This is a genomic window from Betaproteobacteria bacterium, assembly GCA_016720925.1.
Taxonomy (GTDB): domain Bacteria; phylum Pseudomonadota; class Gammaproteobacteria; order Burkholderiales; family Usitatibacteraceae; genus UKL13-2.
In genome coordinates this window covers 1-57,671 of the sequence record JADKJR010000005.1, presented here as the reverse complement: position 1 = coordinate 57,671, position 57,671 = coordinate 1, and the positions used below count along the sequence as shown (strand labels likewise).

Here is a 57,671-nt window from a genome sequence, read left to right as displayed (position 1 = left end):
AATCACTCCCGCGCCCGCTGCATCGGGCTTGGGCGCTCACAGGCGCGTCCCATGGGACGCGAATTCCCTGCTCACGTGTCGTCGGCGATGATGGCGGTCGGGTAGGTCGTCATACGGGCTCGCAATGTGGGTTTTGATAAAGTCCAAGAGGCAAAACACTAGCGCCGGCAAGCCTTTCAGGCCAAAACGACGCCAGAAGCCGCACCAGTGCTGGAGTTTGTCGTTTGAGTGGTGTATGGAAGGTCGAGAATCACCCGCGTGCCGCTCGGCTGGTTTTCCTCAATCGCAATAGAAGCCTTGCCGTCGAACAGTTTGGCGAGGCGCTCACGCACATTGCGCAAGCCAATTCCCTGGGAGGTTGCGTCACTGAAGCCGAGCCCGGTATCGCTCACGGTAATTCGCAGCATTTCGCCGTCGCGTCGCGCTTGCAGGGTCACACTGCCGCCCTCGATCTTCGGCTCCAGACCGTGCTTGATGGCATTCTCCAGCAACGGCTGCAACAGCATGGACGGCATGTGCAACGCAGCCAAGTCGGCGGGCAAATCGACATCAACACGCAGACGATCACCCATGCGGATCTGCAGAATCGCGAGGTAGTTGGCCATTAGCTGGAATTCATTGCCGAGCGTGGTTTCCTGTTCGCGCGTGGCGGCGAGCGAGGCGCGCAGGTAAGCGATGAATTTTTCCAGCATCAGTTTTGCGGTGTCCGGCTGCGGATGAATCAGGCCGACCACGTTGGCAAGCGTGTTGAACAGGAAATGCGGCTCGATCTGCGCTTGCAGCGCGCGCAGGTTGGCTTGCACGGCCGCGCGTTCGGCCGCTTCGACCCGCCCGCGCTCTTCCGCCAGAGCCATCTGGGCGGCGAGCTCATCGAGGCGTCGCCGCCAGATCGTGGCGAGGACCAGCGAAATACACAGCGAGATGATGAAGCTGGTGGTTACCTGCTGAGGTGAAAATAACCACTGATTCATGTTCCCGTAACCGGGAATGAAGCTGATGGCGAAGAAACTCAAGGTTACGATGACGGTGCCGATGGTCGCGTAGGAGAGCGAAACCACCACGAAAGACTGGCGGTTGATCGCGCGCATGACCGGGCCCATCAGCGCAAAGACAGCCCAGAAGGAAAAGCCGACAACGTTGGATATCAGCAAATTTCGTCCGAACGCTGCAATCACCTGCGACGCCGATTCGATGCGCGCGAACATCACGCCCATAAACAGAAACGCCAGCGCAAACAGCGTGTTGAAAATCAGCGTGTAGACAAAATTGCGCGCAAAACTCCGCGGCCAGCGTCGAAAAATGCTGATCGCCTCCAGCGGGTGGAAATGCTCACCATCGACATCACGGCTGAGCTTTTTCTGCGCAGCCGCGATGGCTTCTTTGCTGAAGGGGATCGTTTCTGGCCCGGATGACATGATTGAGATTCGTGGTGGTTGCATAGGGGGACTGGCGTTACGGGATCACATTTCCGGCGGAATCCCGATCCTGAGCGCGAGGCGACCTGCGATTCCACCAACGATACGCAAGATAGGCGAATCCCGCCAGCAGTCCCGCGCCGATCAAGGTCTTCAGTGCCCGCGCCCATATGCACAGCAGCGCGATGCCCATGCCAAAGGCGACCCATTGCACCCACCAGTGGCCAGGACTGGTGAACCAATTGATGGCGCCACACAGCCCGACCACAAACAGGGCGGTGAACGGGAATGTGATGGCTTTGCTAAGGTCTCCAACAGCTTTGATCGGGTTCATGGCGGCTCCTGCGGATCGGGAATGAGGCAAATCGGGAATGAGGCAATTGTGCGGCGGCCGCCGGTTACCGACATCGATTTTGCGACCAATTGACGGTTGGAGGCCGCGAACCGTCATCGGAAGGCGCAAACGGGCGGGTCGTATTCCGCGTGGCCGGAATGCGGGCGGTATGAATGGGATGGCGCAGAATCGGTAAGACCAAAAAAAGACCCGCCAGGACGAACTGTCCGGACGGGTCAAGTGCCCGTCACGGAAATCCGGGAAACGGGCGCCTCAGGGAAACGCGTGATCATGCACCATTGTTACGATGGATCTCGCCAAACGGATTCGAGTGTGCCATTCGCGTTGCCAGCGCTGTGTTCAATCGAGCGAGAAAATTGCCCTGCGCGCTGAAGGCAGATAGAATTTGCCTGTCGACTCACTCCGTACGGGTGATCCGCCCTGCGGGCGTCGTATAACGGCATTACCCTAGCTTCCCAAGCTAGTGACGAGGGTTCGACTCCCTTCGCCCGCTCCAGATTTTTCAGGCCGCGTTTGCGGCCTGATTCATTTCAGCCTCGAATCAGGAGCCCCATGCAACAACGCGATTTCGGCAACACCGGGCTGAAGGTTTCAGCTCTCGGTCTCGGCGCCGGACAGATCGGTGGCGAATCACTCGATGAATCAGTTGCCGGTGCGCTGCTGAATGCGGCGCTCGATTGCGGCATCACACTGATCGACACCGCTCGCGGCTACGGACTTTCCGAGGAGCGCATCGGCCGTCATCTGGCGCATCGGCGGTCTGAATTTGTGCTTTCAACGAAGGTCGGTTATGGCATCGCCGGGCACGCGGACTGGACTCATGGCTGCATAGTCGCCGGCATCGATGAGGCGCTTTCCCGCTTGCATACCGACGTCATCGACATCGTGCACCTGCATTCATGCCCGCTGGAAACGCTGAAGTCGGGCGGCGTGATCGACGCGCTATTGCGCGCGCGCGAACAGGGCAAGATTCGTGTCGCCGCCTATTCGGGCGAGAACGCCGAATTGGCGTGGGCGGTGCAAAGCGGACATTTTGGCAGCGTCGAGTGTTCGGTCAATCTATTTGACCAAGGCAGTTTGCTAGCCGTTCTGCCTCGCGCCGTAACGGCCGGAATGGGTGTCATCGCCAAACGGCCGCTCGGTAATGCACCATGGCGGCATGCACAGCGGCCCGCAGGCGAGTATTGCGAGACGTATTGGACGCGGATGCAAGCGTTGAGCCTTGATACGCTTGGCATGCCCTGGGATGCGTTTGCGCTACGCTTCAGCGCGTTCGCGCCGGGAGTCGGCAGCGCCATTGTGGGTACGGCCTCGATTGCACACCTTCGGCACAATGCTGACCTGGTCGAGGCGGGCGCCCTGACGCCGGATACCTTGGCGCAGATTGGCCGGCGCTTTCGTGAAGTCGCCAGCGAATGGGCGGGAGAAATCTGAGCGCTCGTCACAGCACAATAAAGGCAAACACAAGCGCTGGCGAGGTTCTTACGGCATTTTCTCCTGAAAAGCCGCGACAGTGCTTGAGTTTGTCGCCGAGATTCGCCGCTGTCCTCTAACGAAACGTCTAGCGCAAATCTGCCACCAGTGCGGCGCGGGTCTCGTTGCTCACCGTGGTCGTCGACGTGTACTGCGCGTGATCGATTCCCATCGTTAGTGACACGCCGTACTTCAAGGCCGCTGCCATTTCTTCGCTCAACTCGAAGCGCAGGAAGTGCACGGCGGAAGTCTTGGTGTCGTTTTCGCGTTCAAGATCCTCGTCGGCGATCGCATAAACCTTGGGCGAGCCTTCGACCTGTATCCAGGTCTTGTCCTCGATTCCTTTGAGTTTGGTTAACGCGACGCGCCGCTCATGCTCGTCGCCATATTCGATCATCATCGTCGCTTTGAGATTTCGGCCATCCGGAACGAGCGGGTTGTAGGCGTCAAGCTCGTCCTGAATGCTGCTTTCCTCGAAGGCCTTTTCGATACGCAGCATTTCCTGAATCTGGTAGCGCACGGTCATCTCGTCCTCGAACAGCAGCGTGACGTGCTCGCCGATATGTACGGTGCGCAGGCGCTTGTGGGCCATGGCCTTTGCACGGAATTCGGGGCGCGCCTTGGCATAGGCTTCAAGCGTCATCAGGTTTTCGCGGGTGATTGGATTCATGGTGGTCGTGGTCATGTGGATTTACTCGGGGAGTCCGTACGCCTTGCGTACGAGGGTGATCGGATGTGCCAGCGTGGCTTTGGCAGGTGCCGGGTCTTTCTTCAACTGCCCGATACCCTCCTCGATGTGGTGTCCGGCGAGCTGGCAATCGGAACTGATGTAGTCGGGCTCGGCGTCCAGCATTCGCTGGAATACCGGCTTGCCGATCTTGAGCGCCGTTTCGTGAAACTCTTTCTTCACGCCCCAGGTGCCGGCGTGGCCCGAGCATCGCTCGATGGTAGTGACTTTGGTCCCGGGCACCATTTCCAGCATCTCGCGAGTTTTCTGGCCGACGTTCTGCACGCGCGAGTGGCAGGGGATGTGATACGAAACATTACCCAGTGGCGTCTTGAAGTCGGTCTTCAGCAGGCCGTCCTTCTGACGTGACACCAGATACTCAAACGGGTCCATCATCGCCGCCCTGACGGCCTTCACGTCGGCGTCGTTTGGAAACAGCAGCGGCAGCTCCTGCTTGAACATCAGCGTGCAACTCGGAATCGGCGTGAGGATGGCGTAGCCTTCCTTGGCAAGCTTTGCGAGCGGAGGAATGTTTTTTTCCTTGAGCGCGGCGACGGATTCGAGATCACCCAGTTCAAGCTTCGGCATGCCACAGCAGGCTTCCTTTTCGACAATGACGTACGGAACGTTGTTGTGCGCCAGGATCTTCAGCAGGTCGTGCCCAATTCCCGGCTCGTTGTAATTCACGTAGCAGGTGGAAAAAATCGCCACCTTGCCTTTGGTGCGCTGACCGTCCTGCACCGGATGTGCCGCACTATTCGCGGCATTCGGGCGGAATTTCTTCGATGCAAATTCCGGCAGCCATGCATCCTTGTGCACGCCTATCGCGCTATCCATGATGCTGCGTACCGTCGGCATTTTGGTGGTCGCATTGACGAATTGCACCACCACCGGAATCGTCGCCAGTTTGCCGTTGCGATCGGTGGCTGAAAGATTGGTGTCGCGGAACTTGGTCGCGCTGCCTTGCTTGAACTGGATCGCCTTGGCGCGCAGCATCAGGTGTGGAAAATCCAGGTTCCACGGGTGCGGCGGCACGTATGGGCATTTGGTCATATAACAGACATCACAGAGGTAACACTGGTCGACCACGTGCCAGTATTTTTCTTTCGGTATGCCATCGACTTCCATTGTCGGGCTGGCGTCGACCAGGTCGAAGAGGACCGGAAAGGCGTTGCACAGGCTCACGCAGCGGCGGCAACCGTGGCAAATGTCGAACACCCGCTCCATTTCCTTCATGGCGGACTCGACAGAATAAAAATCCGGATTCAGCCAGTCGATGGGATGTCGGGTCGGGGCTTCGAGTGAACCTTCTTGCGTGGACATGGTGTTCTCTTGCGGTGAAGGAGGGAGTACAGGGTGAGAGGCGGAAAATGCGAGAAAGGCGGGAGGCGGGTAACGGGCGCAACCAATTTGTTGCGCCCGTTTCTGATCACGTCACCAGTGTTTAGGCGGCAACCAATGCGTCCAGCGCTTTCTGGAACTTGTTGGCGTGCGAGCGTTCTGCCTTCGCAAGCGTCTCAAACCAGTCGGCGATTTCGTCGAAGCCTTCGTCGCGTGCTGACTTGGCCATGCCCGGATACATGTCGGTGTATTCGTGCGTTTCGCCGGCAACGGCGGCCTTCAGGTTTTGCTCGGACGAACCGATCGGCAAATCGGTAGCGGGGTCGCCCACGCTGGCGAGATAATCCAGGTGGCCGTGTGCATGCCCAGTTTCGCCTTCGGCGGTGTTGCGGAACAACGATGCCACTTCGGTATGGCCTTCCACGTCAGCTTTGTTTGCGAAATACAGGTAACGGCGATTGGCTTGCGATTCGCCGGCAAATGCCGCTTTCAGGTTGTCGTGGGTTTTGGTGCCTTTCAGTTTCATGGTGAATCTCCTCGTCAAAAAAACGTCAAACAGGCTGTCTGCACGTATTGCAGATAGATAGCATACGGCGTCTATCTAGACTGCTCCAATTGATTGATTGGATATTGACGATAGTCAAAAGCTATTGATATGGCTTTGCCATTCGATGCAAGTCCCCATGGCAGGGACAGAGAAGGTCAACCGCGCGCAGCGGCGAGAAATTCTGACAGCAAAGGCTTGCCGTCGAGCAGGGTCGGGTCTACAGGCGACATAAATTCCGGGTGCCATTGAACGCCAACCACGTAACCGGAACCAGTCCAACGAATGGCCTCAACGATGTCGTCTTCGGTAGAGCGGGCCTCAACGACCAGGTCGCGTCCGATATCCTTCACCGCCTGATGGTGAATGGTATTAATTGTCGCGTTTTCAACTTCCGGATACAGACGCGCGAGGCCGGTATTGGCGAGGATACGCATCGTATGGAAATTGTCCTCATAACGCCGGCGGCACTGATGGGTGATCTCTGAGCCGGTTTGCAGCGCGATGTCCTGGAACAGCGTTCCACCGAAGGCGACGTTGACGAGCTGCATGCCGCGGCAGATTCCCAGCACGGGCTTTTTCCGCGCCATGAAGGCGCGGATCAGTTCCAATTCGTAGATATCACGAATGCGATCGCCGGCCCATTCCGGGCGAAGCGGCGTTTCACCGTAGGTTTCCGGGGCGACGTCGGCACCGCCCTGCAGCACCAGTCCGTCGAGGTGGGCGGCATAATGATCAACGTTCAGTCGATCTGGTCCATGCGGTGTTTCCTTGCTGATCGCCGGAATCATGAACGTCAGTACATCGGCCGACATCACCCAGTGCGCCACACACTGCTCAACATATTGCAGTGTCTTGGTGGGCAACCATGCGCGTCCCGGTTCCGGATACATCAGGCGTGCCGAAAGGCCGATCTTGAGTGGAGCATTCACTGCGACATTATGACAAGCAAATGGCTTGATGCGGGTACTATTGTCTTATACCGTCGATCGCCATTCCGGAAGCGTCGAAATGACGAACGGATATCGGCGGCGCCAATGAATCTGTAATATCTTCGAAAATCTGGTCTGACAACTGAATGAGCGCATTCGCAAAAAAAATCACCGCGTGGCAGTTGCGAGAAGGCCGGCACGGCTTGCCTTGGCAGGAAACAAGAGACGCCTACCGCATCTGGCTTTCGGAAATCATGTTGCAGCAGACGCAGGTGGCGGCGGTAATTCCGTATTACGAGCGCTTCCTCTCGCGATTTCCCGATGTCCTGGCGCTTGCTTGCGCAGACGTCGACGACGTCATGCAACTGTGGGCCGGGCTTGGCTACTACGCGCGCGCACGGAATCTGCATCGTGCCGCCAGACAGATCGCGGAATTTCACGAAGGTAATTTTCCCGAAGATTTTGAGGAGATCCTTGCGCTGCCCGGCGTCGGTCGCTCAACGGCTGCAGCGATCAGTGCCTTTGCGTTTGGCAAGTGTCGCCCCATTCTCGACGGCAACGTCAAGCGTGTGTTTTCCCGTCACTTTGGCGTTGAAGGCGATGTCAGATCGCGGCCAGTTGAGGATGCGCTTTGGCTGATTGCCGAAAAGAAACTCCCCAAGGCGGAAATCGAATCCTACACTCAGGGCCTGATGGATCTGGGCGCCACGATCTGCACCCGAACACAGCCGACTTGCCTGCTATGCCCGGTCCGGAGATCGTGTGTTGCTTTCAATGAAGGGCGCATCGAAGAATTACCCGCGAAAGGCGAAAAGCGTGAGACGCCTCACCGGCAGACCCGCATGCTGGTCATATTGTCCCGTGGCGAAGTATTGTTGGAAAGGCGCCCGCCGACCGGTATCTGGGGCGGACTATGGTGCCTGCCGGAACTGCCGGTTGAGCAGGACGTGTTCGAGGTACTGCATACACGCTATGCCCTGAAAGGCCGGACCGTGCGCGAACTCGATCGCGTTGAGCATGGCTTCACGCACTATTCGTTGTCCATTTTTCCGGTCGAGATTGCCGTAACGGGCATCGCAATTCGCGCCATGGAACCTGGCTTGATGTGGGTGAATCTTGAAGAGGCAACAGGTGCCGCCATTCCAGCTCCCGTAAAGCGAATCTTGCAGGCGAGGCGATCAGGCGATTAGTTTTTGTTCACCTAGAAACCGCCGCAAAATTTCGAGACGCATCCGTGCATCCGTGAGCTCCAGCAATTTTTGCTTGACGGTGTTGTTGAGTGGCAGAATTTCGATGATACGAAAACCCACCCAGCTTGAATCGTCGAATTGCGCATGCGTCAAATGCTCCGAACGCGTTTGCATCAAGACCTTGCGCAGGAATGCCGCGCATGGCGGCAATTCGGGACAATCGACGTGAAGATCATCAGGAATCAGTGACAGGTCACCGACGATCAATCCGGATTGGGTGGCGGACTTGTTGGCGAGACGAAACCGGCTTTCACCGCGCACTCTGATCTGCAATATTCCAAGATCCTGCATGTCCCATTCGACTATTCGCGCTACCGTGCCGACGGTTTCCGGCTCGACAGGTGCACCGACCTCTTCGCCGGTGCGAATTAATGCGATGCCGAACGGCGTGCCATTCTTCAGGCACACCTTGGCCATTTCCATGTAACGTTGCTCGAAAATTCTGAGTGAAAGATTGCCGCCTGGAAAGAGAACCGACCCAAGTGGGAAGATCGGCAGCTTGGTCATCTCCGGGGCACGGAAACGCACCGATTCAGAAACGGCATCGAGAATGGATTTGATCACAAAAATCGACTGGCCTTGCTATGAAAGGTCGCGATGCCGGATTAGTATTTGCTGATCAGTGCCAAAACGCTGGGCGAGTTCTTCGACGATATATACGGACCGGTGCTGGCCGCCGGTACAACCGATCGCAATGGTCAACGCGGCACGATTGTCGCGGACATAAAATGGCAGCCAGCGCATGAGGAATGAGGCGATGTCGTCAATCAGGCGCGCCACGTTCAAGTCGGCCTCCAGGAATTCCTTGACCGGCGCATCCTTGCCCGAGAGAGGCCTGAGCTTGGGATCGTAAAACGGATTTGGCAGGAAGCGCGAGTCGAATACCAAATCGGCGTCGATCGGAATGCCGTGCTTGAATCCAAATGACTGAAACGCGAGCGTGATTCGCGCTTGGTCAATCCGCAGCCAATCCTTGATCCAGGCGCGCAGGATGTTGGGGCGGACATCCGACGTATCCATGCGATGCGCCAGATCCGCGACCTCGGAGAGAAGGTCGCGCTCTTCGGCAATGCAAGCCGCAATCCCGCCGCTGACCCTGTCTGTCATCGGATGCGGCCGGCGCGTTTCCGAAAAACGGCGCGCCAACGCGTCATCGTTGGCTTCCAGATAGATCACTCGGCAATCGATGCCGCGCTCTTGCAAGTCCTCAACGATTTTTGGCAGGGCGGCAAGCGTGTCGCGGGTTCGCGCATCGATGCTGATCGCGATCTTTTCCCCGCTGCGCACATTGCTTTGGTGTGATTCCAGCAAGGCAGGAATCAAAGTGGCTGGCAGGTTATCCACCGCGAAATAGCCCAAATCCGCGAGCGCATTCAGCGCCACACTCTTGCCGGAACCGGATAACCCGCTGACCAAAATGAGTTGCACGTGACTGTCTCCCTTTTGAAGAGGAACCGGCTTGATCTATTCAATCCGTGCCAAAGGCACGGAAAATGCCGGTTTCGTCGAAGTTCCCTGGATCTCGACTCTCGTGATCGCCATGCCCGCGCATTGCCTCTTCATGTCGATCCAGAAAATCCTTGGTCGAATCATAGCCGCGCGTCTGCAGGATGTAGTGGCGCACTGCTGCCTCGACCAGCACCGCCAGATTGCGGCCAGCGACCACGGCAAGCGTCACGGTCGGGATCTCCACCCCAAGTATGGAAGTGGAACTTGACTTGGTCTGCAGTCGATCCAGGCCACGAAAGTATTCTTCAGTCGGGCGTTCCAGATGCACGATCAGACGCAGCGTCTTGCGGGGACGTACGGCAGTCTCGCCAAAGATCGCCTTGATGTTGATGACACCGATACCGCGAACCTCCAGAAAGTCACGAAGCAGGGGCGGACAGCGGCCCTGGATTGTTTCGGGGCCGATCTGGAAAAGCTCTACGGCATCGTCGGCCACCAGTCCCGCTCCGCGGGAAATCAACTCCAGGGCGAGCTCACTTTTTCCAATCTGCGAATCTCCGGTAATCAGGATTCCAAAGCCGAGAACATCCAGAAATACGCCATGGCTGGTTGTGACCTCGGACAGCTCGCGCTGGAGGTATGGACGTAGCAAATTGACAAATGCACGGCTCTTCTTTTGCGACAGGAAAAGCGGTGTGCCGTATTGATCGCACGCATCAACGAGGTATTCCGGCGCGTCAGCACCGTCACATACGATGATGCAAAGTGTCTCTCCGGTACATAAGGTGGCCAGACTCGCCGCCTGCGCGGCGGCGGCTGGTTGCTCAGGTATTCCAGGTCGCTCAGGCCCAGCGCTTGGATGAGAATCGGATGAATCAGGTTGAAGTGTCCAACCAGGCCGACGCCGGGACGATTCAACGCGTCATGGTTGAGCTCTCGCGACGCACCCTTCTGGCCGCCTATCCAGGTAAGCTGGAGTTTCTCGCGCCGGTCTTCAAACAGTTGCTGTACGCTTAGCCGTGGCATAGGGCGACCACTCGGTCAGCAATTTATATACGACAGCCGGGTCGGTTGCCGCCAGGAGAGATTCACGCAATTCGGGATCGCTGAACATTTGTGAGAGTTCGGAAAGCATATTCAGGTGTTGTTCGGTAGCATGCTCGGGCACTAGCATTGCGTATACCAGTCGCACAGGCTGGTCATCAGGCGAGTCGAAGGGAATGCCCTCTTTGGCGCGTACGAATACCGCTACCGTGTCGCGCAGTTGTTTGATACGTCCATGCGGGATGGCGATACCAACCCCCAACCCAGTCGAACCCAGTTTTTCGCGGGCAAAAAGGGCATCAAATACGCTTGCGCGGGAAATGCGATTCTCATTTTCGAACATAAGGCCGATTTGTTCGAACAGACGCTTCTTGCTCGTGATGTCCATATCCAGAGCAACTCGGGATACCGACAGGGACTTGCTGATGAGATTCATTCGGGAGAGGGAATACTCGAGGCAGGAAAGGCGCGTAGCTTACCGCTTTTCGCGTCGTATTGCTGAAGTCGTGAGCTTGCGTGAATTTGCATGCAGGATATCCAATCGGGCGACCGGCCGCAGCCGGTCGCCGGGCGAGCGCTATTCCGTGGGAATTCGCTTCAGTGCGGATATATCGTGTTTGTTCTTGACCTTCTCCTTGTGTTTGATTATTTGCCGGTCGAGCTTGTCGACCAGCAGGTCGATGGCCGCGTACATGTCGGAATCTTCGCTTTCCACAAAAATGTCCTTGCCGGACAAGTGGACGTTCGCCTCGATTTTCTGTCGTAGTTTCTCCACGCTGAGAATAATGCTTACATCGATCACCTGTTCGAAATGGCGGTCGATTCGGGACATCTTGGACGAGACGTAATCACGTATTGAAGGTGTGATTTCGAGGTGATGGCCGGTCATGTTCAAGTTCATTTGCCAATCTCCTATCTAAAAGCGCGGCTAGTGTGCACACGCTGCGAATTTAACTTCTCAAAAGAACGACGGACTACGACGACAAGAGCAATTGCAACAACAACGACTGATTACATGCATTGTGACATCGAGATCCTAGAAAGATTTCCGTAAACTGGCGGATTGAATTTGCAGCGCCTCCCGATACTTGGCGACAGTACGCCTTGCAACCACAATACCCTGTTGGGCGAGAATATCCGAGATTCGATTGTCTGAAAGCGGCTTCTTTACATCTTCGGCCTGTACCAACTGCTTGATCAACGCGCGAATTGCCGTGGCCGAGCATGCGCCGCCGGTATCCGTGGATACACTCGAACCAAAAAAATATTTCAATTCGAAAATGCCCTTGGGGGTGAGCATGTATTTTTGCGTGGTAACCCGCGAAATCGTTGATTCGTGGAGACCAACCTGATCGGCAATCTCACGAAGCACCAACGGGCGCATGGCGACATCGCCGTGATCGAAAAAATGCCGCTGGCGTTCGACGATTGCCTGCGTCACACGCAGGATAGTGTCGAAACGCTGCTGTATGTTCTTGATCAGCCAGCGTGCTTCTTGCAATTGCCCGGTCAGATTCTTCCCCGCGCTATCCCGGCTCTTGTGCAGCAGATCGGCGTAGAGCCGATTGACACGCAGCTTCGGCATCGCTTCCTGGTTGAGAAAGGCGGTCCACTTTCCTCCCGCTTTCCTGACCACCACGTCCGGTATCACGTAACGAATGTCGCCGCTGCCGAAGCGCCGGCCCGGCTTGGGATCCAGTGAAACAATCAATTCGCGCACCAGCTTCATTTCGACATCATCGCAACGCAGGATTCGCTTCAGTTTCAGAAAATCGCGCGCGGCGAGCGCATCCAGATGATGTTCGGCAAGCTGTATGGCCCGATCAAGTTGCGGTGTATCGGCAGGCAGTGTGCGGAGCTGCAACGAAAGACATTCGGAGAGCGAGCGCGCGCCAACGCCGGTCGGCTCCATGTTTTGCACATGCCGTAGCGCAATGGCCAGCTCCTCGGGCTCAATGTCGATATGTTCCGCAATCAAGGCCGCAAGGTCGTCGAGGTCGTAGGTCAAATAGCCATCATCGTCAAGATGCGCAATCAACATAAGCGCCAGTTGGCGATCGCGCTCCTGAAGCGGCGACAAGGTCAGCTGATTGATGAGGTGTTCTTGCAGCGTCGGTTCGGCAGCCGGTATCTGCGAATATTCACTGTCCTCATCATCATCCGATTGGCGTCGCGTTGACGAGCCATAGCTGGCACCTTCATCCATCGAGCCGCCAAAGTCGGCACTTGACTCGCTTGCACCCGATTCGACGCTGTCTGTTTCGGCCGATGGAGCGCTTTTCTCGCGCGAGGTTTCGCCGTAATCGGCGGCGCCATTGAAGGTCGCGGGAGAGTCCCCGGATTCACTCGCTGAATCCACGCGTTCGAGTAAAGGATTTTCAAGCAGGTAGCGCTCAAGCTCGGAATTGAGTTCCACCGTCGACAGCTGCAGTAACTTAATCGACTGCTGCAGTTGCGGCGTCAGCGTGAGGTGTTGTGAGAGCTTGAGCTGTAGGCTATGTTTCATGCTGGAGATGCATCGCCGCCCAAGGAATTAAAGACGGAAGTTTTCTCCCAGGTAGACTTTGCGAACAGCTTCATTGTAAATGATTTCCTCAGGCTTGCCGAAGGCGAGGACCGAACCCTGATTGATGATGTATGCATGATCGCATATGCCCAGCGTCTCGCGCACATTGTGGTCGGTAATCAGCACGCCAATGCCACGGTTCTTCAGGAATTTGATGATTTCCTGGATATCGATTACGGCAATCGGATCCACGCCCGCGAATGGTTCATCGAGCAGAATGAACTTTGGATCAACCGCAAGCGCCCGGGCAATCTCGACCCTGCGGCGCTCGCCGCCGGAAAGGCTTATGGCCGGATTGTTGCGCAGATGGGTAATGTGCAGTTCGTCCATCAGCGAGTCACGCTTTGACTCGATATCGCTGGACGAAAGGCTGCGCAATTCGAGTACCGCCTGAATATTCTCGGCGACGGTAAGTTTGCGAAAGATGGATGCTTCCTGCGGGAGGTAGGCGAGGCCCATGCGCGATCGGCGATAGATCGGCAACCTTGATATGTCTTGGCCATCGAGAACAATGCTGCCGCCATCAACGGGAACCAGCCCGACAATCATGTAGAAACAGGTGGTCTTGCCAGCGCCATTTGGACCTAGCAAGCCCACCACCTCGCCACTTTCGACGGTAAGGGACACATCGCTGACGACAACGCGCTTCTTGTAGGATTTGCGCAGCCGGCCGGCGCGCAACACACTTTTGGACGCGGGTACATCTTGCGGCGCGGCTGATACGCTGGCTTCGTTCATCAATGTCGAATTCGCGGCAATTAGTTTGCTTTGCGGGAGGGCGCCTTGGCATCGGCGGGCTGGCTTTGAGTCTGACTGCGGGGCTTGATCTCGAATACCACGCGTCCTTCCTCCGTACCTGCCTTCGGTGTCATGCCCGGAACCTGATTGCGCAATTCCATCTTCTCCGTGTTCGTGTTGTATTGCATGTACTCGCTATTGACGAGGTCCCCGCCACTCTTGAAATGAACGCGGGAGAAAAGCCTGATTGCTCCGGTCTTGTCGTCGAACTCTGCACGGTCTGCCGAGGCTTCAACGAAATCACTCTCACCTTCGCGCTTTTGCCGAAAGGTTATCTGATTGGTGTTGTTGCCGAACAATTAAGCGTATACGCCGCCATCGGATTCCTTGACGACGGCGCGCTCCGCCGTGATTCGCATGGTTCCCTGGGTAATGAGCACATCACCCTCCAACTTCTTCAGGTTTGCTTCCTTGCTTCCCTCCGCGGAGCCCTGTTTCGCGGACATTCGAAGCGTTTGCAAACGATCGGCCTTTTCGCCATGCGCCATGGATGGCGCAAGAAATGCAATCATTGCGATGGGAGCGACATATCGTCCGGGTGTCATCGGTTACTCCTGGAGGCGTAGTTCAAATCAACGATTTCAAACGCAATGTTGCGGGTCATGGTGTTCAGCAGGAATGACTTCGCGGTCAGCCTGCCAGCGGGGCTTTCCATTACAACGCCATCTGCCGAGCGCGCGATATTCTGGTCTGGAATGATGGTTAAGCTAGGGGTCACCAGCTTGATTGGCGGGTACCGGCTGTCCGCTTCTGTTTCAATGCGTACACCTCCATCCATCATAACCTCGTCATCCCCGTCCGGGTGCTTGAAAAGCTGTCCCCGAGGCGCAGTCGCGGTCACCTTTGGTTGGTTGGGTTGAATGGCCGTAAACACAACATTCTCCAGCATGGACGAATCATCGTCCCGGAAATGCATCATCCTGACGGCGTTGACTGCGTATTCCACGTCGCCGCCTTCCCCGAGCTTCTGCGCGGCAAAGTTGTCAATGATCAGATCCGGATCGTGGCGCTTGGGCCCATCCACGCGGCTCTCGTCTTGCTGAACAAAGCGCGAGAGCCAAAACGTCAAGGCAACGAGCAATACCAGGACGCTCAGCGGCAGAACGGGAATGGAGCGTTTATTCAAGGATTTTCAGAGTTCGTTGAAACGGCAATCATTGCGGCGGTGAAAATGGCGTCAGTGCGGCGTCTGATCATAACGCGACTTCCCGCGCCGCAACAAATGCCTAACGAATGACCTTCGACGAATTCCCGGTCTCGATCGCCGACAGGACGATGGCGGGCGTAAGTATTTCGGGCAAGGTATGCGGCTCGCCGTTTGCGGGGTAGAAAACATAAAGCGGCACGCCGTTGCGCCCGAACGCCGCCAAGGCGCTGGTAATTTCAGGATCCTTTACGGTCCAATCGGCTTTCATGCGCACGATGTCGAGCTCCTTAAAACGCTGGACGACGTTTTCCTGATTCAGGGCAACACGTTTGTTTACCTGGCAGGTAATGCACCACGTTGCCGTGAAGTCCACGAATACCGCTTTGTGCTGGCCGCGCAATTCCGCGATTTTCTGCGTCGAGTAAGGCACCCATCCATCGTCCGTGCGGGCGCCCGGCGCGCCAGTGTGCAAGGCATTCGGCCACGCGATCGCAAGTCCGCATAGCGCAATGACGAGCGCAACCAGAGACGCACGCACGGGCTTGGAACCCTGCCAGTGGCCGTACAGCCACGCCGCCAGCGCGATAATCACCAGCCCGAACAATAGTTTTGCAGCGCCATCATTGCCGATCTGCGAACCCAACACCCACGCGAGCCAGGCAACGGTCGCATACAGCGGAAATGCCAGGAATTTTTTGAACGTATCCATCCACGCCCCCGGTTTGGGCAAGTATCGTAGCCATTGTGGCGCGAGCGACAGCGTCAGTACTGGCAGCGCCATGCCTATTGCAATGGCGGTGAACACCAGCAGCGACAAGGCCGGCGGCTGCGATAGCGTGAAACCGAGGGCCGCGCCCATCATCGGGGCAGTGCATGGCGTCGCGACGATGGTCGCCAGCACGCCGGAAAAGAGCGCATCGATCAGCGTGCTATGACCCCGCGGCGCAAGACCGCCGGCCACGGTCTGGAGCCGCAAGCCCATTTCAAATACGCCGCTCAGATTCAACGCCATCAGCATGAATAGCACGGCAAGCAATGTGACGAACAGGGGCGACTGGAGCTGAAACCCCCAGCCGATCGACTCGCCCGCGGATCGAAGCGCGATGAGTATCCCCGCCAAAATCCAGAAGGAAACCAGCACACCAAACAGAAACGCAAATCCTTGTTTTCTCATTAGCGCGGGGTCGCTCTGTGCGTGCCGGGCAAAGCTCATGATCTTGATGCCGAGCACCGGGAATACACAGGGCATCAGATTCAGCAGGAGCCCGCCCGCCAGCGCGAACAGCAATGCCGCGAACAGTCCCATCTGACTTGAAGCCGATGCGCTGTTTGGCAGCGCGGGAACGGCAGTTCTTGGCGACATAACATTGGAAATCGTCAGCGGCGCGGAAAAAGCGACCGCCTTTCCGGTGGTTGCATTACTCCAACCGCTAGAGGCGACAATTACGCCATCGACAGACTTGAGCGCTGCGTTGACCGGGTCTGCCGTGGGAATCGACAGGCGATAACCCGAAGCAGTCTTGCTCAAAACCTGCACGGCGGCGTTGGCGATCAGATCTTCGCGCAGCGGAAAAAAAGATGCATCGGCAATTGAAATCGACGTGTCTTTGGGTGGAGCGAATTCGATCACGAGCTTTCCGTCGGCGATTGTCGCCGACGTCGTCCAGTTTTCAATCTTGCCCGGCAGCGCAAGGTGAGCTTTTGCGAATGCGTCAACCCAGCGCGTATCCGGGAGCGGTGTTGAGTTAACGGCAGTAAGCGTGATCGAAACGTCGGCGCTTTCCGGAATACAGACATCGCTGCAAACGAGCCAATCTGCCTTTGCAGCAACCGTGACCGGCGAACCGGTCTTGATACCCGCCGGCGTTTGCAAAGTGACCAGATGCATGACTTCGCCGTCATAGCCAAAATTCATGAGCGGCCCAAGTGGCAACTTCTTCGGGAATGGCCATTCAATGGGTCCAGCGGAGAACCCCGCAGGCAGCTTCCATGCGAGGCGTGTGGGCAAACCGGAGTCGCCCGGGTTTTGCCAATAGGTGTGCCAGTGATCGATGATTTTCAGTCGCAACGCCACCTCAACCGGCTGGCCCGGCTGAAAAGCCTGGTTGCGGGCGACCAATTCAGCTTCGACGTGGGGTGTTTTGACCGGTGCCGCCGCCACGACCGACGCGACAGCGAGCAGTGAAAATGCAATCAGGCGGAAAAGCGGGGCGAGGAGGAGAGCCATAAATGGGAACGTGAAATAGACCCTGTTTAGTAAGGGCAGGAGGTGCGACGTTCCCGCGGGTGGAAAATTTACCCCGGAAATCCGTTTGGTGCCCACAGTCGGATTCGAACTGACGACCTACCGCTTACAAGGCGGTTGCTCTACCCCTGAGCTATGCGGGCACGATACTGCAGAAAATTTGAGGATCGGGTACGCCCCGAACACAAATCCCGCAAGGATGTTGGTGCTGTTGAGAGGAATCGAACCTCCGACCTACTGATTACGAATCAGTTGCTCTACCAACTGAGCTACAACAGCGTGAGTGCGAAAGATAGCCCAAAATTATATCCCAGACACCACTTTAAGCCAATAAGGGGAATACGTAACATAATTGGTTTGGCCGGTATTTGAAAACGAAACTCAAGAACTGGCGAGTGTTTTCGGGCGAAAACGCCATTAAGTCGGCCCCCGGTTGGCGGTGGTATAAGGTGGCGCGGGGGTGTGCCTCTTGAAGACGCGATTTGGTGTCAGATTGCCGCACGCCTTGGGAAGATCGCGCGCCGACAGGGCCGCGCTGTGGGCGAGTGGCGGCGCAGACGGCCTTGTCCCCGGTGGTGGCGGTGAACTCCGCGCCTGGCGACGTTGAAGGGCAGGCCGTTATCGCCGACGCTCCTGTTGACCGTTGGCACGGTTTCGCCCCATGAGCCCATCAGCGACTCCTGCGTCGACCTGTGCAGGACGCCCTGTCCTTCCCTGCCGGACAGGGTGCCTCCCAGTGGCCGGTCGATCCGCAGGTGGCATCCTCGGGCCGCCAGCGCCGGACGCTGTGCCCGCGCCTTGGTGTGCAGAAACTGCCGCCGCCGCGGCGCGTAGAGAGCTGAACGCCTTCATGTGCTGCACCCCGGCCCTGACCGCCGGCGACCAGCCTTCCCTTAGCCGCTCCCCAACCCCGCCCTCGTCCGTCTCGCTATTCGCCGCTGCGCGCGGGTGACCTGGCAACATGCGGGCAATATTGACCCCGACCGCGACCGCGCGGCTCGTCGTAAATCATTGAACGGTCACGCTTCAACTGACGCGCAATCCGCGTCGGACTCATTCCTCCCAACATCGCGCTGTGAATCAGGTATCTTTCCTCCAAGGTGAGGTGTGTGCCACTCATTTCGGTCTCCTTTCGTCTCAGAAACAAAAGGGTACCGCGGCTTCACTCCTCACCCCCTAAATTCACCAGAAAAGTGTCGGGACTCGTTGTTTAACTCGCGAAAATGGTTGAAAAGCCGCGCCAGTGTTAGAGTTTTCCGCGTCGCGTCGCGTCGCGTGTCGTGATAAAGGCCTTTCCCTGGTAGCGCGCAGCTTCAAATATGTCGGGGCTGGCTATGAATCCATCATTGAGGCATCCGGGCTGCAATGAACCAACAACTTTCCTGTTTGTGTCGATGGCCCGATTCTCGCGCCGCCCCAATGCCGCCACAATCCGCCCGCCACCGCGAATATGTGAGCAAATTCACAATTTCGCCCGTATTTAACGGCGTTGGGCTAATATTTTCCCGCCGATTCTTCTTTTGCTACCGCTTGTCGCATGCACTTGGGGTGGCGGGAAGACATCTCTAATATTCATCTTGCCCAACGGGGTCAAAGGACGGAAACATGAAAAGAACAAGTCAAGCCAACGCCGGCTTTACCCTGATCGAAGTTTTAATCGTGGTGGCGATCATCGGAATTCTTTCGGCTATCGCGATGCCGATGTATGGCGATTATGTTACGCGGTCGAAGATTCAGCAGGCGACGGCGGGTCTTGGTGATGCGCGGGTCAAGATGGAGCAGTTCTTTCTGGACAACCGCACTTATGCGGGTGGTGCCGCGCCTGGGCCTGCGGTTGGCAGGCAGGATTTCCTGTGCCAACGTCACGGTACTTTGACTTTAGTTGTGCGTCGACGGCAAGTACCTATACCATCACGGCGACTGGGAAGGCGGGAGAAGGAATGGGCGGCTTTGTGTACACGGTAAATCAGTCAAATGCCCAAGGCTCAACGTTTACGGCGTCAGGGTGGAACAACTCCACGACTTGCTGGGTAACGAAGAAAGGCGAGACGTGCTAACCATGGCCAAACAGCGCGGAATGTCGTTGATCGAGATGCTGGTCGCGCTCGCGATCGCGGCCATCCTCCTGGTGACCGCATTCCCGATGTATTCCGCCTGGGTGCAAAACACGCAAATTCGTACCGGTGCGGAAGCTATGCTGAATGGATTGCAATTTGCCCGTTCGGAAGCGGTTAGCCGGAATACAAATGTGCAATTTGAAATGACCAGCGCGGGTACAACCAGTTGGCGGGTCAGTGAGGCCAGTGATCCGGATGGCCTCGTGATTCAGACACGTTCGGGCGCTGCCGGTTCTGCCACGGCCAAGGCGACACCAACGCCTGCGGATGCAACAATCGTGACATTCAATGCGCTTGGCCGCGTGCTTACGCCAAACCCAAGTGACGGATCCATGCCGATTTCTCAAGTTCAAATTGAAACGTCAATTGCATCGTTTACTGACGCGCGAAATTTGCGAGTCACGGTCAGTCCTGGCGGGCAAGTACGGATGTGCGATCCGGACCCGTCAATTCCCACTGGCGACACGCGCAAGTGCTAAAGAGGATGGAGTGGAAATGAACGCAGTACAAAACAAAAATGTTGCTATACAAAGTGGCGGAAAGAAACATCAGCAAGGCGTGATGTTGCTTGAGGCGCTCGTAGGGCTGCTGATTTTTTCCATCGGAATTCTTGGCCTGGTTGGCATGCAGGCCGTGGCGACCAAGAACGTTTCCGGGGCACAGTTTCGATCCGAAGCGAGTTTTCTGGCAAATGAGATTCTTGGGCAGATTTCAGTTGACCAGAAGAATGCGGCGACCTACGCGTCCACTGCTGCATCTTGCCCAACTTCACCCTCTACCCAGCTTCAGCAATGGGCTTGCCGGGTCGCCAGGCTCCCGGGCGCTTCAGCATTTCCTCCAACTATAACGATAGTTGCGGGTGCCGCGGGTACCACTGTCATGACCGTAAATGTAGTGGTTCGCTGGAAGGCGCCAGATGCGGCGGCTCCCAGCAATGTCACATTGAGCGCCAACATGAGTTGTCATTTAACCAAGCCAAATAGCACAACCGGCGAATGCATTTAGGATATGCAAGCGATGAATAAAACTAGTGGTTTTTCGCTGGTCGAACTGATGGTCGGCATGCTGGTCGGCTTGATCGGCACGATGGTCATTTTCCAGGTGTTCGCTATTTCCGAAGGCCAGAAGCGCACGACGACATCCGGCGGCGATGCCTCGCAGAGTGCGGCATTTGCCCTTTTTAGTCTCGAGCGCGAGCTACGCGTTGCCGGACAAGGTTTCAACAACAACGGATTGCTCGGTTGCTCGATTCGCGTCTACGACGATGATTCTCCACCGCCAAAGAGCAGGTTGCAGGGGTTGGTGCCGGCGGTAATCACGGCAGGGGCGGGAAATTTGCCCGACCAGTTGAGCATTTCCTTTGTTTCCAGTGACATCGTGAATCCACCATCCCAGATTTCTGCTGACGTTAGCGGAAATGGGACAATTTCCGTCGATGACCGCGGCTTTTACCAGCCCGGAGATGTTCTGGTGCTTTCACAATTGGACGACACCGGAAATAATGCGACAGTCGCGGGAGTTCCGCACCACTGCGCCATGTTTCGCGTGACCGCTCTTCCGGCGCTGACAAAGGAGCTTGCCCATGCTCCGGCACCTGGCAACTACATCGATCCCACCGGCAGCTCGCGGCCAATACGTTTCAATCACCCTGCGGGCATTGACAATGGCTGGACGCCTGCTGGCTTGACCTTTGCAAAAGGCGTGACGGGATCAGAGGCCGGGGGCTATGTATATAACATGGGCAATGCGCTCAGTTCGGCCACGTATTCCATTGTCAACAATCAATTGATGCGAAACGATGACATGACCAGCGCGAGCGCTACGAACCCGGCTCCGATCGCGGACGGTATTGTGCAGATGAAGGTCTTGTATGGCATTGATACTCCTCCTTTCGACAGTCAGATCTCTGCAAGTGAGTGGACCAAAATTTCTCCGGCGACGCCTGCCGGATGGCAGCGGCTACTGGCGGTCAAGCTGGCACTTGTGGCGCGTAGCGCATTGAGAGAAAAAGCAGATCCCGTCACCGGGCTGTGCACGGTGACCGAGGCAGCACCGCAGTGGTATGGCGCAGGCACTGCGGGCGTTGACATTCCACTTGATGTGAGCGCCGACCCCGACTGGAAATGCTATCGCTACAAAGTTTTCCAAACCATCGTACCGTTACGCAATATGGCTTGGAAGCCGGTCCGTTAATAACCTACTCAAGATACCCGGTCATCTCTATGGCAACCAATATCCCAATCCTGACACGTCGACCGCGCCGCACACCTCGGCATTCGCAAAGTGGCGTAGTTTTATTTATATCACTCATTGTGCTGGTCGCCATGAGTCTGGCGGGTATCGCCTTGCTCCGCTCTGTTGATACCACAGTTATGGTTTCAGGAAATATTGCGTTGAAACAAGCAACCATTTCGGGCGCAGATCGGGGAACCCAGGCCGCAGTCGAATGGCTTGAAGCGAACAGCAAAGGTGCTGCTTTGCAGGCGACTGATTCGGCGGCGGGCTACTTCGCAACCCTGCCACTGCCGGACCCATCATGGTTCGACGCCACCGTATGGGCGGATGCCCCTAAAGTAAATGGTGGTGCGGCCGATGTCGCGGGCAACAAGACAAGTTATGTGATACACCGCCAGTGCAAGTTAGCGGGCAGCTATGAAGTCGGGGGTTGTTCAGCCCTTCAGTATCTGGCTGGCGGTGCCGCGCTGACCGAAGGTGACTCGTTTCGTGCGGGCGCTTCCGCCGGTTTTGCAAAACCCAAGAATGTCTACTACCGAATTACCAGTCGCGTGGAAGGCCCGCGCAACACCGTGAGCATTGTTCAAACCACGGTGGAAATACGGGCCTAGTCCCGCCGCAAATGATTTATTTAGGAGAATCACCATGTCGAGTGCCATGACGTCCCCCAAATTCCTGCCCTTGGCGGCATTGGTGGTGGCTTGTCTGTTTGCAACCCAATCCAGCGCGCAGCTTGCTGATCTGTCTGACGTCCCGCTCGCCAGCGCGCCATCGACCACCGTGTTGCCCAATCTCATGTACATCCTGGACGATTCGGGGAGTATGGCGTGGGACTACATGCCCGATAACATCTATAGCCTGTCGAGTGGTACGAACATCAATAACTGCAAAGCGTATTCGGGATCGGCTTCATCGACGTTCAGCCGGATCCAGTGCAACAATGGCGAACCTCCCTATTACGCCTCGGCCTTCAATCAGGTTTATTACAATCCCAACATCACCTATGCGGCGGGCATCGATTCCGCCGGCACCAGCTTGGGGATCAGGCCATTGGCAGCGCCAAACTGGATGCGTATCTCAACGCCACGACCAAAAATCTGACGAATACGTATCAGGAATACGTGTATTGCAATACAAGTTCTCCTTCCGCCGCCGACCTGACCAATCCCCTCGTTTGCAAACGCAACGGCAAGGACAACGTCTCTGGATTGGTTCCTTATTTTCGCTATTGGGGCGCGAGCGGCGCCAACGTGGCATATCCGGTGGCGACAGGCACCAATGCGACATCATTTAATAAAGTGCAAACGCTTGCTTCCAATCCTTACTACTTCAACATCGATGCGAACGAGTATTGCAGTGACGACAACTTGACGACCTGCGCGCTTGCCACGGCGGCTGGCGCTGCACCGGCGGGTTTCACGCTCCCCGCGCCAATCCGCTACTGCAAAACGCTCGCCGATGCGCAAGCAACGACCGCCATCACCGGCAATTCCGGAGCGCCCGCGACACCGCGTTGCCGCAAGAAATTCGACGTGTCCAAATATCTCTATCCCCGATATGGGCGCTTTAGCCGCGTCGATATCGAGCCGGCGACCCCAAGCTATCCCAAGCCCTTAACGTCCGCGCGTACGGACTGCGCTGCCGCGGCGTCGTGTACCTATGCCGAGGAAGCGAAGAACTTTGCCAACTGGTTTAGCTACTATCGCACCCGCCTTGCCATGATGAAGACCGCAACGGGTCGCGCATTCTTGCCGATCGACGATCGTTATCGCGTTGGCTTCATGACCATCAACCCGAACAATCCCGTCACGGCAAGCAAGTATTTGAAAGTGGGGAAATTTGACGCCACGCAGCGCAGCAACTGGTATACCAAACTTTATGCGCAAAGCACCAACGGATCCACGCCGCTACGCGAAGCGTTGTCCCGGGCCGGTCGCTACTACGCAAATGTGACCAACGGAATTAACTCCGGCATGTCCGATGATCCGATGACGCATTCCTGCCAGCAGAATTTTACGTTGCTGACAACGGATGGCTATTGGAACAGTAACGCCGGGCAAAACCTGACTGGTGCCGGTGTGGGAAACCAGGATAACGCGGACAGCGGATTTACCAAACGAGTGGATGGTGCATTTGACGGAGCGCTGTCTGGTGCGAGCGATACGCTGGCGGACGTGGCTGCTTACTATTACAAGCAGGATCTTCGTACCTCAGGCCCGCTCTCGGCCAACAACGTGCCGACGAATGAATCGGCCAAGGACAAGGCAACGTATCAACACATGGTTACCTACACCCTCGGCCTCGGCATCCAGGGCTTGATGGACTATAGAACTGATTACGAAACCAACGCGGCAAGTGATTTTGCAAAGATCAAAGGAAGCGCTTCGACCTGTTCCTGGGCTTCCGGTGTATGTAACTGGCCATTGCCTGCGCAGAATTCACCATCCGCGATTGATGATTTGTGGCATGCCGCCGTCAACGGGCGGGGCATTTACTTTAGTGCCGCGGACCCGAATTCGCTTGCGGATGGTATTTCTGGGGCGCTGTCGGCGCTGAAGGTGCAAACAGCGGCCGCATCGGCCTCGGCAACGTCCAGCCCGAATATCACGCCGACCAACAATGCAATCTTCAGCTCGACTTTCCGGACAACGGTATGGGATGGAGAAATCGTTGCACAGAAAATCGACCCGAATACCGGTAACGTCATTCCTGCCATTCTCTGGTCCGCCCAGGCTTTGCTCGATGCCAAAGTGAGCGCCACGGGTGATACCCGCACCATCTGGGCGCCTGATTCGTCGTCGGGGAACAAACTCAAGACCTTTGACTGGTCCAGTCTTTCCACCTCCGCGTCCGGGAGCATCGCCGCGGAGCGCCCGTACTTTGCGAACAAATGTACCGCTTTGTCGCAGTGTCCGTTGTTGTCTGTTGCCGAGCGAAGCGATGCCAACGACGGACAGAATCTGGTTAACTACCTGCGTGGCAGATCGGAGTTCGAGGGTAACGCGTTTCGAAATCGGGAACACGTGTTGGGCGATTCGGTCAATGCCACACCTGAATATGTGAAGGACGCGGAAGGCGAATTCGTCGATGCCGTCGTGCCGACATTTGCCACATTCAAAGCGAGTTCAGCGATCACTGGGCGCAAAGGGGTACTTTACATTGCCGCCAATGACGGCATGTTGCACGCCATCGACGGCGCGAATGGAAATGAATTGTGGGCGTATGTGCCGAGGATCGTCATGCCGAATTTGCACAAATTGGCAACCGACAATTGGGGCGTGCGTCACGTTTATTCCGTGGATGGCTCGCCGACAACGGCGAGTATTTATGCGGGCGCGAGCCCAACAGGGGCCTGGAAGACCATCCTCGTTGCGGGACTGGGCAAAGGCGGGCGCGGCTTCTATGCGCTTGATGTAACGGACCCGGACAATCCCAAGGGAATGTGGGAGACCTGTTCGGATCCGACGCTCTGCGCGAGCCCTAACAACGTTGACGCGGATATGGGTTACTCCTTTGGAACGCCTGTCATCACCAAGCGGCCCACTGATGGCAAGTGGGTGGTGCTCGTCACCTCGGGCTACAACAATGTGCTTCCCGGCACCGGCAAGGGCTATTTGTACATGCTCGACGCTCTCACTGGAGTGGTACTGAAGAAAGTCACGACCAATGTGGGCACCACAACCCAGCCCAGTGGTTTGGCAAAACTGTCGGGTTATTCAAACAATCCAGTTACTGACAACACGTCATTGTATGTCTACGGTGGTGACCTGCTGGGTAACTTGTGGCGCTTCGACTTGCAGGTTGATCCCCCTACGGTGAAACACATCGCCGACCTGAAGGATTCTGGTGGCAAGCCTCAATCGATCACAGCCAAGCCTGAAATTACAAAGATAAACGGAAAGCCGATCATATACATTGGAACCGGACGTTATCTGGGTGGCGATGATCTATCGGATCCGGCAACCTTGGTTCCTCCCCAGCCGTGGGCCTACCAGCAGTCGATTTATGCGATTCGCGACACCGACGTCGATTATGGGAATGTCCGCACATCTGGACGATTGGTGGAACAGACTCTGACCGACTTGGGAACAACGCGGACAGTGAGTTCGAACGCGGTCGACTATGGAAACAAGGATGGTTGGTTTATCGATTTGAACCCGGGCGGTGCATCTCCCGGCGAACGCGCGAATCTCGATATCCAGATTGCCAGTGGCACGATCGTCGTGGTGACCAACGTACCGAACAACACGCCGTGCACAGTTGGTGGTGACAGTTTCCTGTATTCCTTTGACTTCAAGACCGGGGGAAAAATCGATACCGCTCCTTATGCGGGGCAGAAAATCACCGGACAGGTGGCGGTCGGTAACATTGTCATTCAACTTCCGGACAAGAGCATCAAGACCATTGTAACGGGTGCGACCGGAGACAAGACGAGCTTCCCTGTGCCGCGCAATAGTGGCGGCGAGGGTGCAAGACGTATTTCCTGGAGGGAGATTTTCAATTGGTAAAGATGATCAGTTTGTCTAGGCGCGGATTTTTCTCGGGGGCGCGTGTTGGACGCGCCCTATTCGGAGCCGTCGTGTTGTTGGTGACGGTTACCCCAATTGCTTTTGCCCAGACCTCCGGGTACTCAACTTCGTATGAACCATCGTCGCGCCAGCGTCTCCGATCAGAAGCGTGCATGAAGGACGAAGTCGACCAGAGCGGCTTTTGCATCAAGCGCTGCGACGAAGATTTCAAGCTGGAAATGAATGGCAAGAAGGCGACGTGCCGTGCCATTAAATCAGGCGCGACGCGCAAGGCGATTCGCACGGAATACCAGACGCCGCAGCCTGCAACGAACGAGACGCCGGCGAAGTCCGGGTACTAGCGTTTTCGCAGGCGTGCTGGATTCGCGAGCGGGACTGGCTTAATCAGCCGTCCCATCGCGGGACAGCCCCTTCGGCAGAGGGAAGGTAATATTCTCGGTAATTCCGTCAAGCTCACGCACGCTTGACGCGCCCATCGATTTCAATTTGGCGACCACGTCGCGTACCAGCACTTCCGGTGCCGACGCGCCCGAGGTCACACCAATTCTTCGCTTGCCGGCGATCCACTCGGGTTGCACTTCCTCCGCGCTATCCACCTGGTATGTGGTGCATCCCAGCGTGTCAGCCAATTCGCGCAGGCGATTGGTGTTCGAACTGGTTCGTGAACCGACCACCAGCACTACCTCCACCTGCGGCGCCATGAATTTGACGGCGTCCTGACGGTTTTGGGTGGCGTAGCAGATGTCGTCGTGCTTTGGGCCGACGATTTGCGGAAACTTTTGTTTCAGTGCATCGATCACAATCTGACAGTCATCCACGGACAGCGTGGTTTGCGAGACGTAGGTCAATGGTGTGCCTGCCGGGATGTTCAATTTCGCGACATCGTCCGCGGTTTCCACGAGATACATTCCTGCTTCTGATTGACCCATCGTGCCTTCGACCTCAGGATGTCCTTCGTGGCCAATCATCACCACCTCAAAGCCATCCTGGCGCCGCTTCATCACCTCGACGTGAACCTTTTTCACCAGCGGGCAGGTCGCATCGAACACATGAAAGCCACGCTGGGCGGCTTCGATGCGGACCGCTTTGGAGACGCCGTGCGCGCTGAACACAAGCGTGGCACCTACCGGCACATCAGCAAGATCCTCGATGAATACCGCGCCCTTGCTCCGCAAGTCATCGACCACGAACTTGTTGTGCACGATCTCGTGCCGCACGTAAATGGGGGCGCCATGCAGCGTCAGCGCGCGTTCCACGATCTCGATGGCACGATCGACGCCGGCACAAAAGCCCCGGGGGTTGGCGAGGAGTACGTCTGGTTCAATCATGCGGGGTTCTCTTCGTCACAGTTACAGATGGTTTTACGAAACTCAAGCACTGGTGCGGCTTACGGGCCGATAATGGCCTGAATACCGCGCCAGTACTGGAGTTTATCTCGATTGAAGGCGGCACCTCGTCATGGATAGCGTCGCACGTCTCCTGTCGGTCACGCCGAACCTTCCTGCTTGGAGGCGGGATGCGTCGGCGTGGCTGCCGGCGGTTTGCGCAACGAGTCGAGGATAAGCAAGGTTGCACCGACACAAATGGCCGAATCGGCGATGTTAAACGCGGGCCAGAAATAGCCCGCCGCATGCCATTGCACGAAGTCGACAACGTAGCCGTGCAGGACGCGGTCATACAAATTGCCGAGCGCGCCGCCGACGACCAGTGCCAACGCGGTCGACAGAACGCGATTGCCGGCATTGCTCCGTAGCATCCACAGCAACACCGCAGTGATGACTGACGTCAGCACGATGAAAAACTCGCGCTGCCAGCCGGATGCGTTGGCCAGAAAACTGAACGCGGCACCGGTGTTATGCGCGAGTACCAGGTTGAACCAGGAAAAGATGACCTTCGATTCGCCGTACTGGAAGTTGGCCGTCACGGCGTACTTGGTGATTTGGTCGAGCACAACCACGACAAAGCTGAGCCACAGCCAGTGGAGCCAGGCAAATTTTGAATTTTCGCTATGCATAGAATCGCTTCTCGCCTTCACCAAACAGATTGCTCACGCAGCGCCCGCAGATGGTGGGATGGTCCGTATTCGACCCCACGTCTGAACGATAGTGCCAGCAGCGTTCGCATTTCTGTTGCGTGCTCGGTTTAACGATGACGGAAACCGATTCCGTCGCAGTGGACTTTTGTACGGATGCGGTAGAAGTGATCATCACGAATCGCAAATCGTTTTCGAGTTTTGCGAGCAAGTCGTAGTCGCCACCCGGGGCAGAGAATTCCAGTTCGCCCTGAAGCGACGAGCCGATGGTGCCTGCGGTGCGTTGATCTTCGATACCCTTTAACGCCATCGCGCGAATTTCACGCAATCTGGCCCAGCGCGCTTGAAGTTCTGCTGCGTCTCCCACGCCAGGAAGCGCGTAGTAGCCGTGCAAAAACACACTTTCATCGGCACCCGCGTTCAAGGTGCTCCAGATTTCCTCGGCCGTGAACGACAATACCGGCGCGATCAAACGCGTCAGCGTTTGCAAAATGTGATGCAGCGCAGTCTGAGCCGCGCGTCGCGGTTGTGACTTCGCCCCCGCCGTGTACAGCCGATCCTTGAGAATGTCGAGGTAGAAGCCGCCCAGGTCTTCGGAACAGAAATTCTGGATCGCCTGCATGGCCGGCTGGAATTCAAACTTCTCGAAATGCGCCAGCACTTTCTTCTGCAACTCATCTGTCAACACGAGAACGTATCGATCGATCTCCAGCCATTCTTCCACCGGCAATGCATCTTTGGAGAGATCGAAGTCTGCCGTGTTGGCCAGCAGAAAGCGCAGCGTATTGCGGATACGTCGATAACTCTCCACCACACGTTTGAGAATTTCATCCGAAATCGAAAGTTCTCCCGAATAGTCCGTGAGCCCGGCCCAAAGACGCAAAATTTCGGCGCCCAACGTATCCGATATCTTTTGCGGCGCGACCGCGTTGCCCATGGACTTGGACATCTTCTTGCCTTGTCCATCCACCGTGAAGCCGTGCGTAAGGAGATTTTCGTACGGCGCGCGGCCATTAATCGCGCACGACACCAGCAGCGATGAATGAAACCAGCCGCGGTGCTGGTCGGAGCCTTCCAGATACAGATCCGCCTGCCCGGGTTTGCCGTCGGTCGACGGCTTCACCAGTGCTGGGGTCAGTGCCATCACCGTGTTGAAAGTGGCACCCGAATCCAGCCACACGTCGAGCGTGTCATTGATCTTGTGGTAATCGGCTGCATCATTGCCCAAGAGTTCTTCGGCCGTGATGTGCTGCCAGGCTTCAATACCTTCTTTTTCGACGCGCTGTGCGACGGCCTCAAGAAATTCGAGGGTGCGCGGATGTGGCTGCTGGGTTTCTTTATGCAGGAAGAATGGAATCGGCGTTCCCCATTTTCGTTGCCGCGAAATGCACCAATCGGGCCGGTTGGCGATCATGCCGTAGAGGCGCGCCTGGCCCCATGCGGGATAGAAATGCGTGGCGTCGATGGCTGCCAGCGCCATCTCGCGCAACGTCTGGTCATCTCCCGGCGCTTTCAGATCCATGCCAATGAACCATTGTGCGGTCGCACGAAACACGGTCGGCGTTTTATGGCGCCAGCAATGTGGATAGGAATGTTTGATGTTCGACGTCTGGAACAGCGCGCCCGCTGCTTCGATCGCCTTGACGATTTCCGGCTGTGCTTTCCAGATGTTCAGGCCGCCAAAGATCGGCAAACTGGCCACGTATCGTCCGTCGCCCATGACCGGATTCAGGATGTCGTCGTTCGTCATGCCGTAGCGTTTGCATGAATTGAAGTCGTCCACACCGTAAGCGGGGGATGAATGGACGATGCCGGTGCCGGTGTCGAGGGTGACATAGTCCCCGAGGAAGATCGGCGAGACGCGATCGTAGAAGGGGTGTTTGAACTCGATCCGCTCAAGCGATTGCCCCTTCGCGGACGCAATGATCTTTCCGTCGAGCGCATAGGCTTTGAGACAGTCGCTAACACGCTCGGTGGCCAACAGCAGAATTCCCCGTGACGTTTCGACAAGCGCGTACTCAAATTCCGGGTGCGCGTTTAACGCCTGATTGGCCGGAATCGTCCACGGCGTCGTCGTCCAGATCACCGCGTACACCGCGCCGTCCGGCAATTTTGCGAGACCAAACGCCCTTGCCAGTTTCTCGCGTTCAGAATCAACGATCGGAAAGCCCACATCGATTGTGATCGACGTCTTGTCCTCGTACTCCACTTCCGCTTCCGCCAGCGCCGACTGGCAGTCGAAACACCAGTTCACCGGCTTCAGACCGCGATACACATAGCCGCGCTCGAACAGTTTGCCGAGCGTGCGAATCTCCGCCGCTTCCGTGGCGAAGTCCATCGTTTTGTACGGATGATCCCAATCGCCCAGCACGCCGAGGCGCATGAAATCGGCCTTTTGCAATTCGACCTGCGATTCGGCGTGCGCGCGCGCAAGCGACATCAGTTTTTCCGGCGGAAGGTTCTTGCCATGCTGTTTTTCGACAAATATCTCGATGGGCATGCCGTGACAATCCCAGCCGGGAATGTAGACCGCATCGAAGCCGGCAAGCTGTTTCGACTTGACGACGACGTCTTTCAGGATCTTGTTGACCGCATGCCCAATATGAATAGCCGCGTTCGCATAGGGCGGGCCATCGTGCAGGACGAACTTGGGTTTGCCTTTTGAGGATTCGCGAATTCTTTCGTAGAGCTTCCGCTGCTGCCATTCGGCGACCCAGTTCGGTTCGCGCCGTGCGAGATCGCCGCGCATGGGAAACGGCGTATCGGGAAGATTCAGCGTGCTTTTGTAGTCAACTTTTTGGTCCATCGTCACTCATCCGCAAAAATGGTATTTGCCTTCGCAACATCGTCATGCATCTGCGTGACGAGCGCATCCAGGCTCGAAAATTTTTGTTCGTCGCGGATTTTTTCGATGAAGGTGACTTCCAGGCGTTGGCCATAGAGATCGCCTGCGTAATCGAAGAGGAAGACTTCCAGATGATGGCGGTTTTCAGAAGAAACCACCGGATTGGTGCCAAGATTGGCGACGCCGTTAAGAATCGTTCCGACCTTGCCCGCCACTCCCTCGAGCCCGCGAGTTACAAGCCGACATCTTACTGCAAACACGCCGGAGACGGCGGGATTCCGTTGTCGCGCGCCATAGCCAAGCGTTACGTTGGCGGTCGGGAAGCCCAGGGTGCGGCCGAGTTTCTTGCCATGTTTGACTCGGCCCACGATGCGATATGGCTTGCCCAGCATGGCGCTGGCGGCGGGAATATTGCCACCGGCCAGTGCATCGCGAATCGCTGTCGATGAAATGCGTCGGTCGTACTTTTCAATATCGGCGATCGATTCCACGACGAAACCATAATGATCACCCGCTGTGCGTAACGTCGCCACATCACCCGCGCGCCGCATCCCAAAGCGAAAATCTTCGCCGACCATCAGCCATTGAACGCGCATCGCAACCAGGCGCGCGATGAATGCGTCCGGCGACTGACCGGCAAATGCGGCGTTGAATCGGGGAACGAAGGCGAGCTTGATACCGGCATGCGCAAATGCCGCAAGTTTTTCGCTCAAACTCATCAAGCGGGCAGGTGGAGCCGGTGAATCGTGGCGAATTCGGCCAAAGTACTCACGTGGCAACGGTTCAAAACTCATTGCAGCGGGGGTGAGTCCGTGCTCATGTGCGGCGGCAAGGGTTGCGGCGAGTATCGCCTGATGTCCCAGATGTACGCCGTCGAAATTGCCGATGGCAAGCGCCAGCGGCGACACGTCATTGAGGAGGACGCGGTTAAGCTTCAACGTGATCATCAAATACCGCTTTTCAGGAAATCCCGCACGCGGATGCCCATCGCCCAGAGCGCCGCGAAATAGACAGTGGCCCCGAGCGCAATGATCCATGCAAGCCGCACGCATTTCGTCAACGTGTCCAGCATCAGCCATTCGGCCTCAGTCCCAGAAGCCCACCACAGGGCGCCGCCCATCATGTACAACGCAACGGCGAGCTTCAAGAGGAAAACCAGCCACTCAGGCTGCGGCGTGTAAATGCCCTGCTGGCGCATGAAGAAATACAGCAGGCCGGCGTTCACGCAAGCACCCAACCCGATCGAGAGTGCCAGCCCGGCATGCGCAAAAAGTGGCACGAAGGCCAGATTGAATGCCTGCGTGATCACGAGCGTTGCGATGCCGATCTTCACCGGCGTCTTGACGTTCTGGCGGGCATAAAAGCCGGGCGCGAGGATCTTGACGAGAATGATGCCGGTCAGCCCGACTGCGTACGCGATGAGCGCGGCGCGTGACATCAATACGTCATTGGCGGTGAATCTCCCATGTTGCAATAGCGTGGCGATGAGTGGTGTGCCGAGCAAGGCGAGCCCGAGGGCAGCCGGGAAGGTGAGCAAAAGCGTGACGCGTAGTCCCCAATCCAATAGTCTTGAAAATTCCTGCGGATTTTGCGCCGTATGACTTTTTACCAATGACGGCAGCAATACGGTGCCCAGTGCCACGCCAAGCAGGGCGGAAGGAAACTCCATCAGGCGATCAGCGGCGGTCAACCATGAGACGGAGCCGGTCGGCAGAAACGAGGCTATCTGCGTGTTGAGCAATAACGAAATCTGCGCAACCGAGACGCCCAATATCGCGGGCGCCATCAGTCCCAGAATGCGTACCACCCCGTCATCTTTCCTGTAACGCCAGGACGAAAAGGAAATGCGCGGCAACATGCCAATGCGTAGCAAAGCCGGAATCTGGAAGACCAGTTGCACCATTCCACCGACCAAAGTGCCGATGGCGAGCGCCAGAATGGGTGGATTCACTCTCGGCGCGAGCCAGATAGCCGCTGCAATGACGGAGAGATTCAGTAACACCGGCGTGAATGCCGGTGCCTTGAAGGCGCTGAAGCTGTTGAGAATGCCTGCGGCAAGCGCCACGAGCGAGACAAAAAAGATGTAGGGAAAGGTAATGCGAACGAGTTGGACCGTGAGCTCAAACTTGGCGGCATCGGCCGAAAAACCTGATGCGGTAAGGTAGACGAGCAATGGCGCCGCGATTACCCCGATAACGGTGACGATAAACAATATGAATGCAAGCAAGCTGGCGACATGGTCGGCGAGTATTTTTGTGTTTGTTTCGCTTCCCCTGGCTTTGTATTCTGCAAATACCGGCATAAAGGCTTGACTGAATGCGCCCTCGGCAAACAGGCGTCTGAGCAGATTCGGAATGCGCCAGGCAACCTGAAATGCGTCCATGGAGGCGCCCGCACCAAACAGGTTGAAGCCAATAATCTCGCGTATCAGCCCCGTAATGCGCGACAAAAAGGTCATCGCGGAGACAGATGCGGCAGCTTTCAGCAAGTTCATGGGAGGCAGGATTGGGCGAAAAGGGGGTAAAAATCGAGCAAAATCAGCGGGTTTGCTTTTTAATTGTGGTGCGCTATAATACAAGGCTTCCCGCAAATTTCATCGCAAGAATCTGGAAAAATCATGGCAAATACCAAACAAGCCGCAAAACGTGCCCGCCAGGCAACCAAGCAACGCAGTCATAACATGGCGCAGCGCACCGAATTGCGCACCGCCATCAAGAAGGTGACGGCAGCCGTTGCCACTGGCGACCAGGCCAAGGCAGAAGCGGTGTACAAGACTTCCTCGTCGACGATCGATTCGATCGCCGACAAGAACATCATTCACAAAAACAAGGCTGCTCGTCACAAGAGCCGTCTGACCGCTGCGATCAAAGCAATCGGCTCGAAAGGCCAGACCGCCGCGCAAGCGTAAGTCACCCGTACATGCTCTAGAGGGCAATGCAAATTGTCCGCCTACGACATACCGCCAATCGTGCCCAGACAACCGGGCTTTGAGATTGGCGGTTTTCTTTTGTGCCGCGGGTGCGTGCACGTCGATGCCTTGACCGTGGATGTTGCACCGCACAGTCGTTTGCCCTATATTTATTCCTCTTGAAACGATACGGCGGCCCCCGACGACCATTTCGGGCCGCCGTTGTCATTTTTGTCTCGCCCCTCATCAAACGGGACGCGGTTTAGGAGACGCAAATGCAATCCCCACACCAGATGAATACCTACAAGCCCGCGCCGGTCGCATTTACGCACGGTCAGGGCGCCTGGCTATACACGACCGACGGTCGACGAATGCTCGACGCGCTGGCAGGGATTGCCGTTTCCGGACTCGGGCATGCCCATCCAAAGCTGGTGAAAGCCATCGCCGAACAGGCAGGGAAAATTATTCATACCTCGAATCTGGTGAACATTCCCGAGCAGGCCGCGCTGGCGGACAAGCTCTGTGCGCTGGCCGACATGGACAACGTGTTCTTTGGCAATTCTGGATCAGAAGCCAACGAATGCGCGATCAAGCTTGCGCGGCTTTATGGCCATCAGCGCGGCGTCGCGAATCCGCACATCATTGTCATGGAACGCGCATGGCATGGCCGTACGTTGGCGACACTTGCCGCAACCGGTTCACGGAAGGCGCAGGCGGGATTTGAGCCGCTGGTCACCGGATTTATCCGCGTATCGTACAACGATATTGAGGCGATTCGCGCCATCGCGCAACACAACAAGGACGTGGTCGCCGTGCTGACGGAGGTGGTGCAGGGCGAAGGCGGCATCGTTCCCGCACGCGCTGACTACTTGAAAGGACTGCGCGAGTTGACCGCGCAAAAGCAATGGTTGCTGATGATCGACGAGGTGCAGTCCGGCATGGGCCGCACCGGCAAATGGTTCGCGCATCAGTGGGCGGGAATTACGCCGGACGTGATGCCGCTGGCGAAAGGACTGGGTTCTGGCGTGCCGATTGGCGCGTGCCTGGCCAAGGGCGTTGCCGCCAATCTGTTCAAGCCTGGCAATCATGGCACCACTTTTGGTGGTGGACCGCTGGTGTCGGTCGCTGCGTTGCGTACGCTGGAAATCATGGAAGAAGAGGGTCTGCTTGCCAACGCGGTCAAAATGGGCGGAATCATGAAGGACGCATTTCAACAGGCGCTGGCCGGCGTGCCCGGCGTCAAGGAGATCCGCGGGATGGGTCTGATGATGGGTATCGAACTCGATCGCCCTTGCGGTGAAATCGTCAACATGGCGTTGGCGTCCGATATCTTCACCAATGTGACGCAGGACAGCGTGATCAGATTGCTGCCGCCGTTGATCATCAACGAGTCCGAGGCAAGGGAAATCGTGGCTCGACTGGTGCCGGTGATAAAGTCATTTCTTGGCCAAGTCAGTAAAGCAGCCGCGTAGTTCACTTGTCAGGCGCGTGATGAAAAAAGCCCAATGAGACACTTTCTACAATTCAAGGATTTCACCCGCGACGAATATGAGCATTTGTTCGCCCGTACCAAAATCCTCAAGCATCGCTTCAAGAATTACATCCCTTATCAGCCGTTGACTGATCGCATGTTGGCGATGGTCTTTGAAAAAAGTTCGACGCGAACCCGCGTTTCATTTGAAGCGGGGATTTATCAGTTGGGCGGTCAGGCAATCAATCTCGATTCGCAATCGACGCAACTCGGCCGCGCTGAGCCAATCGAAGACACGGCGCGCGTGATTTCGCGCATGGTTGACCTGGTGATGATTCGCACCTTTGAGCAGGAAAAGGTCGAACGATTCGCGGCACATTCACGTGTTCCCGTGATCAATGGGCTGACCAACGAATATCATCCCTGCAGGTGCTGGCGGATATCTTCACATTTGTCGAACAGCGCGGATCGATCAGTGGCAAGACCGTCGCCTGGATCGGGGATGCCAACAACATGAGCTACACGTGGCTGGAAGCCGCTCGGGTGCTGGACTTCAAGCTGAATGTGGCCACGCCGGTCGGGTACGAAATGAAGTCTCAGCGCGGTGAAGTGCTCGATGCCGGCCACCTGGAAACGTTCGCTGACCCCCAGGATGCCGCCAAGGGCGCGCATATTGTCACGACCGATGTCTGGACGAGCATGGGTTTCGAGGCCGAGACCGCCGCGCGCAAGGCCGCTTTCGCCGATTTTACGGTAGACGCGGGCATGATGGCTGTCGCGGATCGAGATGTATTGTTCATGCATTGCCTGCCTGCCCACCGAGGAGAGGAAGTAACCGGTGAGGTGCTTGAGGGGCCGCAAAGCGTCGTGTGGGAAGAGGCGGAGAATAGACTGCACGTGCAGAAAGCGTTGATGGAGTTTCTGCTGTTGGGCCGGATTGATTCGTGATGAATCGAGTTGAGAATTCTTATTAATTTCTAGCTATTGAAAGAGTGTATGAGCGACGTAAAAAAAGTGGTGCTGGCGTATTCGGGTGGCCTGGATACTTCCGTGATCCTGAAGTGGTTGCAGGATGTTTACCAATGTGAAGTCATTACCTTCACGGCTGACATCGGCCAGGGCGGTGAGGTGGAACCCGCGCGCAAAAAGGCGCTGGCGATGGGTATCAAGAAGCAGAACATCTTCATCGAAGACCTGCGCGAAGAATTCGTGCGCGATTATGTGTTCCCGATGTTTCGTGCCAATACGGTATACGAAGGCGAGTACTTGCTGGGCACTTCCATTGCGCGTCCGCTGATCGCCAAGCACATGATCGAAATCGCCCGCAAAACTGGTGCCGATGCGGTCTCGCATGGCGCGACTGGCAAAGGCAATGATCAGGTACGTTTCGAGCTGGGCGCCTATGCGCTGATGCCGAATGTAAAAATCATTGCACCGTGGCGGGAATGGGATTTGCTGTCGCGCGAGAAACTGCTGAACTACGCGGCCAAGCACAAGATTCCGGTCGATTTCAAGAAACGCAAAGGGGGCGGCGCACCATATTCGATGGACGCAAACCTGCTGCACATTTCGTATGAAGGTGGCATCCTTGAAGATCCCGCCTTTGAACCGGAAGACAGCATGTGGCGCATCACGGTTTCACCGGAGAAGGCGCCAAACAAACCGGAAATCATTGAACTCGAGTACAAGCTGGGCGATATCGTAGGCATCAATGGCAAGAAACTCTCGCCCGCGACGGTGCTGACCGAATTGAATCGCCTCGGCGGCAAGCACGGTATCGGACGCCTCGACATGGTTGAAAACCGCTATGTCGGCATGAAATCACGCGGCTGCTACGAGACGCCCGGCGGCACCATCATGCTGCGCGGGCATCGTGCGATGGAATCGATCACCATGGATCGCGAAGTGCTGGCGCTGAAAGATGACCTGATGCCGCGTTACGGTCGCATGATCTACAACGGTTACTGGTTCTCGCCTGAGCGGCAACTGCTGCAGGGCTTGATTGACGAATCGCAAAAGACGGTCAACGGCACGGTGAAACTGAAACTCTATAAAGGTACCGTGCTGGTGGTGAGCCGCGAATCGAAAACCGATTCCCTGTTCGACCAAACCATCTCCACTTTTGAAGACGACGGCGGCGCATACAATCAGGCCGATGCAGCAGGCTTTATCAAGCTCAATGCGCTACGCATGCGTATTGCGGGCAACAAGGCCGCGTTGCGCAAGAAAAGCGTCAAGCAAGGCAAGCGCGAGCCGAAAGGTGACGCGTAAGACTGCAGCCCAAGTCAAAGTCTCAAACCACGCGGCCGGTCCTGCCACCGGCCGCAAATAACCTACAGGTTCCAACATGCCCTCATTCGATATCGCTTCCGAAGTCAACAAAGTCGAACTCAAGAATGCCGTCGAGCAAGCCAATAAGGAAATCTCGACGCGCTTTGACTTCAAGGGATCCGACTCACGCATCGAGCAGAGCGAACTGGAACTCACGCTTTACGCGGACGATGATTTCAAACTCGGGCAGGTCAAGGACGTGTTGTTGAACAAGATGGCCAAGCGTAGCGTCGACGTACGAATGCTGGACGAGAAAAACCGGGAAAAAATTGGTGGCGACAAAGTGAAACAAATCATCAATGTCCGCAACGGCATCGAGATCGAACTCGCCAAGAAAATCGTCAAGCACATCAAGGATGCCAAGATCAAGGTGACGGCATCGATTCAGGGCGAGAGCGTGCGCGTGCAGGGCGCCAAGCGCGACGATCTGCAGGCGGCGATCGCGCTATGCAAAGCGAAGGTTGATGAAGTGCCGTTGCAGTTCAACAACTTCCGCGACTAGGTTTTCATAGCGCAAAATGGTGTAGATCGCCATTTTAAGGGGCTCTCCGGCCTGAAACGCCAGGGAAGCCTCGTCAGTGCTTGAGTTTATCTCTCTAATTACACCGTCAGGCCAGTGATCCAACGTCGATAGAGACGGTCGGCCAGGTTATTGAGCGCGCGCAGTTTTTCTTGCATCGCCTCGCGCATTTCTTCCGGCCGCTGCACGCTCGCGGAAGCATCGACATTTTCCGCCTCCCAATCGCCGCACCATTCTTCGATCATCGCGGCGGTCATTTCGACATGACTCTGCATGCCCAGAGAATTGCCGATGACAAACGCCTGCTCGCGACAAGCATCGGCGCTCAGTATCCGCGTCGCGCAATCCGGCAACGTAAACGTCTCGCCGTGCCATTGAAATGTCGTGAAATGCGGATGGTCGGTGATGTCGTCTCCCAGCCATCGCCGTGCGACAGCGTTGTTTTCAGCCAGCAGAGGATTCCAGCCGATTTCCTTGACGGGATTTTTCGTGACTTCTCCCCCGAGCGCCTTCGACATCAATTGCCCACCGAGGCAATGACCGATGCAGGGAAGGTTGTCCGCGATCGCGCGGCGTATCAATGCGAGGACCGGCGCGATCCACGGCAGATTATCGTTGACGCTCATCGGCCCGCCCATCAGCACGAGCCCGGAAAAGCTGTCAAGGTTTGCCGGCAGCGCGGCGCCCTCGTCAAGATTGTATTGCGTCCAGGGAATCGAATGGCGATCCAGAAAGCTGGCAAAATAGCCGGGACCATCGTCGGAGGAAAAGCGGAATATGGCAACAGGTTTCATGGTGTGCGGGCAGGCATGCGGACGCAGTGCGATGCGGCATTTTACGCGCGCTTTGATGTTGTGCCTTGGGTTCGCGAGCAGTACCACTTGGGCGGTGAGCGTGACGCTTGTCGGGTTATTCCCGGGAAAGGCCGTGGTGGTGATCAATGGTCAGGACCCGCGCACCCTTTCCGCCGGGCAGAAAACGCCGGAGGGTGTGACCTTGATCACGACGGCATCGGATAGCGCCGTGTTCGATATCGAGGGAAAGAAACAGACGCTGGAACTGGGGCAGCACTTTGTACCCGCTTCCGGAAAAGCAGGATCAGTCTTGGCGATATCCGCCGACGGCCAGGGGCACCATTGGACAGCCGGTCAGGTGAACGGCAAGACTACGCGCTTCCTGATCGATACCGGCGCGACAACCGTTTCGCTCCCGGCCGCATTCGCGAGGTCGGCGGGAATTGACTACCTGAAAGGCCAGCGTGGATTTGTTCAGACCGCGAATGGTCCGTCCGCCGCATTTCGGGTGAAGCTGGACAGCATGACGGTCGGTGATATCACGCTATATCAGATCGATGCGACGGTGCTGGAAAGCGGGCTGGATATCGCATTGCTTGGAATGAGCTTCCTGAGCCGAACGGACATGAAGCGCGATGGCGCGAATCTGGTGCTGACCAAGCGTTTCTAGGTTGACCGAGACAAGAAAGCCCCGGATGCCGAGGCTTTTTTGTTTGGGAAATGAAGTCAGGCTATTGCTTGGTCTTGTCGCACTCAATCATCGCGTAGGCACTATGATTGTGTATGGATTCGAAGTTCTCCGATTCCACAAAATAGGTCTCTACGCGCGAATCGGCGTTGAGCACGGCCGCCACGTCGCGGACCAGGTCCTCGACGAATTTCGGATTGTCATATGCGCGTTCGGTCACGTATTTTTCGTCGGGACGCTTCAATATCCCATAGAGTTCACACGACGCCTGTTCTTCCGCAAGGCGCACCACGTCTTCAATGGCAATCGGCACCGTGCCGCATACCGAAATTGTGATGTGCGAGCGCTGGTTGTGCGCGCCGTACGCTGAAATTTCCTTCGAACACGGACACAGGCTGGTCACGGGTACGACCACTTTCGTGGTGCTACGCGTCACGCCGTCCTTTATTTCCCCCGCGAGCGTGACTTCGTAGTCCAGTAGCGATTTCACGCCCGAGATGGGCGCCGTCTTTTCAATGAAAAACGGAAACTCCATTTCGATGCGGCCCTCGGATACTTCCAGGCGCGCCACCATGCGTTCGAGCAACCCAGCCAGAGAGTTCGCCGAGAACGGCTCGGGGTTGGTTTCGAGTATTTCGACAAAGCGCGACATATGCGTGCCCTTGACGCTATGGTCAAGACGTACGTTCATGTTGAACGTGGCAACAGAATGACTGATCGCACCGGTCTCGGATTGAATGCGGATCGGATGGCGCAGCGACCGGATGCCAACGCGGTCGATGGAAAGCTCGCGGGTGTCCGCCGAACTTTGTACATCGGCAATTGGCATGTGTGGGTCACGCTGGTTCATTGAATGTCTTTCTGGCACGACTTGGAAGTATAGCTTGGCGGAAATAGTTGAGTAAAGCTATCAACAATATGGGAGCTCCATGCAGACATTCAAGTCAATGCGTTTTACGCAACGGTCCAAATTGTAAAGGGTCAAAGAAAAGGGGCGCCATTGCGGGCGCCCCTTCTTGATTCCTAACCGGATTCCCGGTCAGTCAATCGATGTTACGAGTAAGCCGTCTCGCCGTGTGAGGTGATATCGAGACCCTCGCGTTCCTCGTCTTCCGGAACTCGCAGGCCGATCACCATCTTGACGATCAACAGCGATACCGATGCGACGACTGCCGACCAGACAACGCTAACGCCAACAGCCTTGGCTTGAATCAGCACTTGCTCGCCAATGGAGGTAAAGCCAGTTGTTGCCTTGACCCAGTCGGTGACAAATCCGGGACCACCCAGGTCAGGTGAGACGAATACGCCCGTCAGCAACGCGCCGAGAATGCCGCCCACTGCATGGACGCCAAACACGTCGAGCGAGTCGTCAACCTTCAGCATCCGCTTGAGTCCGGTGACACCCCACAGGCAAACGATACCTGCTGCGAGGCCGATGACCAAGGCGCCCGGAATGCCGACGTTACCTGCCGCCGGCGTGATGGCGACCAATCCTGCCACGGCACCGGAAGCGGCGCCCAGCATCGAAGGCTTGCCCTTGATGACCCACTCAGCCATTGTCCAGGAAAGTACCGCGCAGGCAGTCGCCAGGAACGTATTCATGAACGCCAGCACAGCTGAGTTACCCGCTTCGAGTGCCGAGCCTGCGTTGAAACCGAACCAGCCGAACCACAGCAGCGATGCGCCGACCATGGTCATCGTCAGGCTATGTGGCGTCAGTGCTTCTTTGCCGTAGCCAATACGCTTGCCAAGGAAGTAAGCGGCGACCAAGCCCGCGACGCCTGCGTTGATGTGCACCACCGTGCCGCCTGCAAAGTCGAGCGCGCCCCACTGCCACAACAGGCCGGCCTTGGCATTTTGTGCATCGACTACTGCGGCGGCGGTATAGGCATCCGGACCCGGCCAGAACCAGACCATGTGGGCCATCGGGATATAGCTGAAGGTGAACCAGAGCACCATGAATAGCAGGACGGCGCTGAACTTCATGCGTTCCGCCACTGAACCCAGGATCAGGCAGCAGGTGATTGCGGCAAACGTGGCCTGGAAGGCAACAAACAGCAATTCGGGAATCACCACGCCCTTGCTGAAGGTGGCGGCCATCGCATATTCGCCCTTCAGCAGATCGGCGATGCCCTTGAGGAATAGTCGATCCGTTCCGCCGATAAATGCATTGCCCTCCGTAAAGGCGAAGCTGTAGCCATATATCACCCACAGCACGGTGATGAGAGAGAACGTGACGAATACTTGCATCAGCACCGACAGCATGTTCTTCGAACGTACCAAACCGCCGTAGAACAGTGCCAGTCCCGGTATGCTCATCAACAGTACGAGAGCCGTGGAAGTGAGCATCCAGGCCACATCGCCTTTGTTGGGAACGGGTGCCGCAGGTGCTGCCGCTGCGGCGGGCGCGGCGGCAGCGGCAGGTGCTACAGCGGTCGCGGTCGCTGCAGGTGCTGCCGTGGCAGCCGCAGCTGGCGCTTCCGTCGGCTTGGGATTCTCGTACTGTGCGTGCGCACTGCCGGTCAGCATCAGACTGGTCAGCAGCGCGAGCGTGGCAAAAAGTCGTTTCATTTTATGGGCTCCCTGGGTTAAAGCGCGTCGGCGCCGGTTTCACCGGTGCGAATGCGCACCACTTGTTCGAGATCGAAGACGAAAATCTTGCCGTCGCCGATCTTGCCGGTGTTGGCGGATTTTTCGATCGCCTCGATGACCTGCTCGATCAGATCGTCCTTGACTGCCGCTTCGATTTTTACCTTGGGCAGAAAATCGACGACATATTCCGCGCCGCGATACAGTTCCGTATGGCCTTTTTGACGGCCGAATCCTTTGACTTCCGTGACCGTGATGCCCTGCACGCCGATGGCGGACAGCGCTTCACGCACTTCGTCAAGCTTGAACGGCTTGATGATGGCGGTGACCAGTTTCATGGTAATTGCTCCCTCTCAATGAATGGATTTTTTGCGTAGTCCGCACCCGCGAACGGGTGTGGGCGTCGTGTGCGGTTTAGAACGACTTCGCAACGAAGGCAACGAGGCGCGCCTTGCCGAGGTCCTTGCCGTTGACGGTATAAAAGGCTTCCTTGGCGTTGGTATTCTTTACATAACCACCTGCTGCCCAGCCGTCTCCGAGGTCATAGGTCGCGCCGAGTTTGTAGACGGTATAGCTGAAATCACCATTGTTCTTGACGGTCTGGCGGGCGATTTGCGCATTCGCTGTGAGCTTCGGCAAGATTTCCTGGGCCCAATTGATTTCGGTGAACGTGGAATTCTTGCTATTCGCGAAACCGAACAGATTGCTGGTCGAGTGCGAATACTTTGCGCTGAACGGTCCCGAGCCGATGCCGATATAGATTTCATCGGTGTTTGGTGATGGATTGAACGCGCCGCTCGACGGATATTCGTAGCGCAGGTAACCAACATCCAGCGTGACGTCCTTGGCGACTTCAAACTTGTAACCGCCGAACAGATCCCACTCGATCTGCGCGCTGGTCGAAAATCCACCGGCCTTGGCCGCTTCCTTCAGCCATTTGATGTTGGAGACGAAGGTACCGAGATAGAAGCCGCTCGTATGTGTGTAGTCCAGGTTGAATTGAACGGCGGGTTTTTCAGCCGTTTGTGAAATACCGCGATATTCGTATTCACTGTAGAGCGATATTTTGGGTACGAGGGTGTTTTCCGGTGCAGGGGCCGGTGCTGCCGCAGCGGGCGCCGGCGCTGCCGGCGTGGCTTGCTGCGCCATAACCTGATAACTGGTTAACGACAGGGCGACGGTGCCCGCGAATGCCAAATGTTTTGCGATTGTTTTCATCTGAAGGCCCTTGAGGTGGTTGGAAATAAAGTGCTTCAACGGATAGTTAGCACGTTGCATGCCATTGTTTTTACGTCGGTAAGTGACTGTTTTGTTATGATATTTGTGCGGCGCACCATGAAAATGCACCAATCACGGGCGTCGATGCGCGCTCATGCACCCGGATGGCGCATGAATGGCCCCCGCTTTCGACAACACCAAGTGAGCCGCTCGGCTAAAATGCATTACTTGCCCGCAAATTGCGCCTACAGAAATCATGACCAAGACCTCCTCGGCGCTTGACGCGCTTTCCAAACTCGCCGCCAAAGTCGATGCCGCGATCCAGTCGTCCCCTGCGGCCGATTTTGAAAAAAATGCGCGACAGCATTTCGTTTCACAACTCGCCCGCCAGGGATTGGTCACGCGCGAGGATTTTGAAATTCAGTCTGCGTTGCTGGAAAAGACACGCGCAAAATTGAACGCACTCGAAGCGCGATTTATTGAGCTTGAGGCGGCGCTTGACCCCAAACGCCAGCCTTCACCAAGAAAATAAAGTCCTGAATGTCCCTTGCAGTTCTCTATTCCCGTGCGCTGGCCGGCATGGAAGCTCCACTTGTCACCGTGGAAGTACATCTTGCCAATGGTCTGCCGATGTTCACCATTGTGGGGCTGCCCGAAACCGAGGTTAAGGAAAGCAAGGACCGGGTGCGCGCGGCGCTATTGAACGCAAGGTTCGAATTTCCCGCGCGGCGCATCACCGTCAATCTGGCGCCCGCCGATCTACCGAAGGAAAGCGGCCGTTTCGATCTGCCGATTGCGCTCGGTATCCTGGTCGCGAGCGGACAGATTCCCGGCGACAAACTGAAACAATACGAATTTGCCGGCGAACTTGCCCTGACCGGTGACCTGCGACCGATACGTGGCGCACTGGCGATGACCTTCAAGGCGCATGGCGATGGCCGTGCATTTGTCCTGCCGACGGCGTCGGCTACCGAGGCCGCATTGGTGACCGATGCAACTGTGCTGGGCGCCAGAAACCTTTTGCAGGTTTGCGCACACTTGGCCGGCCGCGAAAATATTCCGGTCTTCCAAGGCGAGGCGGCGGTCGCCATCGCACACTATCCCGACATGTCCGAAGTGAAAGGTCAATCGCAAGCGAAGCGCGCCATGGAAATTGCCGCGGCCGGGCGCCACAGCGTGTTGATGATGGGCCCTCCCGGCACCGGCAAGACCATGCTGGCCGCGCGCTTTCCCGGCATCCTGCCTGCCATGACGGATGCGGAAGCGCTGGAGGCGGCAGCCGTGCAGAGCCTTTCACCCGGCGGCTTCAAGGTGGAGAACTGGAAAAAGCGCAGCTATCGATCGCCACATCACACCGCGTCCGGCGTCGCGCTGGTCGGCGGCGGCAGCAATCCGCGCCCGGGCGAAATCTCGCTCGCGCATCACGGCGTGCTGTTTCTCGATGAACTGCCGGAGTTCGAGCGAAACGTGCTGGAGGTTTTGCGCGAGCCACTCGAGTCCGGCCGCATCACCATTTCACGCGCCGCACGGCAAGCCGATTTCCCCGCGGAATTCCAGTTGATCGCCGCGATGAACCCTTGCCCGTGCGGCTACCTCGGCCACTTCCTCAATAAATGCCGCTGCACACCGGACCAGATTTCACGTTACCGCAGCAAAATTTCCGGGCCGCTGCTCGACCGAATCGATTTGCAAATCGAAGTACCGGCGGTGCCGCAACTCGAATTGGTGAAGGCCGCAAAAGGCGAGGGCAGCGAAACCATTCGCGAGCGCACCGAACGTGCGTTTCAGATTCAGTTGAAGCGGCAGGGCAAGCCAAATGCGAAACTGGGTCCGAAAGACATCGATGACATCTGCAAGCCCGATGCTGCAGGCGAGGAGTTACTCAAGAGCGCGATTCAACGCATGGGCTTGTCGGCGCGTGCCTACCATCGCGTGTTGAAAGTAGCGCGGACGATAGCCGATTTGGCGGGTGTTGAAAACATTGCGGGCGGGCATATCGCCGAGGCGATTCAGTATCGGAAGATGGACAAGGCGTAAGGTTTGGACGGCCTGTCTTGGCGTCAAAATAAATATGCAAACACAAGCACTGGTGCGGTCGTCCGGCGCAAAATGGCCTGAGATCCCCGCCAATGCTTGAGTTTCAGTCTTCCGTTACTTCACAATAGACTCGACAGCCAGTCCGCAAAATCATCCGCAATTTTCTCGGGAGCCTGGCGGGTCCCAAGATCATGGTTCCAGAAAACCATTGCTGCGGTATCACCGGACCGCTGGCTGGTATCGATGCAGACATGATCACCGTCGCCTTCATAGTGCACAGGGATCAGATGCGCGGGCAGGCGTGCATGCGCCCCGGCTCTCTCGATTGACGTCATCTTGACGACATCCAGCCAAGCTGGGACGTCGCCACCGAGGCCATAGATCTCAAAGCGGCCAATGCAACTCCAACCGTAGTCCGTCAGGAATCGCCGATAGCTTGCGGGAAATGTGACGCCCAGCGACGCTTCCGCAGCGGAAATCATGTTGGCATTCGCGCCGGCACCGTGTTCAAACTCTTCGTGGAATTCGAGGCGCTTAGCCACATTGTCGAATGTCATCATGTCCGTCCCGGTATTTGGTGTGGTGATTTCCGTCAAGTCCACGCTATTTACGCACCACAACCGGAATCGGATTCAAGCGCCGGAATTGCTACCCGTCGCCGCCAAGTTCAGCCAGGCATCGCCTCAAACAGCGCCTGCAGGTCTTTTGCGTCCAGCTTGCTCGCCGCGTTCACGTCGCCATCTAGCAGCCCTGCCGCCAGCGCCCCCTTTTTTGCCTGCAGTTCGACAATACGTTCTTCGAGGGTGCCTTTGGCGATGAGCTTGTAGACGAATACCGGCTTGACCTGGCCGATGCGATGCGCCCGGTCAGTCGCCTGATTTTCCACGGCGGGGTTCCACCACGGATCGTAGTGGATCACGGTGTCTGCGGCGGTGAGCGTCAGGCCGGTGCCGCCAGCCTTGAGGCTGATGAGGAACAATTTGACTTCACCCGACTGGAACAGCTCGATCGGCTTTTTCCGATCGCGGGTGGCGCCGGTGAGTTTCGCGTAGGCAATTTTGCGTTCGCTCAGTTCGGCTTCAATCAAGGCGAGCATGCTGGTGAACTGCGAGAATAGTAAGATGCTGCGGCCCTCGGCCAGCAATTCATCGAGCATCTCCATTAATGTCACCAGCTTCGCCGATGCAGGTGGCTTGCCTTTGCGTTCGGTCTTCAGCAGTCGCGGGTCACAACAGATTTGCCGCAGCTTCAGCAACGCGTCGAGCACCACGATGTGGCTTTTGGCAATACCCTTGGCGGCAATCTCGTCGCGCACGCGTTTGTCCATCGCTGCGCGTACCGTTTCGTACAAATCTGCTTGGGCGGAATCGAATTCGACCGCGCGCGTGACCAGCGTTTTGGCCGGCAATTCATGCGCGACCAGATCCTTGGTTCGCCTGAGCAGGAACGGATGCACGCGGCGGGCCAGGAATTTCTGCCGGGCGAGATCGCCTTCCCGTTCAATCGGCACCCGGTAGTCGCGCTTGAACGTTTTTTCATCGCCGAGCAATCCCGGCATCAGGAATCGAAACAGCGACCAGAGCTCTCCCAGGTGATTCTCCATCGGTGTGCCGGTCAGGCAAAGTCGATGCCGCGCCTGCAGGCGGCAGGCAACGGTGGCCGCCTTGGTCTTGGGATTCTTGATGTTTTGCGCTTCGTCGAGAATGACCAGATGCCATTGCTGCGCAAGCAACTTTTCTTCATCACGGGTCAGCAGCGCATAGGTTGTGAGCACCAGATCGAAATCGGCGAAGGTTTCTTCGCGATCGTGGCGCGACAATCCATGTGAAACCATCACCGTCAGGCCAGGCGCGAAACGTGCCGCTTCCGCGTGCCAGGTCGCCATCATGCTGGTGGGCGCAACCACCAGCGCCGGTCCCCCGAGTCCACCAAGCCGCCCCGCTGCTTTCTCGGCCACCAGGTGCGCGAGAGTTTGCACCGTCTTGCCGAGCCCCATGTCATCGGCGAGGATGCCGGACAGTTCATATTCACGCAGGAACTGCAGCCACGCGAGGCCATCTTGCTGATACGCGCGCAAGGTGGCATGGAAACCGGGCGGCACCGGCACCGGCGCGATACCTTCGAAGCGCGCCAATCGCGCGCCCAGTTGCCGCATGCGCTCGCCGCCGAACCAGCGCAATGCAAGCGCGCGATCCATTTCCGCAAGGCGCGCCGCGTCGAGGGGCGAGAGCCGCAGGCGCGCCGCTGTCGGTTCGCGCAAATAAAGTTCGAACAGCGTCGCCAGCAGCGGTTTCAAACGTGTCAGCGGCAGTGCCGCGCGCCGCCCATCCCCCAGCGGCACGATTATTTTCGCGTCATCCTTCATGGCGTCCACCGCCGCCGGCCGCCATTCGGTGGGCGAGGCGTGAATCAGCTTCACCAGAATCGGGATCAGGCTTACTTTCTCGCCCTCGACCTCGATGCCGATTTCAAGATCGAACCACTGGTTCGACGATTCATCGACGTCGGCGTACCAATCGGCGATCGGGACGATATCGAATCGGAAATCGGCTGCGATATCGATCTGCCAGCCATCGCGTCTAAGTGCGGGCACAATATTTTCGATAAACCCGGTCCATGCCGCAAAGGCGTGTTCGTCGCTTGTCCCGGCGAACACCAACGTGCCCTGCATCTCGCGGGTGATGCCGCGCGTCAACGCCTTTTCCGCCGCCGTCAGGCCGCAGGCAACCAGTCTCGCTCGCGCGGTGCGCTCGAAGATCGTATTGCGGGGAATCCGTTGCAGGCGGTTGCCTTCGACGCGCGTGATTTCGGGCGGATTCTTTCCGGCGACGCGAACGCCGAGGTAATCGAAACCAAGTTCCGCCGTTTCGATCAGCACGTCAATCGGCTTCCAGCCCTGCGGGTTATGTCGGCTGGTTTTGTGTGATCGCAATGTCAGAACCGGTTTCGGCCGAAAGTCCTGCAGCACCTCTTCTTCCAGCGTCGTCGGCAGCGGAATACTTTGGTGGAGATTGCGGGTCTGCAATTCCTCCGACACGCGTGACACCCATTTGGCCGGGAGCGTCGGCGCGGACGCCACTGCCATCGCGACGGCGGGCGTAAGGGCGGATTCCACCGTGCCGCATTCGCCGGTTTCAGCGTCGACATATACCGGCGGCACACAGGCGAGCACCGCCGCCGCCGGCACGGTGACCATGGCCGGTTGCCGGTCGCCATTGATCAGCGTGCGCCATTCCACGTGACCCTGGCGCGGCATCATCCACCGCAACGCTTTTCGGTTGGTATCCTGCCAGAACGCGCGTCCGGTGTTGACGATTGCACGCACCATATCCGCGTCGATGCCGGCCATCGGGAACTCGAAACTGTAGCCACGGCCGGTTGCGGCAGACAGTAGCCTGAGCGCGTGAATATCGCTTTGCAGCATGTAGCGCGGAGGGCTGGAATAGGCCTGCGTGTTGGTGTATTTGGCGATGCCTGAATAGCCACCTGTCTTGTTGACCCGCGCCTTGCAGATTCGCAGCAGTCCACCTGGTTCCACTTGATCGCGCGATGCATCAAAGAGGTAAAGGATGCGGTCGTTGATATTGTCCGGATACGTTTCGCCGCGATTGGCCTGCGCCGAGGCGACCTTGGCAAGCCACACATCGATGGAAAAAGGTAACGGCATGGACGGCGGCGTGCGGCGCGCGGCAGGCAACGGTCCGCCGATTGTTGGCAATTCACGTGGCGTCAATACGAAGTCATCGGCGTCAGCCTGAGCAGAATCTTCATCTGCTTCAAACTCGGACGCGGGTGACTCCTCGATCGTTGCCAATAGCGCCGCAAACACGTGCTTGCAGTTATGACCGACCGGGCAGCTGCAGCCGCCATCAATGTCCCCGCGATCAAAATCGACACTGATTTTCTGATCGTAGAATCCACTTGGATCCCTTCACCCGCGCGATCAGCATCTGACCATTGGGACCACGATCCTCCCATTTGACGGAGCGCACGCGGCCCTGCGCCCAATACGCCCGACCGCGCGTTCGGGCGCCGGCATCAAAATTTCCCGCGAGCAGTCTGGTCAGATCCTTCATCGATGAGGGACGCCTCAGGCAAATCCTTCATTATTGGCCGGTGGGCGCGGCGGCGCAAGCGCGGGCCGTCACGGCAACAAAAAGACCCCGCGAACGCGTCAGGCAAGGGCCGATGCGGCCGGGACAATCCGACCAAAAGGTAGATGCAAACACAAGAACTGGCGCGGCGTTTCAGCTATTTTCGGGGGGGCTTTTTTTTTTTGGCGGGGGGCGGGGGGGCGCCTTGGGGGGGGGGGCCGCCCGGCGCCGGGGGGGGGGGGCCCCCCCGCCCCCGGGGGGCGGGGTTTGGGGGTCCGGGGCGGGGGGGGGGGGGGCGCCGGGCCCGCGGGGGCGGGCCCGCGGGCCGGCGGGCCCCGGGCCCGGGCGGCGGGCGCGCTCCCCCGCGGCCGCCCGCCTGGGGCCGGGTTCCCCCCGGGTCCCCGCGGCCCCGGCGCCGCGGGGGGGGGGGGGGGGGGGGGGGGGGGGGGGGGGGGCGGGGGGGGGGGGGGGGTGGGGGGGGGGGGGGGGGGGGGCGGGCGGGGCGGCGGCCGGCGCCGCCGGCCGGCCCGCCGGGGGGCGCCCCTCCCCGGCCTCGGCCCCCCCCCCGGGCGGCGGCCCGCGGCGGCGGGCGGCCGCTCCCCCGCCCCCCCCCGCCCCCCCCCGGGGCGCGCCCCCCGCGCCGCCGCCCCCCCCCCCCCCGGCGCCCCGGCGGGGGGCGGGGCCGGGGGGCCGCCCCGGGGGGTCCCCCCCCGGGCCCCGGGCGCCCCCCCCGCGGCCCGCCCCGGGGCCGGGGGGGGGCGGCCCCGGGGCGGGCCCGGGCGCGGGGCGCCGGGCGGGGGTCTTGGCTCTCCCCCCGGGCGCCCCCCGGGGCCGCGGCCGCCCCGGCGCCCCGCCGGCCCGCGCGCCGGCCCGGCTCGGCCCCCCCCCCCCCCCCCGCCCGGGGCCCGGGGCCCGGCCCCCCCCCCCCCCCCCGGGGCTCCCCGCCCCCCCGGCCCCTTTCCCCCCGCCCCCCCCCCCCGCCCCCGGGGGCGGCCCCGGCCCGGGGCCGCCCCCCCCCCCCCCCCCCCCCGCCGCGGGGCCGGCGGGGCCCCCCGCCCCCCGGGCCCCGGGCGCCCCGGGGCGGCCCCCCCCCCCCCCCCCCCCGCCCTCCCCCCTCCCCCCCTTCGGGGGCCCCCCCCCCCCCCCCCGGCGGGGGCTTGCCCAGGAGCCGCGTCCGTGCTCGTGTTTCATCTTGTCCATTGAGCCCGCTCGTGGCAAAAGGCCACGCGCAATCTCCGGCGCGATTGTCAGGTCGTTCGATTTGATCGCAACGTCAGACGAGTACGATGACCGGGTGGTTCTTTGCGTACTCGCGATTGATCGCACAAACGCTATCGATCGTTTCACGTGACGACGACAGGCACACAAACATCAGGGAATGCCAATAGATCGCAGTCGAAAATCCGCTGTCAAGCCGCTCGCGAATGCGCGCAAAATCGTCAGGAAATTTTTTCCGCCGGTGATGCTGAAACACCGTGATCACGGAGTCCGGAGAAGCTGTTTTAACGATTCGATCAATATCGGCATAGCGAACGTGACGCTCGGACGGATTGCGTTCGGGCTCAAACCCGTTGTCCGGGTCGACAAAGAAGACTTGGTCTGTGCCGGCATCGATGTCCGCGAAATACGAATAGCCGTTGCCAGCCAGGTTTTCGTTTGGATTATCGAAGCTAACCGCATAGCGTGCACCGGTGGTGGCGGGCAACTCCAACAGTAACGCTGGGTCCCGTGTGGATCGCAATTGGTGACAGAATCTCAATATTTCCTGCCTCGCCGGAAAGAGTTCGGGAGCGGTCTTTCCGTGCGTCCCATCGTCATCGGGCGTCATCACCCATGCAATCCTGAGATGGCGATATCCCAGGGCCTCAACCAGAAAATGGTGATAGTCCCATTTGAAACTGTCCTTTGAGTCACCCAAGTATTGACGCTTCATTTGACCTGCTCCGCCGAAAGATTTGAGACGCAATGTCTCGACCGCGCAATTGAGACTGGACGAACATGAAAAATGGCCCGGCTCATGAGTTGCGCTTGATACATTGGTCACTCGTCAATGATTGGGTGCGGCACTCGACGGCGAATCCGTTCAAAACTTGAAGCGGATCCATGTCGGCTGCGCGCAGTTCAAATTCCATGCGCGTGCGCCTATTTCGCCTGTCGTTGCCGCTCACGAAACGCCGCCACCTTCGCCCGATTTCCGCATACAGCCGCGCTGCAAAACAGCCGCCGGTGCGCCTTGGTTCGATCATAGAACCAGAGCGTGCAACTCGGGTTCGCGCAGCGCTTGACCAATACTGGTCGCCGTCGGTCAATAGTTCTGCGATGGCCTCCGCGATGGGCACGAGCAACTGCCTCGCTTTTGTCAGTTCGCGTTTTTGCCGCAATACCGTGCGCTGGGCGGACGCTTCCAGCTGGCGATGAATGCTGTCCAACGCCAGAATCTGATTAAGCGTTGTAATGGCCTCCGCCGCGATTTTCGGCGCGGGCCGGTGAGCCTGCGTGGTAACCGGTTTCGCGATCCACTGCCGAAACCACTCCCGTAAATCTCGCGCCTCGCGCGCCACCCGGTCGAGGGCCGGCCTGCCGAAAGCCTCCAGCAGCGCAGGCGCCTGATCGGGATCGATCAGACCGGCATCGGACAGCCATGTCACGTATGCCTCGCCATCAGGAAGGAATTCAATCGCCTCGCTGCGCGGTGCGGCGATGGTGTTCAAGAAATCGAGTGCGGCGTGATCGCCGATAAAAAATGCTTTGTCTGACATCTGAATGTTTTCCTTCCTGCAAAAGATATTTCCACTTGGAAACACCCTTGCTTGACCCTCGGCAATGTAACTGGAAAAAATATTGTTGACAAGTTACAATTGATATGTAACTCTATAAATGTCATTTGACAAGTTACAACTCAATTCGGCAATCGTCACGCCACTACGCGGATTGCGCCGGTCTTTGTCACACCAACAGGAGAAATGAAAATGTCTCATGCTCGAATATTCAAAACATGGCCGCTACTTGCGGCGCTCGCCATCGGCACCGCTGCCAACACGGTAACTGCCGCGCCGCACGCACAAATGCAAATGCAATCCGCCGCCGCAACGCAATATCACTATGCAACAGTGAATGGCGTGCAATTGTTTTATCGCGAAGCGGGTGACCCTTCCGCGGCGCGGACGATTGTTTTGCTGCATGGCTTTCCATCGTCATCGCACATGTTTCGCGATCTGATTCCATTGCTGGCCGGCAAATTCCATGTGATTGCGCCTGACATGCCGGGATTCGGCTATTCCGATATGCCGACAGTCGACAAGTACGATTACACGTTCGACAACCTCGCCACGTCCATGCAAGGCTTGCTCGACCAGCTCAAGGTCAAGAATTACGTCCTTTACATGCACGACTACGGCGGCCCGGTGGGGATGCGCATTGCGACCGCCCAGCCAGCCCGCGTAAAGGGGTTGGTTGTTCAGAATTCCAATGCCTACATTGAAGGCGTGAGTGAAATGCTCGGCGGCGTCTTCATGCCGCTTTGGAAAGAGCAGAACGACAAAACCATCAGTGCGGCGCGAGGTTTCCTCAAAGCTGAAACGACGAAATTCCAGTACACACAGGGCGCGCACAATCCGGTCGCGCTTAACCCTGATGCGTGGACACACGACCAAGCGCTATTGGATCGTCCTGGCAACGATGCGATCCAAATGAAGCTATTCGTGAATTACCAAACCAACGTCGGCCTGTACGACGCCTGGCACGCCTACTTTCGTCAGCATCAACCAAAGACGCTTGTCGTTTGGGGCAAGGGAGACTTCGCGTTCACCGTCGCTGGCGCGGAAGCATACAAAAAAGATTTGAAACACATCGATGTGCGCCTTTATGACGGCGGGCATTTTGTTCTTGAAGAACACGCTGCCGATATTGCCACCCGAATCAAACGCACGTTCGAAATGACGTAACCCCAATTCAATTCGTCCATTCAAAGGAACACTGTCACATGAACGCAAAAACCATCCTGATCACTGGTGCCAGCAGCGGCTTCGGTCGCGACACCGCATTGACCCTCGCCCGTGCAGGCCACGATATTTACGCGTCGATGCGCGAGGTCGCGACCCGAAACAAAGCCAATGCCGAGTCATTGGCACTGGAAGCGGCGAAAGAGAAGTTGTCCCTCAAAATTATCGAACTCGACGTTACTTCAACTGGCTCAGTGAATCGTGCAGTGGCGCGTGTTGTTGCCGAGCGTGGGCGCGTCGATGTCTTGATCAACAACGCCGGGTACGCGACGGCGGGTGTGAGCGAAGGCTTCACCGATGAACAAGTGACAAAACAGTTCGACGTCAATGTCGTTGGTGTTCAACGCACCTTGCGCGCGGTCTTGCCGCACATGCGCATGCAAAAAGACGGTCTCGTCATCAATGTGGGCTCCATCCTCGGCAGGGTCACGTTTCCCTTTCGGCATTTACGGCGCCACCAAATTTGCTGTCGAAGCGCTTACCGATTCGTATCGCTACGAACTATCGCAACTCGGCGTGGAAATAGTCTTGGTGCAGCCGAGCGCCTATCCAACCAACATGTACGGCAGTGTGCAAGTCCCGTCCGACAACGCGCGGGTTGGCGCATACGGCGCGATTGGCGAGATCCCCGGCGCGATGTTCAAGCATTTCACGACCATCTTCAGCGCGGCGGATGCGCCGAATCCACACGATGTGGCAGAAGCGATCGGCAAAATCGTCGCGCAGCCCAAGGGCACACGCGCCGCACGCACAGTGGTTGGCGCCGACTTTGGCTCTGCCACGATCAATACGCAGACCGCGCCTTTACAGGCCGGTGTGGTTAAGGCGCTGGGACTGGAGCACCGGAAAAATCGCCTAACGAGCGACGCCGGAAGAGCTGCCAAAGTATTGCTGAACGACCGGAATGAAAGTTGCCCACAACTTTCGTCCGGCCTGTCCGCCACCCATCAATTTCAAAATCGAGAGACCAACCATGAAAACACCAACGCAATTTACTACCTATACCGTCGAAACCGCGTCTGAAGCGAGCAAACCATTTTTGATTGGCGCAAAGCAGGCATTCGGTTTCCTGCCCAATCTTCTCGGCGGCATGGCCGAATCGCCTGCCCTGCTCGAAGGCTATATGTCAGTAGCCGGCATCTTCAATAAGACCGCGTTGAGTGAAACCGAACGCCAGATCATCCTCATGACTTCGAATCGGCTAAACGATTGCACCTACTGCATGGCGGCACACACCACCATCTCGCAAGGCGCGAAGGTTCCAGCAAATGTCATTGCCGCACTCCGCAATGACACACCCATTGCCGATGCCAAACTGGAAGCGCTACGCCAGTTCACGATCAAGCTCGTCGAGAGTCGCGGGTGGCCAGCTGACGCCGATGTTCAATCTTTCATGGCGGCAGGCTATACGCGCCAATCGTTGCTGGATGTGATTCTCGGTACCAGTCTTAAGGTGATGTCGAACTACTTTAACCACATCGCACAGACGCCGGTTGATACCGTGTTCCAGGCCAATGCCTGGTCAGCAAGCAAGTAGCCGCGGCAACTCGACGTATTCTCACTAAGCGAAAGAAATCCATGACCAAGCTTCTCTATATCAAGGCCTCGCCACGCGGCGCTGACTCGAAGTCGATCTCGATTGCAGACGCGTATCTCGCCACATTGAAAACAAACACGCCCAACCTCGTTGTCGATGTTTTGGATGTGTGGCACGAGCGGTTGCCCGAATTTGATGGCAACAAAGTGAATGCAAAAATGTCTGTCATTACCGGCGCGGCGCATGGTGCTGAGGAGAAGACCGCGTGGGACGAACTTACCGCGCTGGCCAATCGGTTTATTGCCGCCGACCATTATCTGTTCGCGGTGCCGATGTGAAACGGCGGGATTCCCTATCCGCTCAAACACTATATCGATCTCATCCACCAGCCGGGGCTGCTGTTCGGTCTGGACCCGGCGAGTGGCTATTTCGGCTTGCTGAGGAACAAGAGCGCGACCATCGCCTATACAAGCGGCGTATTCACCAGCAACGCCACCACCAGCCTTCGGCACCGATCACCACTCGACTTATTTGAAGGCATGGCTCAATCAGGCGGGCGTCACGGCCATCGAGGAAATCCGTTTCCAACCGACGCTGCTAACCGCGGATCCAACGGCCGGCTTTGCCGCCGCAATCGCCGCAGCGGGTGATGCCGCAAGACGTACGGGTAGCGGTCAGGGAGGCGCCGTCGCACTCTCGGCAAGAGAAATTGTCAGTTCTTTTTACGCCGCAATCGCGTGCGGCGATGTCGACGCCATCCTTAACTGCTGCATCCGAGCCTTGAGTGGACCGAAGCCGAAGGGTTCCCCTATTACAGCGGTACCTGGCGAACCCCGCAGGAAGTCGTGGAAAAACTACTGGTTCCACTTGCTCGCGATTGGAAAGAGTTTTCCGCGGCGCCCAACGACTACATCGAGGCCGGAGATCAGGTGGTGGCGTTCGGCGTCTACGGAGGTATCGCCAACGCGACTGGAAAACGATGCGCGCGGCATTCGCGCACCGCTGGAAAATACGCGATGGCAAACTTGCACGCTTCGACATGTATACAGACACCGCACTCGTTCGTGCCGCGTTGGTTGCGTAATCGATGATGCACATCCGCAAGTCGTTGAGTGAACAATTATGCTTCCGATCCTGAGCGTCAACGATGCATGGTTCGTGTTGTCGTGCGCAATCATTTTCGAGGTCTGTGGCACCACCAGCATGCGCTTGTCCGAAGGGTTCACGCGACTCACCCCGTCAATCTTGATCTTCGTTTTCTACGCCGTCTCGTTTCTCCTCAATACCATGGTGGTCCGCGCGCTGGGCTTGTCGGTGGTTTACGCTCTGTGGTCTGGCATCGGCACCGTCCTTATTTTCGGCAGTTGGTTACTCTACTTCAAGGAGCCGGTCACAGCGATGAAGCTGGCGAGCACGGCGCTCATTGTGTTGGGTGTTGTCGGGTTATAGCGCGATACGCGGAACGAGGGTGAATAACATGAAGGACGCGAGGTAGATGGACTGGAACGAATGACGATGTGTAGAAGTCCATTTGGCGCGCTCCCCGGAGCACAAACGCCTGAAAAAGCGCGCTGGTGCTTGATGTCGCCGTTTGTCCGCGCTTTCGTATGGCGGGATCTACCATCTTCTATTTGCCGACGCTTTACCACAATTTCAGACGCTGCCCGAGTGAACGACCTGGAGCGCGGCTTGGAGGTGATTCCGATGGGCCACAAGAATTGATTGTGCAAGTCGTTCCGCAAGAACATTGCGTCATTGAGCCTCAGCCAGTCTGGTAGCGTCCAGCCGCAAGTACATAGACGCAAGCCAAGGCTGTGGAATCAATTGTTTGCGAACGACCCGCCTCGTTCCAATGTACTCAGCTTGTGGCGTTGAGACAGTTACACCGGCTGGCCGCCTGTTACGACTAATTGCAGCGCACCATTCGCAGGTGGCGGCTCACTTCCCCTGTTCAAGTAATGCAAACGGTGCGTCGACGCGTGGCCACGATTGAATCAAAGGCGCTCGGAGACGTTTCGAATTTGCCATTGCGCAGTTCTGACGAGAAGGTCCCTTTTTGAAGTGGGCAAAGCCAAATACAGGCAGCCATGCGTCAACGTCCCCACAAACGTTTATTTTTTCGTGATGACTTGCGGCGTGACCCTGCACGACACTCGCCAAAGCGCCGCAAGAACAGCGCGCTTCGCTTTTTATCCAACTCAGGAGTGTCCCAATGAATATGAATCGACGCAGCACTTTGAAAATTCTCGGCCTGACGCTAGCGCTGGCCGGCCTCGGCACTTCAGCCGTCGCGAATGACCGTGACGACGATGACGAAGGCTTCCGCGCGGGCAGGGTGTTTACCAGCACCAACGCTGTCGGCGCGAACGAGCTGCTCGTGTATGCGGTCAATCAGCGCGGCGGACTGACGCTGCAGACTCCGCCTCGCCACGCAAGGCC

At 57.5% G+C, this 57,671-nt stretch carries 51 protein-coding genes, 3 tRNA genes and 5 pseudogenes; 25 read left to right on the top strand and 34 right to left on the bottom strand.

Annotated features, from left to right (window positions below; translation table 11 throughout):
- Positions 1-176 precede the first annotated feature (176 nt).
- Both IPP88_08345 and IPP88_08340 read right to left on the bottom strand, forming a co-directional pair.
- The gene (locus tag IPP88_08345; protein ID MBL0122728.1) at positions 177-1,415 is read right to left on the bottom strand and encodes a sensor histidine kinase; all 1,239 of its coding nucleotides are present in this window, start codon (positions 1,413-1,415) and stop codon (positions 177-179) included.
- A 37-nt stretch (positions 1,416-1,452) separates the two neighbouring features.
- On the bottom strand, positions 1,453-1,749 hold the full coding sequence (locus tag IPP88_08340; protein MBL0122727.1) for a hypothetical protein: 297 nt from the start codon (positions 1,747-1,749) through the stop codon (positions 1,453-1,455).
- A gap of 443 nt (positions 1,750-2,192) precedes the next feature.
- Here IPP88_08340 and IPP88_08335 point away from each other — a divergent pair.
- Both IPP88_08335 and IPP88_08330 read left to right on the top strand, forming a co-directional pair.
- Positions 2,193-2,266 (top strand) — tRNA-Gly (locus IPP88_08335).
- A 56-nt stretch (positions 2,267-2,322) separates the two neighbouring features.
- A complete protein-coding gene (locus IPP88_08330; GenBank protein ID MBL0122726.1) occupies positions 2,323-3,204 on the top strand; it encodes an aldo/keto reductase in 882 nt (293 codons plus the stop codon).
- A 127-nt stretch (positions 3,205-3,331) separates the two neighbouring features.
- Here the strand turns inward: IPP88_08330 and IPP88_08325 are convergent, their stop codons facing one another.
- The 4 genes from IPP88_08325 to IPP88_08310 form a co-directional block, all read right to left on the bottom strand.
- Positions 3,332-3,913 carry a DUF3501 family protein gene (locus tag IPP88_08325; GenBank protein ID MBL0122725.1) on the bottom strand — a complete coding sequence of 194 codons (582 nt, stop codon included), beginning with the start codon at positions 3,911-3,913 and terminating at the stop codon, positions 3,332-3,334.
- Positions 3,914-3,934: 21 nt separating this feature from the next.
- Positions 3,935-5,293 carry a Fe-S oxidoreductase gene (locus IPP88_08320; protein ID MBL0122724.1) on the bottom strand — a complete coding sequence of 453 codons (1,359 nt, stop codon included), beginning with the start codon at positions 5,291-5,293 and terminating at the stop codon, positions 3,935-3,937.
- Between the two features lie 121 nt (positions 5,294-5,414).
- The gene (locus IPP88_08315) at positions 5,415-5,837 is read right to left on the bottom strand and encodes a rubrerythrin (protein MBL0122723.1); all 423 of its coding nucleotides are present in this window, start codon (positions 5,835-5,837) and stop codon (positions 5,415-5,417) included.
- Positions 5,838-6,013: 176 nt separating this feature from the next.
- Positions 6,014-6,748: a type 1 glutamine amidotransferase gene (locus tag IPP88_08310; protein MBL0122722.1), complete on the bottom strand. Its 735-nt coding sequence runs from the start codon at positions 6,746-6,748 to the stop codon at positions 6,014-6,016.
- Positions 6,749-6,933: 185 nt separating this feature from the next.
- On the opposite strand from IPP88_08310, the gene mutY reads away from it, so the two are divergent.
- Positions 6,934-7,977 (top strand): A/G-specific adenine glycosylase, encoded by a 1,044-nt coding sequence (mutY, locus tag IPP88_08305; GenBank protein MBL0122721.1) that lies wholly within the window; start codon positions 6,934-6,936, stop codon positions 7,975-7,977.
- On the opposite strand, the gene IPP88_08300 is transcribed toward mutY, so the two are convergent.
- The 14 genes and pseudogenes from IPP88_08300 to IPP88_08235 form a co-directional block, all read right to left on the bottom strand.
- On the bottom strand, positions 7,966-8,601 hold the full coding sequence (locus IPP88_08300) for an LON peptidase substrate-binding domain-containing protein (GenBank protein MBL0122720.1): 636 nt from the start codon (positions 8,599-8,601) through the stop codon (positions 7,966-7,968). The two genes, mutY and IPP88_08300, sit on opposite strands and share 12 nt — an antisense overlap.
- An 18-nt stretch (positions 8,602-8,619) precedes the next feature.
- Positions 8,620-9,465: an RNase adapter RapZ gene (gene rapZ / locus IPP88_08295; GenBank protein MBL0122719.1), complete on the bottom strand. Its 846-nt coding sequence runs from the start codon at positions 9,463-9,465 to the stop codon at positions 8,620-8,622.
- 40 nt (positions 9,466-9,505) lie between these two features.
- Positions 9,506-10,512: pseudogene (locus IPP88_08290) on the bottom strand (HPr kinase/phosphorylase).
- Positions 10,481-10,966, bottom strand: coding sequence for a PTS sugar transporter subunit IIA (locus tag IPP88_08285; protein ID MBL0122718.1), 486 nt, complete (start codon positions 10,964-10,966; stop codon positions 10,481-10,483). Before IPP88_08285 ends, IPP88_08290 begins: the two are co-directional and overlap by 32 nt.
- Before the next feature lie 141 nt (positions 10,967-11,107).
- Positions 11,108-11,431, bottom strand: a complete 324-nt coding sequence (gene raiA, locus IPP88_08280) for a ribosome-associated translation inhibitor RaiA (GenBank protein MBL0122717.1) — start codon at positions 11,429-11,431, stop codon at positions 11,108-11,110.
- 135 nt (positions 11,432-11,566) lie between these two features.
- Entirely contained in the window at positions 11,567-13,036 is a 1,470-nt protein-coding gene (locus IPP88_08275; GenBank protein ID MBL0122716.1) for an RNA polymerase factor sigma-54, read from the bottom strand.
- A gap of 27 nt (positions 13,037-13,063) precedes the next feature.
- Positions 13,064-13,834: an LPS export ABC transporter ATP-binding protein gene (lptB, locus tag IPP88_08270; GenBank protein ID MBL0122715.1), complete on the bottom strand. Its 771-nt coding sequence runs from the start codon at positions 13,832-13,834 to the stop codon at positions 13,064-13,066.
- 20 nt (positions 13,835-13,854) lie between these two features.
- Positions 13,855-14,193, bottom strand: a complete 339-nt coding sequence (locus IPP88_08265; GenBank protein MBL0122714.1) for a hypothetical protein — start codon at positions 14,191-14,193, stop codon at positions 13,855-13,857.
- Entirely contained in the window at positions 14,194-14,439 is a 246-nt protein-coding gene (locus tag IPP88_08260; GenBank protein ID MBL0122713.1) for a hypothetical protein, read from the bottom strand.
- On the bottom strand, positions 14,436-14,963 hold the full coding sequence (lptC, locus tag IPP88_08255; protein ID MBL0122712.1) for an LPS export ABC transporter periplasmic protein LptC: 528 nt from the start codon (positions 14,961-14,963) through the stop codon (positions 14,436-14,438). The genes IPP88_08260 and lptC overlap by 4 nt, the downstream gene beginning before the upstream one ends.
- Before the next feature lie 157 nt (positions 14,964-15,120).
- A complete protein-coding gene (locus tag IPP88_08250) occupies positions 15,121-17,268 on the bottom strand; it encodes a thioredoxin family protein (GenBank protein ID MBL0122711.1) in 2,148 nt (715 codons plus the stop codon).
- Positions 17,269-17,354: 86 nt separating this feature from the next.
- Positions 17,355-17,429: transfer RNA gene (locus tag IPP88_08245), tRNA-Thr, on the bottom strand.
- Between the two features lie 60 nt (positions 17,430-17,489).
- Positions 17,490-17,565, bottom strand: a tRNA-Thr gene (locus IPP88_08240).
- Between the two features lie 649 nt (positions 17,566-18,214).
- Complete coding sequence (locus IPP88_08235; GenBank protein ID MBL0122710.1) at positions 18,215-18,406, bottom strand: helix-turn-helix domain-containing protein; 192 nt, start codon at positions 18,404-18,406, stop codon at positions 18,215-18,217.
- A gap of 485 nt (positions 18,407-18,891) precedes the next feature.
- Here IPP88_08235 and IPP88_08230 point away from each other — a divergent pair, with 485 nt between their 5' ends.
- The 8 genes from IPP88_08230 (at position 18,892) to IPP88_08195 (ending at position 26,508) form a co-directional block, all read left to right on the top strand.
- Positions 18,892-19,251: a prepilin-type N-terminal cleavage/methylation domain-containing protein gene (locus IPP88_08230; protein MBL0122709.1), complete on the top strand. Its 360-nt coding sequence runs from the start codon at positions 18,892-18,894 to the stop codon at positions 19,249-19,251.
- Positions 19,252-19,291: 40 nt separating this feature from the next.
- Positions 19,292-19,882, top strand: coding sequence for a GspH/FimT family pseudopilin (locus IPP88_08225; protein ID MBL0122708.1), 591 nt, complete (start codon positions 19,292-19,294; stop codon positions 19,880-19,882).
- Positions 19,883-19,892: 10 nt separating this feature from the next.
- Positions 19,893-20,408 (top strand): hypothetical protein, encoded by a 516-nt coding sequence (locus IPP88_08220; GenBank protein MBL0122707.1) that lies wholly within the window; start codon positions 19,893-19,895, stop codon positions 20,406-20,408.
- Between the two features lie 12 nt (positions 20,409-20,420).
- A complete protein-coding gene (locus tag IPP88_08215) occupies positions 20,421-21,596 on the top strand; it encodes a PilW family protein (GenBank protein ID MBL0122706.1) in 1,176 nt (391 codons plus the stop codon).
- Positions 21,597-21,715: 119 nt separating this feature from the next.
- Positions 21,716-22,249, top strand: a complete 534-nt coding sequence (locus IPP88_08210; protein MBL0122705.1) for a hypothetical protein — start codon at positions 21,716-21,718, stop codon at positions 22,247-22,249.
- Between the two features lie 34 nt (positions 22,250-22,283).
- Positions 22,284-22,739, top strand: coding sequence for a hypothetical protein (locus IPP88_08205; GenBank protein ID MBL0122704.1), 456 nt, complete (start codon positions 22,284-22,286; stop codon positions 22,737-22,739).
- 20 nt (positions 22,740-22,759) lie between these two features.
- On the top strand, positions 22,760-26,146 hold the full coding sequence (locus tag IPP88_08200) for a pyrrolo-quinoline quinone (protein ID MBL0122703.1): 3,387 nt from the start codon (positions 22,760-22,762) through the stop codon (positions 26,144-26,146).
- 173 nt (positions 26,147-26,319) lie between these two features.
- Complete coding sequence (locus IPP88_08195; protein ID MBL0122702.1) at positions 26,320-26,508, top strand: hypothetical protein; 189 nt, start codon at positions 26,320-26,322, stop codon at positions 26,506-26,508.
- A gap of 39 nt (positions 26,509-26,547) precedes the next feature.
- On the opposite strand, the gene ispH is transcribed toward IPP88_08195, so the two are convergent.
- The 5 genes from ispH to murJ all read right to left on the bottom strand — a co-directional run bounded on the left by ispH (position 26,548) and on the right by murJ (position 33,538).
- Positions 26,548-27,495 carry a 4-hydroxy-3-methylbut-2-enyl diphosphate reductase gene (gene ispH / locus IPP88_08190; GenBank protein MBL0122701.1) on the bottom strand — a complete coding sequence of 316 codons (948 nt, stop codon included), beginning with the start codon at positions 27,493-27,495 and terminating at the stop codon, positions 26,548-26,550.
- A gap of 158 nt (positions 27,496-27,653) precedes the next feature.
- Entirely contained in the window at positions 27,654-28,181 is a 528-nt protein-coding gene (locus IPP88_08185) for a lipoprotein signal peptidase (GenBank protein ID MBL0122700.1), read from the bottom strand.
- Positions 28,174-31,005 (bottom strand): isoleucine--tRNA ligase, encoded by a 2,832-nt coding sequence (gene ileS / locus IPP88_08180; GenBank protein ID MBL0122699.1) that lies wholly within the window; start codon positions 31,003-31,005, stop codon positions 28,174-28,176. The genes IPP88_08185 and ileS overlap by 8 nt, the downstream gene beginning before the upstream one ends.
- A gap of 2 nt (positions 31,006-31,007) precedes the next feature.
- Complete coding sequence (locus IPP88_08175) at positions 31,008-31,991, bottom strand: bifunctional riboflavin kinase/FAD synthetase (GenBank protein ID MBL0122698.1); 984 nt, start codon at positions 31,989-31,991, stop codon at positions 31,008-31,010.
- Positions 31,991-33,538, bottom strand: a complete 1,548-nt coding sequence (murJ, locus tag IPP88_08170; protein ID MBL0122697.1) for a murein biosynthesis integral membrane protein MurJ — start codon at positions 33,536-33,538, stop codon at positions 31,991-31,993. The genes IPP88_08175 and murJ overlap by 1 nt, the downstream gene beginning before the upstream one ends.
- 123 nt (positions 33,539-33,661) lie before the next feature.
- Here murJ and rpsT point away from each other — a divergent pair, with 123 nt between their 5' ends.
- The 5 genes and pseudogenes from rpsT to IPP88_08145 all read left to right on the top strand — a co-directional run bounded on the left by rpsT (position 33,662) and on the right by IPP88_08145 (position 38,256).
- A complete protein-coding gene (gene rpsT, locus IPP88_08165) occupies positions 33,662-33,952 on the top strand; it encodes a 30S ribosomal protein S20 (protein ID MBL0122696.1) in 291 nt (96 codons plus the stop codon).
- Positions 33,953-34,227: 275 nt separating this feature from the next.
- Positions 34,228-35,424, top strand: a complete 1,197-nt coding sequence (locus IPP88_08160) for an aspartate aminotransferase family protein (protein ID MBL0122695.1) — start codon at positions 34,228-34,230, stop codon at positions 35,422-35,424.
- A gap of 33 nt (positions 35,425-35,457) precedes the next feature.
- Positions 35,458-36,371 (top strand): annotated as a pseudogene (gene argF / locus IPP88_08155) (ornithine carbamoyltransferase).
- A 48-nt stretch (positions 36,372-36,419) separates the two neighbouring features.
- Complete coding sequence (locus IPP88_08150; protein ID MBL0122694.1) at positions 36,420-37,694, top strand: argininosuccinate synthase; 1,275 nt, start codon at positions 36,420-36,422, stop codon at positions 37,692-37,694.
- A 76-nt stretch (positions 37,695-37,770) separates the two neighbouring features.
- The gene (locus IPP88_08145; GenBank protein MBL0122693.1) at positions 37,771-38,256 is read left to right on the top strand and encodes a YajQ family cyclic di-GMP-binding protein; all 486 of its coding nucleotides are present in this window, start codon (positions 37,771-37,773) and stop codon (positions 38,254-38,256) included.
- 98 nt (positions 38,257-38,354) lie between these two features.
- Here IPP88_08145 and IPP88_08140 read toward each other — a convergent pair whose 3' ends face one another.
- Positions 38,355-39,068, bottom strand: coding sequence for a type 1 glutamine amidotransferase (locus IPP88_08140; protein MBL0122692.1), 714 nt, complete (start codon positions 39,066-39,068; stop codon positions 38,355-38,357).
- Between the two features lie 94 nt (positions 39,069-39,162).
- On the opposite strand from IPP88_08140, the gene IPP88_08135 reads away from it, so the two are divergent.
- Positions 39,163-39,738, top strand: a complete 576-nt coding sequence (locus IPP88_08135; protein ID MBL0122691.1) for a TIGR02281 family clan AA aspartic protease — start codon at positions 39,163-39,165, stop codon at positions 39,736-39,738.
- 61 nt (positions 39,739-39,799) lie between these two features.
- Here IPP88_08135 and IPP88_08130 read toward each other — a convergent pair whose 3' ends face one another.
- The 4 genes from IPP88_08130 to IPP88_08115 all read right to left on the bottom strand — a co-directional run bounded on the left by IPP88_08130 (position 39,800) and on the right by IPP88_08115 (position 43,563).
- Positions 39,800-40,606, bottom strand: coding sequence for a GTP cyclohydrolase I FolE2 (locus IPP88_08130; GenBank protein ID MBL0122690.1), 807 nt, complete (start codon positions 40,604-40,606; stop codon positions 39,800-39,802).
- 203 nt (positions 40,607-40,809) lie between these two features.
- The gene (locus IPP88_08125) at positions 40,810-42,327 is read right to left on the bottom strand and encodes an ammonium transporter (protein ID MBL0122689.1); all 1,518 of its coding nucleotides are present in this window, start codon (positions 42,325-42,327) and stop codon (positions 40,810-40,812) included.
- Positions 42,328-42,344: 17 nt separating this feature from the next.
- Positions 42,345-42,683, bottom strand: coding sequence for a P-II family nitrogen regulator (gene glnK / locus IPP88_08120; GenBank protein MBL0122688.1), 339 nt, complete (start codon positions 42,681-42,683; stop codon positions 42,345-42,347).
- A 76-nt stretch (positions 42,684-42,759) separates the two neighbouring features.
- On the bottom strand, positions 42,760-43,563 hold the full coding sequence (locus tag IPP88_08115) for a hypothetical protein (protein ID MBL0122687.1): 804 nt from the start codon (positions 43,561-43,563) through the stop codon (positions 42,760-42,762).
- Between the two features lie 256 nt (positions 43,564-43,819).
- Here IPP88_08115 and IPP88_08110 point away from each other — a divergent pair, with 256 nt between their 5' ends.
- Together IPP88_08110 and IPP88_08105 are read left to right on the top strand one after the other, a co-directional pair.
- On the top strand, positions 43,820-44,095 hold the full coding sequence (locus IPP88_08110; GenBank protein ID MBL0122686.1) for an accessory factor UbiK family protein: 276 nt from the start codon (positions 43,820-43,822) through the stop codon (positions 44,093-44,095).
- An 8-nt stretch (positions 44,096-44,103) separates the two neighbouring features.
- On the top strand, positions 44,104-45,600 hold the full coding sequence (locus tag IPP88_08105; GenBank protein MBL0122685.1) for a YifB family Mg chelatase-like AAA ATPase: 1,497 nt from the start codon (positions 44,104-44,106) through the stop codon (positions 45,598-45,600).
- A 119-nt stretch (positions 45,601-45,719) separates the two neighbouring features.
- Here the strand turns inward: IPP88_08105 and IPP88_08100 are convergent, their stop codons facing one another.
- The 4 genes and pseudogenes from IPP88_08100 to IPP88_08085 all read right to left on the bottom strand — a co-directional run bounded on the left by IPP88_08100 (position 45,720) and on the right by IPP88_08085 (position 52,453).
- On the bottom strand, positions 45,720-46,160 hold the full coding sequence (locus IPP88_08100; GenBank protein ID MBL0122684.1) for an SMI1/KNR4 family protein: 441 nt from the start codon (positions 46,158-46,160) through the stop codon (positions 45,720-45,722).
- Positions 46,161-46,267: 107 nt separating this feature from the next.
- A complete protein-coding gene (locus IPP88_08095) occupies positions 46,268-49,429 on the bottom strand; it encodes a DEAD/DEAH box helicase (GenBank protein ID MBL0122683.1) in 3,162 nt (1,053 codons plus the stop codon).
- A 1,538-nt stretch (positions 49,430-50,967) separates the two neighbouring features.
- On the bottom strand, positions 50,968-51,627 hold the full coding sequence (locus tag IPP88_08090) for a hypothetical protein (GenBank protein ID MBL0122682.1): 660 nt from the start codon (positions 51,625-51,627) through the stop codon (positions 50,968-50,970).
- Between the two features lie 209 nt (positions 51,628-51,836).
- Positions 51,837-52,453 (bottom strand): annotated as a pseudogene (locus IPP88_08085) (ABATE domain-containing protein).
- Between the two features lie 312 nt (positions 52,454-52,765).
- Here IPP88_08085 and IPP88_08080 point away from each other — a divergent pair.
- The 6 genes and pseudogenes from IPP88_08080 to IPP88_08055 form a co-directional block, all read left to right on the top strand.
- Positions 52,766-53,638, top strand: a complete 873-nt coding sequence (locus tag IPP88_08080) for an alpha/beta hydrolase (GenBank protein MBL0122681.1) — start codon at positions 52,766-52,768, stop codon at positions 53,636-53,638.
- Between the two features lie 38 nt (positions 53,639-53,676).
- Positions 53,677-54,718 (top strand): annotated as a pseudogene (locus tag IPP88_08075) (SDR family oxidoreductase).
- Entirely contained in the window at positions 54,669-55,232 is a 564-nt protein-coding gene (locus IPP88_08070) for a carboxymuconolactone decarboxylase family protein (protein MBL0122680.1), read from the top strand. Before IPP88_08075 ends, IPP88_08070 begins: the two are co-directional and overlap by 50 nt.
- A 41-nt stretch (positions 55,233-55,273) precedes the next feature.
- Positions 55,274-56,348: pseudogene (locus IPP88_08065) on the top strand (NAD(P)H-dependent oxidoreductase).
- Positions 56,349-56,354: 6 nt separating this feature from the next.
- The gene (locus tag IPP88_08060; GenBank protein ID MBL0122679.1) at positions 56,355-56,681 is read left to right on the top strand and encodes a multidrug efflux SMR transporter; all 327 of its coding nucleotides are present in this window, start codon (positions 56,355-56,357) and stop codon (positions 56,679-56,681) included.
- Positions 56,682-57,444: 763 nt separating this feature from the next.
- Positions 57,445-57,671, top strand: a 227-nt coding sequence (locus tag IPP88_08055; GenBank protein MBL0122678.1) for a hypothetical protein, incomplete at its 3' end; no start/stop codon positions are given.

Excerpts from the sequence above, each read along its gene's own strand:
- IPP88_08345 (MBL0122728.1), bottom strand. The coding sequence starts at position 1,415 with ATGTCATCCGGGCCAGAAACGATCCCCTTCAGCAAAGAAGCCATCGCG.
- IPP88_08340 (MBL0122727.1), bottom strand. The coding sequence starts at position 1,749 with ATGAACCCGATCAAAGCTGTTGGAGACCTTAGCAAAGCCATCACATTC.
- IPP88_08330 (MBL0122726.1), top strand. The coding sequence starts at position 2,323 with ATGCAACAACGCGATTTCGGCAACACCGGGCTGAAGGTTTCAGCTCTC.
- IPP88_08325 (MBL0122725.1), bottom strand. The coding sequence starts at position 3,913 with ATGAATCCAATCACCCGCGAAAACCTGATGACGCTTGAAGCCTATGCC.
- IPP88_08320 (MBL0122724.1), bottom strand. The coding sequence starts at position 5,293 with ATGTCCACGCAAGAAGGTTCACTCGAAGCCCCGACCCGACATCCCATC.
- IPP88_08315 (MBL0122723.1), bottom strand. The coding sequence starts at position 5,837 with ATGAAACTGAAAGGCACCAAAACCCACGACAACCTGAAAGCGGCATTT.
- IPP88_08310 (MBL0122722.1), bottom strand. The coding sequence starts at position 6,748 with ATGTATCCGGAACCGGGACGCGCATGGTTGCCCACCAAGACACTGCAA.
- mutY (MBL0122721.1), top strand. The coding sequence starts at position 6,934 with ATGAGCGCATTCGCAAAAAAAATCACCGCGTGGCAGTTGCGAGAAGGC.
- IPP88_08285 (MBL0122718.1), bottom strand. The coding sequence starts at position 10,966 with ATGAATCTCATCAGCAAGTCCCTGTCGGTATCCCGAGTTGCTCTGGAT.
- raiA (MBL0122717.1), bottom strand. The coding sequence starts at position 11,431 with ATGAACTTGAACATGACCGGCCATCACCTCGAAATCACACCTTCAATA.
- IPP88_08275 (MBL0122716.1), bottom strand. The coding sequence starts at position 13,036 with ATGAAACATAGCCTACAGCTCAAGCTCTCACAACACCTCACGCTGACG.
- lptB (MBL0122715.1), bottom strand. The coding sequence starts at position 13,834 with ATGAACGAAGCCAGCGTATCAGCCGCGCCGCAAGATGTACCCGCGTCC.
- IPP88_08260 (MBL0122713.1), bottom strand. The coding sequence starts at position 14,439 with ATGACACCCGGACGATATGTCGCTCCCATCGCAATGATTGCATTTCTT.
- IPP88_08250 (MBL0122711.1), bottom strand. The coding sequence starts at position 17,268 with ATGGCTCTCCTCCTCGCCCCGCTTTTCCGCCTGATTGCATTTTCACTG.
- IPP88_08235 (MBL0122710.1), bottom strand. The coding sequence starts at position 18,406 with ATGAGTGGCACACACCTCACCTTGGAGGAAAGATACCTGATTCACAGC.
- IPP88_08230 (MBL0122709.1), top strand. The coding sequence starts at position 18,892 with ATGAAAAGAACAAGTCAAGCCAACGCCGGCTTTACCCTGATCGAAGTT.
- IPP88_08215 (MBL0122706.1), top strand. The coding sequence starts at position 20,421 with ATGAATAAAACTAGTGGTTTTTCGCTGGTCGAACTGATGGTCGGCATG.
- IPP88_08205 (MBL0122704.1), top strand. The coding sequence starts at position 22,284 with ATGTCGAGTGCCATGACGTCCCCCAAATTCCTGCCCTTGGCGGCATTG.
- IPP88_08195 (MBL0122702.1), top strand. The coding sequence starts at position 26,320 with ATGAAGGACGAAGTCGACCAGAGCGGCTTTTGCATCAAGCGCTGCGAC.
- ispH (MBL0122701.1), bottom strand. The coding sequence starts at position 27,495 with ATGATTGAACCAGACGTACTCCTCGCCAACCCCCGGGGCTTTTGTGCC.
- IPP88_08185 (MBL0122700.1), bottom strand. The coding sequence starts at position 28,181 with ATGCATAGCGAAAATTCAAAATTTGCCTGGCTCCACTGGCTGTGGCTC.
- ileS (MBL0122699.1), bottom strand. The coding sequence starts at position 31,005 with ATGGACCAAAAAGTTGACTACAAAAGCACGCTGAATCTTCCCGATACG.
- IPP88_08175 (MBL0122698.1), bottom strand. The coding sequence starts at position 31,991 with ATGATCACGTTGAAGCTTAACCGCGTCCTCCTCAATGACGTGTCGCCG.
- murJ (MBL0122697.1), bottom strand. The coding sequence starts at position 33,538 with ATGAACTTGCTGAAAGCTGCCGCATCTGTCTCCGCGATGACCTTTTTG.
- rpsT (MBL0122696.1), top strand. The coding sequence starts at position 33,662 with ATGGCAAATACCAAACAAGCCGCAAAACGTGCCCGCCAGGCAACCAAG.
- IPP88_08160 (MBL0122695.1), top strand. The coding sequence starts at position 34,228 with ATGCAATCCCCACACCAGATGAATACCTACAAGCCCGCGCCGGTCGCA.
- IPP88_08150 (MBL0122694.1), top strand. The coding sequence starts at position 36,420 with ATGAGCGACGTAAAAAAAGTGGTGCTGGCGTATTCGGGTGGCCTGGAT.
- IPP88_08145 (MBL0122693.1), top strand. The coding sequence starts at position 37,771 with ATGCCCTCATTCGATATCGCTTCCGAAGTCAACAAAGTCGAACTCAAG.
- IPP88_08140 (MBL0122692.1), bottom strand. The coding sequence starts at position 39,068 with ATGAAACCTGTTGCCATATTCCGCTTTTCCTCCGACGATGGTCCCGGC.
- IPP88_08130 (MBL0122690.1), bottom strand. The coding sequence starts at position 40,606 with ATGAACCAGCGTGACCCACACATGCCAATTGCCGATGTACAAAGTTCG.
- IPP88_08125 (MBL0122689.1), bottom strand. The coding sequence starts at position 42,327 with ATGAAACGACTTTTTGCCACGCTCGCGCTGCTGACCAGTCTGATGCTG.
- glnK (MBL0122688.1), bottom strand. The coding sequence starts at position 42,683 with ATGAAACTGGTCACCGCCATCATCAAGCCGTTCAAGCTTGACGAAGTG.
- IPP88_08115 (MBL0122687.1), bottom strand. The coding sequence starts at position 43,563 with ATGAAAACAATCGCAAAACATTTGGCATTCGCGGGCACCGTCGCCCTG.
- IPP88_08110 (MBL0122686.1), top strand. The coding sequence starts at position 43,820 with ATGACCAAGACCTCCTCGGCGCTTGACGCGCTTTCCAAACTCGCCGCC.
- IPP88_08105 (MBL0122685.1), top strand. The coding sequence starts at position 44,104 with ATGTCCCTTGCAGTTCTCTATTCCCGTGCGCTGGCCGGCATGGAAGCT.
- IPP88_08100 (MBL0122684.1), bottom strand. The coding sequence starts at position 46,160 with ATGATGACATTCGACAATGTGGCTAAGCGCCTCGAATTCCACGAAGAG.
- IPP88_08090 (MBL0122682.1), bottom strand. The coding sequence starts at position 51,627 with ATGAAGCGTCAATACTTGGGTGACTCAAAGGACAGTTTCAAATGGGAC.
- IPP88_08080 (MBL0122681.1), top strand. The coding sequence starts at position 52,766 with ATGCAATCCGCCGCCGCAACGCAATATCACTATGCAACAGTGAATGGC.
- IPP88_08070 (MBL0122680.1), top strand. The coding sequence starts at position 54,669 with ATGAAAACACCAACGCAATTTACTACCTATACCGTCGAAACCGCGTCT.
- IPP88_08060 (MBL0122679.1), top strand. The coding sequence starts at position 56,355 with ATGCTTCCGATCCTGAGCGTCAACGATGCATGGTTCGTGTTGTCGTGC.